The sequence below is a fragment of the Acinetobacter sp. R933-2 genome (genome assembly GCF_030325485.1).
Classification (GTDB): Bacteria; Pseudomonadota; Gammaproteobacteria; order Pseudomonadales; family Moraxellaceae; genus Acinetobacter; species Acinetobacter sichuanensis.
In genome coordinates this window covers 1-57,671 of record NZ_JACAIJ010000019.1, presented here as the reverse complement: position 1 = coordinate 57,671, position 57,671 = coordinate 1, and the positions used below count along the sequence as shown (strand labels likewise).

The 57,671-nt window shown below is 37.7% G+C and carries 55 protein-coding genes and 4 tRNA genes (1 of these 59 running past the window's edge); 30 read left to right on the top strand and 29 right to left on the bottom strand.

Features of this window, described 5'->3' with window-relative positions; all coding sequences use genetic code 11:
* From HX005_RS17220 to HX005_RS17205, 4 genes are all read left to right on the top strand, one after another.
* A protein-coding gene (locus HX005_RS17220) for an acyl-CoA carboxylase subunit beta (protein WP_286378294.1) crosses the window boundary here: on the top strand, positions 1 to 1,488 show its 3' portion. Its footprint begins 126 nt before the window's first position; only the last 1,488 of its 1,614 coding nucleotides appear in the window; the start codon falls outside the window, past its left edge; its stop codon occupies positions 1,486 to 1,488.
* A gap of 66 nt (positions 1,489 to 1,554) precedes the next feature.
* A complete protein-coding gene (locus HX005_RS17215; RefSeq protein WP_286378293.1) occupies positions 1,555 to 2,712 on the top strand; it encodes an acyl-CoA dehydrogenase family protein in 1,158 nt (385 codons plus the stop codon).
* An 11-nt stretch (positions 2,713 to 2,723) separates the two neighbouring features.
* Positions 2,724 to 3,560, top strand: a complete 837-nt coding sequence (locus HX005_RS17210) for an enoyl-CoA hydratase/isomerase family protein (RefSeq protein ID WP_286378292.1) — start codon at positions 2,724 to 2,726, stop codon at positions 3,558 to 3,560.
* 260 nt (positions 3,561 to 3,820) lie between these two features.
* Positions 3,821 to 5,770, top strand: a complete 1,950-nt coding sequence (locus HX005_RS17205) for an acetyl-CoA carboxylase biotin carboxylase subunit (RefSeq protein ID WP_286378291.1) — start codon at positions 3,821 to 3,823, stop codon at positions 5,768 to 5,770.
* Positions 5,771 to 5,828: 58 nt separating this feature from the next.
* Here HX005_RS17205 and HX005_RS17200 read toward each other — a convergent pair whose 3' ends face one another.
* The 6 genes from HX005_RS17200 to HX005_RS17175 form a co-directional block, all read right to left on the bottom strand.
* Positions 5,829 to 6,242, bottom strand: coding sequence for a roadblock/LC7 domain-containing protein (locus HX005_RS17200; protein WP_107008105.1), 414 nt, complete (start codon positions 6,240 to 6,242; stop codon positions 5,829 to 5,831).
* 9 nt (positions 6,243 to 6,251) lie between these two features.
* Complete coding sequence (locus tag HX005_RS17195) at positions 6,252 to 6,785, bottom strand: GTP-binding protein (RefSeq protein WP_107008106.1); 534 nt, start codon at positions 6,783 to 6,785, stop codon at positions 6,252 to 6,254.
* Positions 6,786 to 6,796: 11 nt separating this feature from the next.
* Positions 6,797 to 7,786 carry a hypothetical protein gene (locus HX005_RS17190; protein ID WP_286378290.1) on the bottom strand — a complete coding sequence of 330 codons (990 nt, stop codon included), beginning with the start codon at positions 7,784 to 7,786 and terminating at the stop codon, positions 6,797 to 6,799.
* 466 nt (positions 7,787 to 8,252) lie between these two features.
* Positions 8,253 to 8,912 (bottom strand): hypothetical protein, encoded by a 660-nt coding sequence (locus HX005_RS17185; RefSeq protein ID WP_286378289.1) that lies wholly within the window; start codon positions 8,910 to 8,912, stop codon positions 8,253 to 8,255.
* Positions 8,913 to 8,941: 29 nt separating this feature from the next.
* Positions 8,942 to 9,370, bottom strand: a complete 429-nt coding sequence (locus tag HX005_RS17180) for a ClpXP protease specificity-enhancing factor (RefSeq protein ID WP_107008109.1) — start codon at positions 9,368 to 9,370, stop codon at positions 8,942 to 8,944.
* Between the two features lie 11 nt (positions 9,371 to 9,381).
* Entirely contained in the window at positions 9,382 to 10,035 is a 654-nt protein-coding gene (locus HX005_RS17175; RefSeq protein ID WP_286378288.1) for a glutathione S-transferase N-terminal domain-containing protein, read from the bottom strand.
* Between the two features lie 104 nt (positions 10,036 to 10,139).
* Between HX005_RS17175 and HX005_RS17170 the strand changes: the two genes are divergently transcribed.
* Complete coding sequence (locus HX005_RS17170; protein WP_286378287.1) at positions 10,140 to 10,376, top strand: hypothetical protein; 237 nt, start codon at positions 10,140 to 10,142, stop codon at positions 10,374 to 10,376.
* 63 nt (positions 10,377 to 10,439) lie between these two features.
* On the opposite strand, the gene rpsI is transcribed toward HX005_RS17170, so the two are convergent.
* Together rpsI and rplM are read right to left on the bottom strand one after the other, a co-directional pair.
* Positions 10,440 to 10,826: a 30S ribosomal protein S9 gene (rpsI, locus tag HX005_RS17165; protein WP_286378286.1), complete on the bottom strand. Its 387-nt coding sequence runs from the start codon at positions 10,824 to 10,826 to the stop codon at positions 10,440 to 10,442.
* A 12-nt stretch (positions 10,827 to 10,838) separates the two neighbouring features.
* The gene (gene rplM, locus HX005_RS17160) at positions 10,839 to 11,267 is read right to left on the bottom strand and encodes a 50S ribosomal protein L13 (RefSeq protein ID WP_107008114.1); all 429 of its coding nucleotides are present in this window, start codon (positions 11,265 to 11,267) and stop codon (positions 10,839 to 10,841) included.
* Positions 11,268 to 12,140: 873 nt separating this feature from the next.
* Here rplM and pdxA point away from each other — a divergent pair.
* From pdxA to HX005_RS17145, 3 genes are all read left to right on the top strand, one after another.
* Positions 12,141 to 13,112 carry a 4-hydroxythreonine-4-phosphate dehydrogenase PdxA gene (gene pdxA / locus HX005_RS17155; protein ID WP_286378285.1) on the top strand — a complete coding sequence of 324 codons (972 nt, stop codon included), beginning with the start codon at positions 12,141 to 12,143 and terminating at the stop codon, positions 13,110 to 13,112.
* Positions 13,113 to 13,493: 381 nt separating this feature from the next.
* Complete coding sequence (gene rsmA / locus HX005_RS17150) at positions 13,494 to 14,306, top strand: 16S rRNA (adenine(1518)-N(6)/adenine(1519)-N(6))-dimethyltransferase RsmA (protein ID WP_107008116.1); 813 nt, start codon at positions 13,494 to 13,496, stop codon at positions 14,304 to 14,306.
* A 3-nt stretch (positions 14,307 to 14,309) separates the two neighbouring features.
* Entirely contained in the window at positions 14,310 to 15,164 is an 855-nt protein-coding gene (locus tag HX005_RS17145) for a symmetrical bis(5'-nucleosyl)-tetraphosphatase (RefSeq protein WP_286378284.1), read from the top strand.
* Positions 15,165 to 15,333: 169 nt separating this feature from the next.
* Here HX005_RS17145 and HX005_RS17140 read toward each other — a convergent pair whose 3' ends face one another.
* The 5 genes from HX005_RS17140 to hflX form a co-directional block, all read right to left on the bottom strand.
* Entirely contained in the window at positions 15,334 to 15,783 is a 450-nt protein-coding gene (locus HX005_RS17140; RefSeq protein WP_286378283.1) for a DUF2147 domain-containing protein, read from the bottom strand.
* Between the two features lie 184 nt (positions 15,784 to 15,967).
* A complete protein-coding gene (locus tag HX005_RS17135) occupies positions 15,968 to 16,441 on the bottom strand; it encodes a DUF2147 domain-containing protein (RefSeq protein ID WP_286378282.1) in 474 nt (157 codons plus the stop codon).
* Positions 16,442 to 16,643: 202 nt separating this feature from the next.
* Positions 16,644 to 17,312 (bottom strand): LrgB family protein, encoded by a 669-nt coding sequence (locus HX005_RS17130; RefSeq protein WP_286378281.1) that lies wholly within the window; start codon positions 17,310 to 17,312, stop codon positions 16,644 to 16,646.
* 10 nt (positions 17,313 to 17,322) lie between these two features.
* Positions 17,323 to 17,694, bottom strand: coding sequence for a hypothetical protein (locus HX005_RS17125; protein WP_107008120.1), 372 nt, complete (start codon positions 17,692 to 17,694; stop codon positions 17,323 to 17,325).
* A gap of 45 nt (positions 17,695 to 17,739) precedes the next feature.
* Positions 17,740 to 19,071, bottom strand: a complete 1,332-nt coding sequence (gene hflX / locus HX005_RS17120) for a ribosome rescue GTPase HflX (RefSeq protein WP_286378280.1) — start codon at positions 19,069 to 19,071, stop codon at positions 17,740 to 17,742.
* A 391-nt stretch (positions 19,072 to 19,462) separates the two neighbouring features.
* On the opposite strand from hflX, the gene HX005_RS17115 reads away from it, so the two are divergent.
* Positions 19,463 to 20,287, top strand: coding sequence for a lysophospholipid acyltransferase family protein (locus HX005_RS17115; RefSeq protein ID WP_107008122.1), 825 nt, complete (start codon positions 19,463 to 19,465; stop codon positions 20,285 to 20,287).
* A gap of 54 nt (positions 20,288 to 20,341) precedes the next feature.
* On the opposite strand, the gene HX005_RS17110 is transcribed toward HX005_RS17115, so the two are convergent.
* Positions 20,342 to 21,973, bottom strand: a complete 1,632-nt coding sequence (locus HX005_RS17110; RefSeq protein ID WP_502872768.1) for a phospholipase D family protein — start codon at positions 21,971 to 21,973, stop codon at positions 20,342 to 20,344.
* A gap of 95 nt (positions 21,974 to 22,068) precedes the next feature.
* Here HX005_RS17110 and HX005_RS17105 point away from each other — a divergent pair, with 95 nt between their 5' ends.
* The gene (locus tag HX005_RS17105; protein ID WP_107008124.1) at positions 22,069 to 23,079 is read left to right on the top strand and encodes a metallophosphoesterase; all 1,011 of its coding nucleotides are present in this window, start codon (positions 22,069 to 22,071) and stop codon (positions 23,077 to 23,079) included.
* 179 nt (positions 23,080 to 23,258) lie between these two features.
* On the opposite strand, the gene HX005_RS17100 is transcribed toward HX005_RS17105, so the two are convergent.
* Positions 23,259 to 24,572, bottom strand: a complete 1,314-nt coding sequence (locus tag HX005_RS17100) for an MFS transporter (RefSeq protein WP_286378279.1) — start codon at positions 24,570 to 24,572, stop codon at positions 23,259 to 23,261.
* A gap of 137 nt (positions 24,573 to 24,709) precedes the next feature.
* Positions 24,710 to 25,351 (bottom strand): PAQR family membrane homeostasis protein TrhA, encoded by a 642-nt coding sequence (trhA, locus tag HX005_RS17095; protein ID WP_286378278.1) that lies wholly within the window; start codon positions 25,349 to 25,351, stop codon positions 24,710 to 24,712.
* 100 nt (positions 25,352 to 25,451) lie between these two features.
* Here trhA and HX005_RS17090 point away from each other — a divergent pair, with 100 nt between their 5' ends.
* The 3 genes from HX005_RS17090 to HX005_RS17080 all read left to right on the top strand — a co-directional run bounded on the left by HX005_RS17090 (position 25,452) and on the right by HX005_RS17080 (position 27,979).
* On the top strand, positions 25,452 to 26,666 hold the full coding sequence (locus HX005_RS17090) for a class I SAM-dependent methyltransferase (protein WP_286378277.1): 1,215 nt from the start codon (positions 25,452 to 25,454) through the stop codon (positions 26,664 to 26,666).
* 152 nt (positions 26,667 to 26,818) lie between these two features.
* Complete coding sequence (locus tag HX005_RS17085) at positions 26,819 to 27,241, top strand: GNAT family N-acetyltransferase (protein ID WP_286378276.1); 423 nt, start codon at positions 26,819 to 26,821, stop codon at positions 27,239 to 27,241.
* A 75-nt stretch (positions 27,242 to 27,316) separates the two neighbouring features.
* Positions 27,317 to 27,979, top strand: coding sequence for an HAD family hydrolase (locus tag HX005_RS17080; protein ID WP_286378275.1), 663 nt, complete (start codon positions 27,317 to 27,319; stop codon positions 27,977 to 27,979).
* Positions 27,980 to 28,040: 61 nt separating this feature from the next.
* On the opposite strand, the gene HX005_RS17075 is transcribed toward HX005_RS17080, so the two are convergent.
* The 4 genes from HX005_RS17075 to HX005_RS17060 form a co-directional block, all read right to left on the bottom strand.
* A complete protein-coding gene (locus HX005_RS17075; RefSeq protein ID WP_286378274.1) occupies positions 28,041 to 28,343 on the bottom strand; it encodes a hypothetical protein in 303 nt (100 codons plus the stop codon).
* A gap of 172 nt (positions 28,344 to 28,515) precedes the next feature.
* Positions 28,516 to 30,648: a 3-hydroxyacyl-CoA dehydrogenase NAD-binding domain-containing protein gene (locus HX005_RS17070; protein WP_286378273.1), complete on the bottom strand. Its 2,133-nt coding sequence runs from the start codon at positions 30,646 to 30,648 to the stop codon at positions 28,516 to 28,518.
* An 11-nt stretch (positions 30,649 to 30,659) separates the two neighbouring features.
* Complete coding sequence (locus HX005_RS17065; RefSeq protein WP_286378272.1) at positions 30,660 to 31,865, bottom strand: acetyl-CoA C-acetyltransferase; 1,206 nt, start codon at positions 31,863 to 31,865, stop codon at positions 30,660 to 30,662.
* Between the two features lie 532 nt (positions 31,866 to 32,397).
* On the bottom strand, positions 32,398 to 33,408 hold the full coding sequence (locus HX005_RS17060) for an AraC family transcriptional regulator (protein WP_004724010.1): 1,011 nt from the start codon (positions 33,406 to 33,408) through the stop codon (positions 32,398 to 32,400).
* Positions 33,409 to 33,619: 211 nt separating this feature from the next.
* Here HX005_RS17060 and HX005_RS17055 point away from each other — a divergent pair, with 211 nt between their 5' ends.
* Both HX005_RS17055 and HX005_RS17050 read left to right on the top strand, forming a co-directional pair.
* Positions 33,620 to 34,738: a CaiB/BaiF CoA transferase family protein gene (locus tag HX005_RS17055; protein WP_286378271.1), complete on the top strand. Its 1,119-nt coding sequence runs from the start codon at positions 33,620 to 33,622 to the stop codon at positions 34,736 to 34,738.
* Positions 34,739 to 34,961: 223 nt separating this feature from the next.
* Complete coding sequence (locus tag HX005_RS17050; RefSeq protein WP_286378270.1) at positions 34,962 to 35,957, top strand: DUF2804 domain-containing protein; 996 nt, start codon at positions 34,962 to 34,964, stop codon at positions 35,955 to 35,957.
* A 61-nt stretch (positions 35,958 to 36,018) separates the two neighbouring features.
* Here HX005_RS17050 and HX005_RS17045 read toward each other — a convergent pair whose 3' ends face one another.
* Both HX005_RS17045 and HX005_RS17040 read right to left on the bottom strand, forming a co-directional pair.
* Positions 36,019 to 36,894 (bottom strand): metal-dependent hydrolase, encoded by an 876-nt coding sequence (locus HX005_RS17045; RefSeq protein ID WP_286378269.1) that lies wholly within the window; start codon positions 36,892 to 36,894, stop codon positions 36,019 to 36,021.
* 52 nt (positions 36,895 to 36,946) lie between these two features.
* Positions 36,947 to 37,822 (bottom strand): metal-dependent hydrolase, encoded by an 876-nt coding sequence (locus HX005_RS17040; RefSeq protein ID WP_286378268.1) that lies wholly within the window; start codon positions 37,820 to 37,822, stop codon positions 36,947 to 36,949.
* A 144-nt stretch (positions 37,823 to 37,966) separates the two neighbouring features.
* On the opposite strand from HX005_RS17040, the gene HX005_RS17035 reads away from it, so the two are divergent.
* Positions 37,967 to 38,992, top strand: coding sequence for a helix-turn-helix transcriptional regulator (locus tag HX005_RS17035; RefSeq protein WP_107008136.1), 1,026 nt, complete (start codon positions 37,967 to 37,969; stop codon positions 38,990 to 38,992).
* Between the two features lie 106 nt (positions 38,993 to 39,098).
* Entirely contained in the window at positions 39,099 to 39,608 is a 510-nt protein-coding gene (locus HX005_RS17030) for a hypothetical protein (protein WP_286378267.1), read from the top strand.
* Between the two features lie 81 nt (positions 39,609 to 39,689).
* Here HX005_RS17030 and HX005_RS17025 read toward each other — a convergent pair whose 3' ends face one another.
* On the bottom strand, positions 39,690 to 41,021 hold the full coding sequence (locus tag HX005_RS17025) for a Na+/H+ antiporter NhaC family protein (RefSeq protein ID WP_286378266.1): 1,332 nt from the start codon (positions 41,019 to 41,021) through the stop codon (positions 39,690 to 39,692).
* A gap of 360 nt (positions 41,022 to 41,381) precedes the next feature.
* Between HX005_RS17025 and trpA the strand changes: the two genes are divergently transcribed.
* Genes trpA through HX005_RS17005 form a run of 4 tightly spaced genes read left to right on the top strand, consistent with a single transcriptional unit; the run spans position 41,382 to position 45,461 of the window.
* Positions 41,382 to 42,185 (top strand): tryptophan synthase subunit alpha, encoded by an 804-nt coding sequence (gene trpA / locus HX005_RS17020; protein WP_286378265.1) that lies wholly within the window; start codon positions 41,382 to 41,384, stop codon positions 42,183 to 42,185.
* Positions 42,182 to 43,078: an acetyl-CoA carboxylase, carboxyltransferase subunit beta gene (gene accD / locus HX005_RS17015; protein WP_107008140.1), complete on the top strand. Its 897-nt coding sequence runs from the start codon at positions 42,182 to 42,184 to the stop codon at positions 43,076 to 43,078. The genes trpA and accD overlap by 4 nt, the downstream gene beginning before the upstream one ends.
* On the top strand, positions 43,075 to 44,376 hold the full coding sequence (gene folC / locus HX005_RS17010) for a bifunctional tetrahydrofolate synthase/dihydrofolate synthase (RefSeq protein WP_286378264.1): 1,302 nt from the start codon (positions 43,075 to 43,077) through the stop codon (positions 44,374 to 44,376). The genes accD and folC overlap by 4 nt, the downstream gene beginning before the upstream one ends.
* Entirely contained in the window at positions 44,367 to 45,461 is a 1,095-nt protein-coding gene (locus tag HX005_RS17005; protein ID WP_286378263.1) for an SPOR domain-containing protein, read from the top strand. Before folC ends, HX005_RS17005 begins: the two co-directional genes overlap by 10 nt.
* 21 nt (positions 45,462 to 45,482) lie before the next feature.
* Here the strand turns inward: HX005_RS17005 and HX005_RS17000 are convergent, their stop codons facing one another.
* Positions 45,483 to 46,064 (bottom strand): dual specificity protein phosphatase family protein, encoded by a 582-nt coding sequence (locus tag HX005_RS17000; protein ID WP_286378262.1) that lies wholly within the window; start codon positions 46,062 to 46,064, stop codon positions 45,483 to 45,485.
* A complete protein-coding gene (locus HX005_RS16995) occupies positions 46,061 to 46,873 on the bottom strand; it encodes an MBL fold metallo-hydrolase (RefSeq protein WP_286378261.1) in 813 nt (270 codons plus the stop codon). Before HX005_RS16995 ends, HX005_RS17000 begins: the two co-directional genes overlap by 4 nt.
* 150 nt (positions 46,874 to 47,023) lie before the next feature.
* On the opposite strand from HX005_RS16995, the gene HX005_RS16990 reads away from it, so the two are divergent.
* Positions 47,024 to 47,623 carry a glutathione S-transferase family protein gene (locus tag HX005_RS16990; RefSeq protein WP_286378260.1) on the top strand — a complete coding sequence of 200 codons (600 nt, stop codon included), beginning with the start codon at positions 47,024 to 47,026 and terminating at the stop codon, positions 47,621 to 47,623.
* Between the two features lie 103 nt (positions 47,624 to 47,726).
* Here HX005_RS16990 and HX005_RS16985 read toward each other — a convergent pair whose 3' ends face one another.
* A complete protein-coding gene (locus tag HX005_RS16985; protein WP_107008146.1) occupies positions 47,727 to 48,368 on the bottom strand; it encodes a peroxiredoxin in 642 nt (213 codons plus the stop codon).
* A 346-nt stretch (positions 48,369 to 48,714) separates the two neighbouring features.
* Between HX005_RS16985 and secA the strand changes: the two genes are divergently transcribed.
* The 8 genes from secA to HX005_RS16945 all read left to right on the top strand — a co-directional run bounded on the left by secA (position 48,715) and on the right by HX005_RS16945 (position 55,140).
* On the top strand, positions 48,715 to 51,444 hold the full coding sequence (gene secA / locus HX005_RS16980) for a preprotein translocase subunit SecA (RefSeq protein WP_286378259.1): 2,730 nt from the start codon (positions 48,715 to 48,717) through the stop codon (positions 51,442 to 51,444).
* A 151-nt stretch (positions 51,445 to 51,595) separates the two neighbouring features.
* Positions 51,596 to 51,970 carry a hypothetical protein gene (locus HX005_RS16975; RefSeq protein WP_107008148.1) on the top strand — a complete coding sequence of 125 codons (375 nt, stop codon included), beginning with the start codon at positions 51,596 to 51,598 and terminating at the stop codon, positions 51,968 to 51,970.
* A gap of 169 nt (positions 51,971 to 52,139) precedes the next feature.
* Entirely contained in the window at positions 52,140 to 53,360 is a 1,221-nt protein-coding gene (gene argJ, locus HX005_RS16970; protein WP_286378258.1) for a bifunctional glutamate N-acetyltransferase/amino-acid acetyltransferase ArgJ, read from the top strand.
* Positions 53,361 to 53,511: 151 nt separating this feature from the next.
* Complete coding sequence (gene nadA / locus HX005_RS16965; RefSeq protein ID WP_286378257.1) at positions 53,512 to 54,579, top strand: quinolinate synthase NadA; 1,068 nt, start codon at positions 53,512 to 53,514, stop codon at positions 54,577 to 54,579.
* Positions 54,580 to 54,731: 152 nt separating this feature from the next.
* Positions 54,732 to 54,808, top strand: a tRNA-Pro gene (locus tag HX005_RS16960).
* Positions 54,809 to 54,853: 45 nt separating this feature from the next.
* Positions 54,854 to 54,927: transfer RNA gene (locus HX005_RS16955), tRNA-Arg, on the top strand.
* 44 nt (positions 54,928 to 54,971) lie between these two features.
* Positions 54,972 to 55,047 (top strand) — tRNA-His (locus tag HX005_RS16950).
* Between the two features lie 16 nt (positions 55,048 to 55,063).
* Positions 55,064 to 55,140, top strand: a tRNA-Pro gene (locus tag HX005_RS16945).
* Between the two features lie 138 nt (positions 55,141 to 55,278).
* Here HX005_RS16945 and yfiB read toward each other — a convergent pair.
* From yfiB to yfiR, 3 genes are read right to left on the bottom strand one after another with little or no spacing between them, the layout of a single operon-like run.
* Complete coding sequence (gene yfiB / locus HX005_RS16940; protein WP_286378256.1) at positions 55,279 to 55,758, bottom strand: outer membrane lipoprotein YfiB; 480 nt, start codon at positions 55,756 to 55,758, stop codon at positions 55,279 to 55,281.
* A 20-nt stretch (positions 55,759 to 55,778) separates the two neighbouring features.
* On the bottom strand, positions 55,779 to 56,996 hold the full coding sequence (dgcN, locus tag HX005_RS16935; protein ID WP_107009980.1) for a diguanylate cyclase DgcN/YfiN: 1,218 nt from the start codon (positions 56,994 to 56,996) through the stop codon (positions 55,779 to 55,781).
* Positions 56,997 to 57,001: 5 nt separating this feature from the next.
* A complete protein-coding gene (gene yfiR / locus HX005_RS16930; RefSeq protein WP_286378255.1) occupies positions 57,002 to 57,505 on the bottom strand; it encodes a regulatory sequestration protein YfiR in 504 nt (167 codons plus the stop codon).
* Positions 57,506 to 57,671: the final 166 nt, after the last annotated feature.

Here is a 57,671-nt window from a genome sequence, read left to right as displayed (position 1 = left end):
GCAAAGCCGAAGTTTGATAAACGAGGCAAAATCTTACCACATGAACGTGTTCGTCTTATTTTAGATGCAGATTCACCTTTTGTAGAACTATGCGGTTTGGTCGGCTATGGCATGCATGATGATAAAGATGGTTCTGATGCAGGTGGGGGAATTCTTGCAGGAATTGGATTTGTCAGTGGTGTACGCTGTTTAGTCACAGCAAGCAATAGCGCAATTAAAGGTGGCACAATTTCCCCGATGGGTGTCCGTAAAACGCTACGTATCCAAGAAATTGCCATGAAGCAAAAACTTCCTGTCGTGGCTTTAACTGAAAGTGGTGGGGCAAACCTAACCTATGCGGCAGAAGTATTTACTGATGGTGGTAAAACTTTTGCTAATCAAGCACGTATGTCAGCAATGGGTATTCCACAGATTTCTGTGGTACATGGTAATGCTACAGCAGGTGGTGCCTACCAACCGGGTTTATCTGATTATGTGATTTCAGTGCGTAAAAAGACCGAGATGTTTTTAGCTGGACCACCTTTGTTATTGGCTGCAACAGGTGAAGTGGCAAGTGCTGAAGAATTGGGTGGTGCCGAAATGCATGCTCAAGTTGCAGGTACTGCAGAATATTTAGCTGAAAATGATGCTGATGGTTTACGAATCGCTCGTGAAGTTCTTGAGCATTTAAATTGGAAAGAACAAACGTATTCACTGGATGAAAACTATAAAGAACCACGTTACGCCATTGAAGAACTACTGGGCATTATTCCCACTGATCCAAAACAACCTTTAGAGATGAAAGAGATTATTGCCCGTCTGGTCGATGATTCAGACTTTCTCGAGTTTAAACAAGAATACGACTCACATACGGTATGTGGATGGTCAAAAATCGGTGGTTTGAATGTCGGGATCATAACTAACAATGGCCCAATTACCACACAAGGTGCGGCAAAAGCGGCACAATTTATTCATCTTTGTGAGCAGACACAGCGACCGTTATTATTTTTGCATAACACCACAGGTTTTATGGTGGGAACAGATGCGGAGCAGAACGGCATTATTAAACATGGTTCTAAATTGATCCAAGCAGTAACCAATTGTACCGTTCCAAAAGTCTCGATCGTGGCACATGGTTCTTATGGTGCAGGGAACTATGCGATGTGTGGTCGTCCTTTAGATCCAGATTTTATTTTTGCATGGCCAAACTCTCATGTCGCTGTGATGGGTTCTGCACAGGCAGGTAAGGTTCTACGTATTGTGGCTGAAGAAAAGCAAAAAGCTGCGGGCATAGAACCCAATGCACAAATGTTAGATTTTCTAGAACAAAGTACAGCGGTCAAATTAGAGCAGCAATCTACTGCTTTATTTAATACGGCAATGCTGCATGATGATGGCATTATCGACCCACGAGACACACGTAAGGTACTTATTTTTCTATTTAAAACAATTTATGAGTCAAGAGCTCGTCAATTGAATACATCAAAATTTGGCGTATCCAGATTTTAAAAAATCAAAAATTGATCGTTGAAAAACGATCATATGGAACAGTAAAAATAAATTTAGGACAAAACAATGAAATTTACTCCAGAACATGAAGCGCTACGCCGTACCACACGCCAGTTTGTAGAAACTGAATTAAACCCTTATATCCCAACTTGGGAAGCGGAAGGTATTTTTCCGATTCACGATGTATTTAAGAAAATGTCAGATCTGGGTTTATTGGGCATTTGTAAACCTGAAGAAAATGGTGGTTTAGGTTTGGACTATTCCTATAACTTGGTGGTTGCAGAAGAGTTGGGACGAGCAGCATGTGGTGGTGTACCGCTTGCGATTGGTGTACAAACCGATATGGCAACGCCTGCATTGGCACGTTTTGGCAGCAAAGAATTACGAGATGAGTTTCTGACGCCTGCCATTGCAGGTGAGTATGTGGCTTCGATTGCAGTTTCAGAAGTGCATGCAGGTTCAGATGTTGCAGCCATTAAAACTACAGCAAAAAAAGACGGTGATGATTACATCATCAACGGCAGTAAAATGTGGATCACCAATTCATTACAAGCGGATTTCTTCTGCTTACTTGCTAATACATCTGACGACAAACCGCACGTCAATAAATCAATGATTATTGTGCCTGCAAAAAGTGCGGGAATCAGTTTTTCAGAGCCATTAAATAAACTCGGAATGCGCTCTACCACAACCGCACAGGTTTATTTTGACAATGTCCGTGTGCCACAACGTAACTTAGTCGGTGCTGAAGGCATGGGCTTTATGATGCAAATGATGCAGTTTCAGGAAGAACGCATGTGGGCAGCGGCAAATGCGATTGGCGGTTTAGAACATGTGATTAAACAAACCATTGAATATACCAAAGAGCGTACCACATTCGGTCAACCACTGATTAATAACCAATATGTACATTTCCGTTTTGCAGAAATGATGACGGAAGTCGAAGCCTTGCGTGCTTTGACCTATCGTGCCTGTCAGATTCATTTGGAAGGGGGCAATGCCACTGAAATTGCATCTATGGCAAAACTCAAAGCAGGTCGTTTAACTCGTGAAGTTGCTGATAGTTGCTTACAGTTTTGGGGTGGCAATGGCTTTATGTGGGATAACCCTGCTTCGCAACTGTATCGTGATGGTCGTTTAGGTTCAATTGGTGGAGGTGCAGATGAAATCATGCTCGGCATTATTTGTAAATTGATGGATATTTTGCCATCAAAGCGTAAATAAGGAGAATCAGTATGACACTTTCAGCCTCTCTCACTTCACAACAATTTGATGACAGTATTGAACTGGAACAATCAGGCAGTATTTTAACGTTATGGTTAAACCGACCTGAAAGCCGCAATGCCATGAGCTTGAATATGGTCAAAGCCATTCAGCAAGTCTTTAAAAGCATTGAAAATGATCTGTCGATCCGTGCTGTGATTCTGCGTGGTAAAGGAGGACATTTCTGTGCAGGGGGTGACATTAAAGACATGGCGCAACTGCGTGGCGAAGCTGCGAATGTGGGTTCAAACCAACCTTATGCAGATTTTAACCGTCAATTTGGTTATATGATCGAACAGGTGGATCAAGCACCACAAACTGTTGTTGCGGTACTTGAAGGCGCAGTTTTAGGTGGTGGTTTTGGTTTGGCATGTGTGTCAGATGTCGCTATTAGTCTTGCAGATGCAAAATTTGGTTTGCCTGAAACAGGGTTGGGGGTGATTCCTGCACAGATTGCGCCTTTCGTGGTGAAGCGTATTGGTTTGACTCAAGCACGTCGTTTGGCATTATTAGGTAATCGTTTTGATGGAAAAACTGCACTTAAAGTCGGTGTAGTGCATGAAGTTGCAGATCAACTTGAAAGTTTAGAGTTATTATTGGCTGAAACGATTCAGCAAATTAAACGAGCAGCTCCACATGCATCTCGTGCAACCAAAGCCTTATTACACCGTACTTTAAATGAACCTTTACATCGTTTATTGGATGATGCTGCACAGCAATTTGCCAATGCAGTCAGTGGTGAAGAAGGGATGGAGGGCACGATGGCATTTATTCAAAAACGCAATCCAAGTTGGTTTGATGGTGGGTAGGTAATTGCTTTTTGCAATACTAAAAAATTGAATATTGATCACGATGGAAGCTCCGTTTAGGACATTTTTTCTCTTGTGCCATATCTGGTTCAGAGATGGGATTAGGATGAGGGGAATTTTCATATAAATCCTCACCCTCTTGCGCGTAACTACGCTCATCCTTTAAAAAGGAGAGGGGACTTCCATTGTGAATTAAATATTAATCACAAGTTGACTGACTCAAAAAGTCGAATATAAAACCAAGAATAGGGAAAACGAGAATGGCATTTTCAAAAGTATTGGTGGCGAATCGTGGTGAAATTGCTGTTCGCGTGATGAAAACAGCACAAGCAATGGGCTATGAAACTGTAGCGGTGTATTCCGATGCAGACCGTCATGCACGTCATGTACAAGTTGCCGATGAAGCTGTATATATCGGCGCTTCAAAAGTTTCAGAATCTTATTTGTCGATTCAAAATATAATCGACGCCTGTAAAAAAACAGGTGCTGATGCAGTCCATCCGGGTTATGGATTTCTGTCTGAAAATACAGATTTTGCAGCCGCATGTGCTGAAAATGGGATTACCTTCATTGGTCCACCTGCGCCTGCAATTGAACTGATGGGCAGTAAGCGTCTTTCAAAAATCGCGATGATTCAAGCAGGTGTGCCATGCGTCCCCGGTTATGAAGGTGATCAGCAAGAGATTGAATATTTAGAACAACAAGCCAATCAAATTGGTTATCCATTGATGGTCAAAGCCTCGGCAGGCGGTGGCGGACGAGGAATGCGTTTGGTGCAAAGTTCAGCGGATATTGTTGAAGCATTGAAAACAGCACGTTCTGAAGCAGAAAATGCCTTTGGTTCAGGTGAGCTCATTCTTGAGAAAGCGGTGATCGCACCACGTCATGTGGAAATTCAAGTGTTTGGTGATACGCATGGCAATTATGTCTATTTATTTGAACGTGATTGCTCGATTCAACGTCGCCATCAAAAAGTCGTGGAAGAAGCACCGTGTCCTGTCATGACTGAAACTTTACGTCAAAAAATGGGCGAGGCAGCCGTTGCCGCAGCGTGTTCATGTGACTATGTCGGTGCAGGAACAGTTGAGTTTTTACTCGACCAATCAGGTGAATTTTATTTCTTGGAAATGAATACACGTTTGCAAGTAGAACATCCTGTGACTGAGTTAGTAACAGGTTTAGACTTGGTTGAGTGGCAACTCCGTGTTGCGAATGGTGAGAAATTACCCTTACAACAGTCTGAGCTGATATTGAAAGGTCATGCGATTGAAGTGCGTTTATATGCAGAAGATCCACGTCAGGACTTTTTACCACAAACAGGGCAAGTACTGCGTTGGATCCCTGCGGATTTACCGAATGTGCGTATTGATCATGGTCTTCGTCCACAAGATGAAATCAGTCCTTTCTATGATCCAATGGTGGCGAAAGTCATTGCTTATGCTAAAACGCGTCAAGATGCAATTCGTTTACTGGCACGTGCAGTTGATGACTGTGTATTACTGGGGGTAAACAGCAATAAACAATTTCTGGTCAATTTGCTCAGACATCCGATTATTGTCAAGGGTGATACTAATACCGCTTTTATCCAGGAACATTTCCAAGATGATGTGAGCTTGCATAAACAAACTTTGAGTTTAGAGCATTTGGCGATTACAGCGGCTTTATTCACCAATGCGTCAAGCAATAGTAGTTGGAATACGGGCATCGCATTGTCTTTACCTTTGAAATTAAAGCATGATGATCAGCAATTACAGGTTTTGGTGAAACGTGATCAAAATCAGGTTGAAGTTGAAATTTGCGGTCAGACTTTTGCCATTCAAATTCTTGAGCAGACTGCACAAAAACTGATTTACGATGCCAATGGCGTGCGCCGTTCAATAGACTATGTTTTGGATGGTAATCATCTGTATTTGGATGCAGTGAATGGCAATATCAGTATTGAAAATGCGACCTATGCGCCACCTGAAACCTCGGATGTAGCAGGGGATGGCAAGATTCGGGCGCCGATGGATGGTGCAATGATTAATATTTTGGTGAGTGTTGGTGATACTGTAACAAAAGGTCAGACTTTAATTGTATTAGAGGCGATGAAAATTCAGCAACAAATTAAATCAGATAGTGATGGTATTGTTGAGGAAATCATTGCACAAATTGGTCAACAGGTGAAAAAGCGCCAAGTTTTACTGAATATTGCATTTACTACACAATAAAGATTGATTAAAGAGCAAAATAAAAGCCATTTCACTTGAAATGGCTTTTAAAAATTATTTATGAACCATGTGCTGCAATCTTATTGCTTGCTGTTTTTAGGTTATAAAGTAATTGTCCTAATAAAATATCTTTTGCTGCTAAGGTCACTAAAACCATAGGATGCTTGGCACATGGAACTGCTGTTAAAACAGCTTTACCATTTTCTGCATCTAAAGTTAAACTCTGGCAACCTACGAGTTCAATTTCACCTAAAAATGCGCTGACCATGGCTAAAATAGAACTACTTACCGCAGCGAGTTTACTTGAATTGTATTTATTTATTCTATAAACAGAGCATAATTCAAAACCATCAGTGGAGCATGCCATGACAAAGTTGATGCCTTTTACATTCATCAGTACATCATGAATTTGTGCTTTGGTAAATTCGATCAGCTCATCTGGTGCAGTGCGCTGTTCAGCAATATTCAGCATATAAGTTCCCTATAAGTACTTGATTTCTAGAGTGGTAATTAGTGTTTCAATTAATAATAAAACATGATCTTTAAGACGCGCATCAACCAAAAACAATGGATAATTTAAATTATTTTCAGTTAACCAAGTTCGATATTGATGAGTAGAAGTTTCAGTATTTTCATCAACATGAGTTATACCAATAACAATATTTTCACCATAACTTTTAAAGATATCAATGTAATATTTTAACTCATGTAAGCTATCTGGATGGCTATGATCAATCAGAATAATAGTTCCGATCGCACCTTGACATACAACGCCCCACATAAAATCGAAACGATCTTGTCCAGGTGTACCATACAATCCAATTTTATTGCCATCTTCTAAAGTGATTTCACCATAGTCAATACCAACGGTGGTATTGAGTTTTTTATGACGTTCTTGATCTGTATTAAATGCTTCAGTTTCTAAGATTGAAATTTCAGAAAGTGTTTTAATGGCTTCGGTCTTACCTGACCCCATAGAGCCTGCAAAAACAATTTTATATTTTTGAATGATCATAAGTCGTCCTATTAAAAACCAAAGCGACGTTTTAATTTGCCAAAAAAGCTACGTAGCCCATTCACTTCTTGTTGATTTTTCTCTTGTTGGTTTGCATCTTGATCAAATTTACATTCTTTGGCACTCACTAATTCAGCATTCTGAATTGCAAGATTGGCAGTAATAAACCGTTGTACGAGAGGTAATTCGAGACCTAGTTTGGTAGCAACATGTTGAATTTCTGCACCTTGCATAAAACAAGCCGAAAGTTGCAAAATAATTTTTCGGTCTTCAGAGGTAGGTTGAGGCCAAAACTTTAATTTAAAATAGGCAAGCTCATATGGCGGCACACATAAATTTGGTGAATTCCAGACCAAAGCAAATAACCAATTTTCAAGGTTATCTTGGTGTTTTCTAGAAATTTCAATAAAATCTTCAATAGTTGCAGGCGCATATTGTAATGAGCCATTGGTTTGCCAAAGTGTGCGTTTAGGGTTAATCCATGCTAAGTGCATATGATGATCAATAATTGCTAAACTACCTAATTCATCAAATAGATGAACTTTACGTTGAAAATGATCATATACATCAGTAATGAACTGTACATCTAAAGGCGCTAAGTTTTGTTGTAAAACTGGCTGTTCAGGCACAACAATCGCTTGAGGTTGTTCTTCTATTGGTGGTGGTTGGAGAGCACTCAAAACATTCTGCTGAATCCAGTCTTTTAAAGGTGCAATATCTTGGATAGGCAGATAGAGCATATTGTCCTCAATACGCGTTTGCACACACTCATCTTTAGACACTTTTAAATAGGCTAAATTTTTTCCAAAGATAATTTTCTGAATATTCTCAGTTTCAAAAAAGAATTCGTGAATTAAAACAAGTTGAATATCTTCATCGTTCATTTTTCCCCAATAAATTTCAAAAAATTGAGGAATGACTTCTCGTAGTTTTATTTTTAGCTTTTCAGTCGTAACTAAACCCAGTCCAGAGATTGCGATATTGATACGAGGTTTGTTCATAATATCACTTTAAGAAAAATTAAAAAAACGCGGGCACCTTTTATATAAATGAAATTTAAAAAAACCAGATCTATACATCATCATTCCTTATATTCAAAGAAATAGAACCGCTCATGGAGAGAAAAGTCTCTCATATAAGCTTTACCGTCTTTATAAAAGAAACTTAATGTTTATAAACTATAGTTTTATATGTGTTTTAAATCACGTTTTTATAAATTACGTGATGAAAAATACATTTATTTAAAAATCAAAGATATAATATAGAATTATTATATTAGAGATATGCTTTAAAGCAATCATATTTATTGACTATTTTAGCTGATTTTTAAGTTTTTCTTCATTAATTTTGAAAAAATATTTGGATTTATTTTGCAGAAATATATAAAAAAGAAAACTACAAAAAGCGGGTTAAGCCTGATGTAGTTGTCTTAAAAGAGACGATTTTAAAAAGTCTACAATCTTAAGTTTAAGCAAAAACTTTTTGTAATGCTTCAAACAAAATCCAAAGTACAACAAGAGCAACGATTGGTTCAAAAATTTTTGCCCAAGTTGGATTCAGTTGTGCAGTTGGTTCAAGGGCTAAAGGTTCAGCTTGAGTATGCTCTTTTTGCATATTGACCATGAGATTAAACTCCTTCATTGTTTCATCTAATGATATCTGTTCCTGCTCAATAGTTTTAGAACCTTTTAGCTCTTTTAGGTCATTGGTTAACCAAACCCAATCATCAGCATGACCTGCCAAATGTTCTACTTGCCCTAAAATTAGTTCACGCAGACCACGTTGACCAAAACTGCCTGTTTCATCAAGCTGCTTGATTTCTTTTAACTGAAACTCTAAGAGCTCAATAATCACTTGTTCTAATTCTGTCTTATTTAAACGAGAACGATTATGCGGCGAAGTTGTTAAATGACGGGCAACCTCTTGAACATATAAATGATCTAGACGTTGAATTTCCTGATAAACCACATTTTCATTTTGTTTCCATAAGCTAACGAGTTTACCTAAAGTTAAAGCATTAATTTCAAGTAAATACGTTCTTCTTTCATCAGGAGAATATTGGTTGAGAAGCTGAGGCTTTTGGATCTTAATCTGCTCAGCAAAATATTGTACGAGATCAAAAGCCATGTAGCTCTCCTTATTTTATATGAACGTTTTTAATCTAAAAGTCTTAATGTTGGTTTTTTCTTTGGTGTTTCAACTTCTTCTGTTGTGTTTGATTCTGAAGTTTCTTCACGAGTTTCAACATTAGCATATTCTTCAGGATCAAAAAACAAGCCTTGTCCATTTTCACGTGCATATAAACCTAAAACAGCATTGATTGGTACATAAATATCTTTAGAAACACCACCAAAACGTGCTGAAAAAGTAATGGCTTCATTGCTCATATTGAGCATGTGTACAGCATGCGGCACAATATTGAGTACAATTTGCCCATCTTGGATAAACTGGGTGGGAACATCTGTATAGGGTTGAGTTGCATCTACAAGTAGATAAGGGGTGAGATTATTGTCGCAAATCCATTCGTATATTGCACGAGCGAGATATGGGCGAGTTGGGCTAAGATTAAGTTCTGATTCAGACATGAGAAATTGCTCTATTCTTTGGCTAAAAAGGCTTGAAAACGATTTTTTTCTTGAAGTGTCATCGACTTTTGAAAGCTAGGACGATTAAAAATACGTTGACAATATAAGTGAATTGGGCGGCATTGCTGTTTGGGTAACTCAATTCCCATCTGCTTTAACCGTATAAAAATAGGTGCCAACATACAATCTAAAATTGTAAAGCTTTCAGACATGAAATAAGGAAAATGCTGAAAAAGTGGAGTCAGTGAAATTAAGGTATCTTTTAACTGTTTCTGTGCTTTTTTTTGTGCTTCAACATTAAGTGTGTCAGCATGACATAACATAATATCCGCAAGTTTGAGCCAATCTTGTTCAAAGCGCCAAATATATTGACGTTGTTCGGCACGAGGTGCAGGTGCATCAGCATAAAGTTTATTTTGACGATAACGATCATCAATATATTCAGAAATAATCGCAGTATTAAAAAGTTTTAAATCATTTTCGATGAGCATGGGCAGTTGATTGTATGGATTTAAGCTTGCTAAGTCTTCATCGTCCTCATCAACAATAATCAAGTTATGTTTAATTTGTTTCTCTGTTAGGACAAACCGTACCCAATGCGAGCGAAAATCATCTGCATGACTATAAAGTGTAATCCCTTGCAATTGTGTGTTTTCGAGGTTCATATTCCAAAAACTGAGCTGCGTGAATAGGATAGGATACTAAAATTAGACAGCAAAATCACGGAAACAATGTTATTTCACAATAAAACGAGAGAAAAGAAATACCAATGCTAAAAATTATAATTTATCTCTTTATTTTGATTGGAATGATCTGTTTAGGCACAGCAAATGGGTATTTTAGTCGTGCATTTTGGCGTAGTGAAGCATTGTGGTTAGACGAGGATGATTTTGATGAAGATGTTGATCGTTGGATGAGGTACGGAAATCTTGCTTTGAAAATCAGTATGTGGAGTTTTGTCGTTGCTGTATTGCTTGGTGTGTTTTATTGGGTCTTAAAGATGTAGCCTTTTAGAACATAAAAAAACCTCGGCAAAAGCCGAGGTTTTTTGTCCGATTCGGAAAACGAATTAACGTTTAGAGAATTGAGGACGTTTACGAGCTTTACGTAAACCAAGTTTCTTACGTTCAACTTCACGAGCATCACGAGTAACGAAACCAGCTTGACGAAGAGCAGGTTTTAAAGTTTCGTCAGCAGCGATCAATGCACGAGTAATACCGTGACGGATAGCGCCAGCTTGACCACCGATACCACCACCAGCAACAGTGATGTAAAGGTCATATTTTTCAGTAGCGTCTAAAAGCTCAAGTGGTTGGTTAACAACCATACGAGCAGTTTCACGACCGAAGTACTGTTCAAGAGTACGGTTGTTGATTACGAGTTTGCCTGTACCAGCTGACAAGAAAACACGTGCAGTTGCGGTCTTACGGCGACCTGTACCATAATTAGTAGCCATGTGCTGTATCCCTTAGATGTCCAAAACTTGTGGCTGTTGAGCAGCGTGTGGATGCTCAGTACCTGCATACACTTTCATTTTCTTGATCATTGCATAACCAAGAGGACCTTTTGGTAACATACCTTTAACTGCTTTTTCAAGAACAAGTTCAGGTTTGTGAGCGATTAACTTTTCAAAGTTAGTTTCGCGGATACCACCAGGGAAACCAGTGTGGCGATAGTATTTCTTATCAAGTGATTTTTTACCAGTCACTTGAACTTGCTCAGCATTGATAACAACGATGTAGTCACCAGTGTCAACGTGAGGCGTATAAGAAGTTTTGTGCTTACCGCGTAAACGACGAGCGATTTCAGTCGCAAGGCGACCTAAAGTTTTGCCAGAAGCATCAACAACGTACCAGTCGTGTTGAACTTCAGCTGGCTTAGCGCTGAGAGTTTTCATTAAACCACTACCTATTATAGTTGGTTTGGACTATGGAATCTGTCCAAACAAAAGGAGCGCGAATTCTACCTGAAACTTGAAGAATCCACAATCGAAATATAGAATTTCAGGTGCTGAATTATATTAGTTGTCTGTTTAAAAAGCAAAGTTTAGTTTAGAAAAATGCCATAAAGTTTTGTAATAAATATTGGAATTGTGATGTATGTTTCAAAAAAACAAAAACGGTTAAGTAATAACAAAAATCATTGAAAATAAATATTCTGCTAAAAATGGAGGGGCTACTATTGTTTTGTTGAAAAATTGCAGTTCTCTCGGATTGTGGAATAAATATATTGGGTTGCAATGTGAAACAAGCTTTTTAATGTTGAATTATTTTGAGTTGAAGTGGTAGAAATGTTAAGGTAAGCCCATAAAACAAAAGTAAATGTTATCAAATGAATATTACGGAAATTCGCCAGTTTTTACATACATTTAGCTGGTTGTTCATCTCTTTTTTTGTGTTTTTATATATCTTGGCATTAGCTTTAAATCTATATTTATGTAAATTCTCACATTCCTATATAAAAATTGTTCCTGAGAGCACTACTGATGATTCAGGTTTAGTGTTGTTGGGAGGCATTTTACTCATCATATTTGTATTTTCTATTGTTTTAAAAAAATATTTTATTGGAAATTACAAAAAAATGTGGTGTTGCTCATTCATGTTATTTGTCATGTGTTTCATCATCTCAATCCTATTGAATATCAGTCAGGAAGTATCCAGATTTAGCCAATGTGTTGTACTTTTCAAATGAGCGTAAACGAGGTTAAGTTTCAGCACCTTTGATGCATAGTCGTTGTATACTTAAACCAAGTTTCGACCAAGAGTTTTTCATGCGTCCTTTATATATTACTAGTGGTGAACCTGCTGGCATTGGTCCAGATATTTGTTTGAGTTTGGCAAGTCGTGTTGATGAACGACCAATCGTGGTATTGGCAGACATCAATATGTTGCGTGATCGTGCCAAGATACTTCAACAGAATATTCAAATCATTGAATATATGGGGCAAACAGCATCTTCTGTACAAGGTCAACTTTATGTCGAACATGTTCCTTTATATGAAGATGTGGTCTTAGGTGAACTGAACCCAAATAATGCAGCTTATGTATTAGAACAGTTACGTCGCTCAGCTTATTATGCGATGCAAGGACAGAGTGTTGGTGTGGCAACTGCACCAGTACAAAAGTCTGTGATCAATGATGCAGGTATCCATTTCAGTGGTCATACCGAATATTATCAGGAATTTGCAGGTGTAGAACGTGTGGTGATGATGCTTGCGACCAAAACCTTACGAGTTGCATTGGCAACGACACATTTACCCTTACGTGATGTTGCAGATGCCATTACCAAAACGCGTTTGCATCAAGTCATCGACATCTTGATTCATGATTTAAAAACTAAATTTAAAATTGAGCATCCTCATATTTTAGTCTGCGGTTTAAACCCACATGCTGGTGAGGGTGGATATTTGGGGCATGAAGAAATAGACACCATTAACCCTGTGCTTGAAACTTATAGAGCAGATGGCATCAAAATGAGTTTAAGTCTGCCAGCGGATACTTTATTTACTCCTGAAAATTTAAAAGATGCAGATGCAGTTTTGGCAATGTATCACGATCAGGGTTTACCTGTGTTAAAGGCACAAGGTTTTGGTGAGGCGATCAATATTACTTTAGGTCTGCCATTTATTCGTACTTCGGTTGATCATGGGACTGCACTTTCTCTTGCGGGGACGGGACAGGCAAAAAGTTCAAGTTTGCAGGTTGCGGTAGATTTGGCGCTTGAGTTGGCACGTAATCTATAAATTATTTTATTTCAATAGACCTCTTCAATAGATGAAAGCTAAAGTCTTGAAAATAATAAAAAGAAGATTCTAACTGAGTAGAAAGGCAATAAAAATATACTCAATGAAGAGGTCGAATCATCATCACTTTATATATTTGAATCATAAGATAATTGATGAGCGGTTTTCATGGTTATAGGTCTAAAAAATGACGTCATACACATACAGTTTTTCAGGATATATCACGATCTAAGTAGACCTGTGTTAAAATATTCAGGCTTAGGTGAAGCATTTAATCGGCGTTTTGGCATCATTTATGCCATATTTTCAGAAATTTTAGTTTGAATTTAATCGCTCATTCTTCACTATTTTTTATCACTACTCTCATGTTGGAAATGTTTTATGTATCAAATTAATGCCTTAAACCCCAAAGACGAAGGGCATCACACGCGTAAGCGTTTTGGACAAAACTTTTTACATGACCAACGTGTGATTGCCAAAATTGTACGTTCTGTTGCACCTCGTTCAGGTGACAATATCGTTGAAATTGGACCAGGTCTGGCTGCACTGACTTCACCATTGATTGGTGAGTGTGAGGCTTTAACCGTGGTTGAGTTAGACCGTGATTTGGCGGCAGGTTTACCTGGACGTGTACCACATCCTGAGCGTTTGACGATTATTGAAACAGATGCTTTAAAATATGATTTTACTGAACTTTTTCAGGAAAATCGTCCTTTACGTGTGGTCGGAAATTTACCTTATAATATTTCTACACCGTTACTTTTTCACCTCTTGGAATTTGGTGACAAAGTTAAAGACATGCACTTTATGCTGCAAAAAGAAGTGGTGGATCGTATTACTGCATCACCGAATACTAAGGAATATGGTCGTCTATCTGTAATGATTCAATATTTCTGTAAGCCAACATTTTTATTTGAAGTACCTCCTGGTTCATTTAATCCACCGCCAAAAGTCACCTCTGCGGTGTTCCGTTTGGAACCTTATGCGACTAAACCGATTGTTGCTAAAAATGAAAAAGCTTTAGCACGTCTGGTTTCACATGTCTTTACTCAGCGCCGTAAAACTTTACGTAATAGCTTAAAAGGCATGTTGGCAGAAGATGGTTTTGAAAATGCAGGTGTAGACCCAATGGCACGTCCTGAAACCTTAACTTTGGCGCAATTTGTCGCATTGTCAGATCAAATGGTGGCTTAACTGATGACCCGTGCAACTCGATATAACTATGTGATTGGTGATGTTCAGGGCTGTTTTGAAGCCTTAAAAGCCTTACTGAAAGAGATTCAGTTTGATTCAGATCAGGACTTTATCTGGTTTGCAGGTGATTTGGTTGCACGTGGTGAAAACTCAGTTGGTGCGATCCGTTTCATCAAAAAACTTTGTGAACGTGGGGCGGCTGCCACGGTTTTGGGCAACCATGACCTGAACTTATTGGCGGTTGCACGTGGCATTAAAAAACTCAAGGATAAAGACCGCATAGATGATGTGATTCATGCACTTGAAAGTGATGACTTAATAGAATGGTTACGTCGACAACCGCTATGTTTATTCCCCAATGAGCAGACCGTTCTAACTCATGCAGGTATTCCTGCGATTTGGGATGTAGCACAAACGGCAAAACTCGCTCAAGAAGTTGAAGCTGTATTGGCAAATGATGATTTTGAGATACTCGATACATTCCTAAAAAAAATGTATGGTTCAGAACCAGATCTTTGGTCAGATGATTTACAAGGCAATGCACGTTTACGTTGCATTACCAATTATTTGACGCGTATGCGTTTGGCTGATGCTGAGGGGCGTTTAGAATTTTCTTTTAAAGATGCCCTGGACGAACCAATGCCTGAAGGTTTTCAGCCATGGTTTGAGTATCCATCTAAAGCGGCACACACTCATCAAGTTGTGTTTGGACATTGGGCTGCGTTACAAGGCAAAACAATTAACCCACATATTCAAAATGTTGATGGTGGCTGTGTATGGGGACATCAATTATTGGCTTATCGTTTAGAAGATCAAACGATGTTTAAGGTTGATAATCCTGTACCTTCGGATTTTTAAGTCTTTATTATTTAAAAAGATCTATACGCTGTTGATGTCAGTCAATTCAGTCCAATGATGCGATAAATTTGTAAAAATCTCCCTCCTTTGATGAAGGAGGGGCAAATGATTTAAAACATCTTGTGGATTATTTTACAATTTATTATTGATGTTGGTTTGATCTTGGGCATTATTCAAGACGAATCCATGTCTGGCTGCGTCCTAATGCAGAAGCACCAATATATCCTCTAAGTCTTAACATTTTGCCATTTTGGTTAAGTTTTGCTTTGAGTTGATAGATTTTACCTGTTGCAGGATCAAGGATTTGCCCCTGATCATAATCTTTGTCTTTGATGAATTTTAGACCTGTAATAATATTCATCCCAAGAATGGGTTTATTTGTATATGGTGCTGGGCAGTCAGTACATAGTTGTTTTGGCGTATATCCCGGTCTAGGATTGATTTTAACAATGGTGCCTGTATACAGATTATTACTGTCTTTTTTTAATAAAATCTGAGCTTTATTTTCCCCTGATTTGTCATCAATTTGTTGCCATAGACCAGAGATATCTTGTGCAAATAGGCTAGTATTTGCCCATAATCCGACAAGAACTACTGCTATTTTAGTTTGGATTTTCATCTTATTTTCCCTGCGATAAGATTTGTTATCACGTATCATAGCGAATAAATAAAACATTAAACCAAGCGATGGTCAAGGCTTTGTTTTGAGAGCAGTAGTCGTTTATTTTTAATGCAACTTTTTGTCGGATTTGTTATAAGATATTCATTGTATTAATTTTTAAATAATAAGAACATGATGAATATCAATTGCTTTGTGGTGGCTGAGTTGGGTTGATACGAATCCAAGTTTGGCTGCGTCCAATCATTGAGAAACCATAATAGCCTCGAAGAGTCATTTTCGTTCCATTTTTTGACATTTTGATTTTTGATTTATAGATCCGACCTATTGTAGGGTCTATAATATTGCCATTTTCATATTCATATTCATTGATTGCTTTTAAATTAGTAATGATTTTCATACCCAAAATAGGTTTATTGGTATAAGGTGCAGGACAATTGACACAAAACTCTTTAGGTGGATAACCAATTCGTGGCGTGATTTTGGTAATAGTGCCAGAGTAAGTGCCATTACTTTCTTTATTAATTTCAATTAGTGCTTTAGATGCACCTGTTTGATCATCAATTTGTTGCCATACACCTGTAATATCTCGTGCGAAAATTGTACTACTTAAACAAGTGAAAGCAAATGCTCCAAGCCAAGCTAATATGTTTTTCATAAATATTTTTCTCACTTACATTATAGTTTAATTGTTAAATATGTGTTTGTTAGTGTGACATATTTGTTGTATTTTTATCAAATATTATTCTAATTGTGATTTAATCAACATTTTTTTGTGAAAAATGACATTATTTGTCAGTTTTTTGTTGTAGTATGGTGTAAAAGAGGATTGTGGTGAATCAATCCTTTTTTGAAGTGAATTATTTAATAAAAAGAATAAATGTCGGTAACCAAATGGCAGTAAATACCGCATTAACTGCCATACCAAAAGCAGCATAACGTCCAGCAACAGCACCACGTTGCCAAGCTTGTGCAGTACCAATCGCATGTGCTGCGAGTCCTAAGGCTAAGCCTGATGCACGTTCATCATTGATATTTCTAAGGATGATTGATGAAAATGCAGCACCAATAACACCCGACAAGATGACAATTAAGATCACTAAGGAAATTGGTGAATGTAATAGCGTTGCAATATTAATCGCAATAGGTGTAGTCACTGCACGTGTTGCAAATGCCATGATGGTGGGTTCTGACATATGTAGTAAATACGCCAAACTCATTGGCAGAGCTACCGCACTTATACTCGCAAAAACTAAAATACTGACTACCGATTTGATGGGTAGATCGTCATAGCGCATTGCAGCCAAAGGAATAGCAAGAGCCACGGTAACATAGCCTAATAAATGACTAAAAATCGTATTCATTTGCGTATTGTATTGTTCATAAGGAATTTTAAAGAGCATTAAAATACCAATGACAAAGAACATGCCAATCACTAAAAGTGGTACTTGTGGAAAGCGTTTATTGACAGGTTTAGCTGCCAAATAAGCCACAAGGGTAATGAGGAAGCCTATTAAGACACTAAACATAATTGACTCCCTATAACCATTTTTTTGCCATTTTGGCATAAACCCAAAGCGGAATAAGTGTACTGACAAACATAATGACTAAAAATAATGGAATTTCTTTGCCCATATTGACGAGCATCAATAATGAACCTGCACAAATAGGTAAAAAAGCAAATCCACTTTCTTTCATCAGTTTATTGTTGGTATCAACCAAGCGAGGTGGAATTTTTTTGAATTTACGCCAAATGACCAAGACAATCAAAAGGCTGAGTAAACCTGTTAAATTTCCTAGCTCAGGATGATTGAGTTGCCCCATGATCCATACAGAAGCTTCACGAAAGAAAATAATCATGGCTATGGTGAAGATCCATGCTTGCCAATCAATTTTTTTGAACAAGTTCATGCTATTTTTTAATCAGTTAAATTTATATTTCACGTTTTAACCCATTCAGCGTTTAATTTCAAATTCTTCTAAAGGTCTTTTAAACTGTTGTGCTTTCTCACCGAGGATTTGATCAATCGGTAAATGTGCTTGTTTAATGAGCTGTTCAAGTTTATGTGGTGCCATCGTCACCAATAAATCTAGATTACCTTCGTCGTCATAATTTTCAGATTGAATAACATTTAATGCATAGAGTTGAGTGCGTAATTTTCCATATTCAGGTTTTAGGTGTACTTGGAAACTTTGAATCTGTCCCATTAAGCATTCTTGGACAGCTTTTTTTAATAAATCAAGACCTTGCTTGGAATGTGCAGAAACATAAACTCGACCTGGTCGGTGTGGTTTATCATAAATAATCTTCGCTTCTTCACCTGATTGATCAATTTTATTATAAACACGGAGGGTAGGAACATTGGCACCAATTTCTTTCAGTACACTTTCCACCGCATCAATCTGTTCCATCATGTCTGGACTACTAGAGTCAATCACATGAAGGAGTAATGTTGCCTCTAAGGTTTCTTCTAAAGTCGCTTTAAAGGATTCGACTAAAGAATGAGGAAGATTACGCACAAAACCAACAGTATCAGCAAGAACTAAAGCCCCGATTCCGTCCCAGTTTAAACGGCGTAAGGTTGGGTCAAGTGTGGCAAATAGTTGATCGGCTGCGTAGACTTCTGAGTCTGCCAAAATATTAAATAAAGTCGATTTTCCAGCATTGGTGTAGCCAACCAAAGATACTGTTGGAACAGCCGCTTTTTGACGAGCTGCACGACCTTGTAGACGTGTTTGACGCACTTTTTCGAGCTTATCTTTTAATTGACCCATACGAATACGGAGTAAACGACGGTCTGTTTCAAGTTGTGATTCACCTGGACCACGTAGCCCGATCCCCCCTTTTTGGCGTTCTAAGTGCGTCCATCCACGGACTAAACGTGTAGATAAATGTTCAAGCTGGGCAAGTTCAACTTGTAATTTACCTTCATGAGTACGCGCTCGTTGAGCAAAGATATCTAAGATTAAACCTGTACGGTCTATGACACGGCATTTTAAAATTTTTTCTAAATTACGTTCTTGGGCAGGGGATAAAGCATGGTCAAAAATAACGAGCTCTGCTTCTAAACTCTGGACGTATTCTGCAATTTCTTCAGCTTTACCTGAACCGATAAAAAGTTTTGGATCTGGTTTAATTCGTTGGGCACTAAGATGCTCTAAAATATCAGCACCTGCGGATTTGGCTAATAATCGAAATTCTTCGGTATCAATATCATCTAAAAGTTGAACATTAACGCTGACTAATATGGCACGTTCGCCACCTTGATATCGATCAAAATATTCCACAGATATTTAAACTCTCAAATAAATAGATAAAGCTCCATTCTAATGTAAATTTTTATGAAAAATGTAGTTATTGTCAAAGAATTGCAATAAATATTTTAGAGGTGAGAACAAGGCTGCCGCAGTATAAAATGACATAGCCGAGGAGTTTGTTGAAAGGTATTTTAATGCTAAGGTATTCAGAAATATGGATGTTTTTATGAATTTGCATGTGATCATTATCTCTCTTTTTGCCTATATTCGATTTGATTTATTTTAATCTGGATATATGTATATAAAAAATGCGCTTTAGTTGTCTGATTGTTGTGTTTATATGATCAATGCAACTTTCTGTATATCTGTATACAATGGTAAAGAAGTTTAATTTGATTAATATTTGCTTTAGTGAGCGTCTATGTCTCCACAAAACTCAACACAATCAACTGAAATAATCCCAAAAACTGCGAAGTTAAGCGCATTATCTAAAGTTTTTTTATACTCTAAAAAAGTCGCTTTAGGCACAACGGCTATTTCCCAAGGTTTTTATTTGGTTTTTCGTCATCAACTGTATAAAGACCCAAATAATCCAAAAAATACACGTTATGTACAATATTTTTGTCGCCGCTTGTGTGATGTTTTTAATATTGATGTAAAAATTCATGGCGATATTGCCCGTGAACCTGCTTTATGGGTCAGTAATCATGTGTCATGGTTAGATGTTGCTGTTTTAGGCTCGGCTGCACGAGTATTTTTTTTGGCAAAAGCTGAAATAGAGCATTGGCCTGTACTGGGCAAACTGGCAAAAGGTGGCGGGACGTTATTTATACAACGTGGTTCAGGCGATTCTATTCGTATTCGTGAACAAATTGCTGAGTTTTTAACGCATGATGTCCCTGTTTTGTTTTTCCCTGAAGCCACGACAACGGATGGCAGTAAAGTTAAAAAGGTACATGGTCGCATCTTAGGTGCAGCTTTAGAAGCACAAAAGCCTGTGCAAATTTGTTTGATTTGTTATGTTAATCAAGAGGGCAAGCTTGATACAGTCGCACCATTTATTGGAAATGCGACCTTTGCTGAACATGTGCAAGCTGTTCTTGAAATGCCGAAAGTGACAGCACATTTAAAAACATTGCCTGCGATCTCAGTGGAAGGGCATACTGTAGATACATTAACCAAATTGGTTCAACAAAAAATGCAAGATGGCTTAATGCAATTACAAGCAGAGGTTTTAAAACCGTAAATCTCTAATGGATTTTGTCAGGTGAATAAGGGTTTTATTCACCTGTTTAGTCATTTACATGAAGCCTTCAATAGGCAGCCAAGAAATAAATTTTACCCCTGCTTTTTGCCACCATTTCATTTTTGGTTCTTTACGAATCGTACGGATTTCTGTAGGCGTTGTGCGAATCCAATTGATTTTTTCTTGTGAATCTAAAACCAATTTATAAGCATAGCGCGTAAGATTTTTGTCCATAGTGGTATGTACTGTCTTCGCTAAAGGTTCACTATTTAAAATGACGCCTATTTCAGTATTTAAGTTTGCTGAGCGAGGGTCAAAATTAAAAGAGCCAATAAACACTTGTTTATCATCGAGTGCCATAAGTTTGGCATGCAAACTTGAGCGGCTTAAACCTTTTAGACTAATTTTAGTTTGTTTAGACAATTCTTTGATATTTTCATCGAGTTGATCCTCAGGAATTGCAGGTAAAAATTCGTATAATTCCACGCCATTTTTGAGTAAGTTTTCTCGATATTTAGCATAAAAAGCATGGACTAACGCGACATCATTGGCTTTGAATGAGTTGGTTAATACTCGAACTTGCACGCCACTTTGTGCCAGTTCAATCAGGCGCTCTTCACCTTCTTTTTGGGGAACAAAGTAGGCAGAAACTAAATCTACACTTTGCTCAGGTTTTGCTAAATGCGTTAGCATCTGAAAATTTAAATGTTCTTCTTTTTTTGCTTTAGATTTTATTTTTTCAGGAGAATCTTTAATAACTTCGGCTTTCACCCAATCAAGTTGAATATGTTGATTTAACCAATTTTCAAAATCATTTGAATGCGAACTGAGATTCATATAATTTTGAGTGGTAATTTCTTGATAATGTTCGGTAAGTTGTTGCTTTAAACCTTCATAACGTAATGTATATTTTTGATGGCTCACAATGTCACGTACAGGAAAAGCATAATCATTGTTCCAATATTCATCGAAAGAGTGGTTAATATCTTCAACAGCTTGACCAACTAACATGACATCAACATCAGAAAACTGATAATTATCACTTATATTATAATATTGATTACTCATATTTCGCCCACCAATCAAACTGATTTGTTGATCAGCAGTGAAGGTTTTATTATGCATACGACGATTGATTCGTTTAAGGTCAATCACCATTTCAAAAGGACGAAATGAACGAAAATGATAAGGATTAAATAATTTTACATCAATATTCGCATGTTGATCTAAGGCTAAATAGACCGCTTCCATGTTTTTAGCATTATTATCATCGATTAATAGACGAACTTTAACGCCTCTGTCCGCAGCTTGAATGATTTTATACAGTGCCAATGAGCCGATTTTGTCATTGTCCCAAATATAATATTGTAAATCTAAGGTTTTTTCTGCTTTATCAATCAGATGTATACGTGCTGCTATTGCATCAAAAGGATCATAGAGTATATGGAAACCTGTTAAATCTGGGTTCGCAGTTTTGAGTGGGCTGACAATTTTAGATAATGTGGTTGCTGTAGTGTCGGTATCTTTGGCATAAACAGGATGTGTCATTTGCTGTTTAGGTAAAGTATTACATGCTGGTAAACCGCAAACGATGACGGCAGAAAGTAACAACATTTTTGTATTAAAAATTTTGTGTTTGTTCGCCATTTGGTGGCTTTGTCGTATCGTATTACTGGTTTGCGTCATAATTTAATCTAAGAATTAACAGAGCTAGAGTATAATTGGCAATGTACAAAAGATAAATAAAGCGAATAGGCGTTAATCGCCTTTTGAGATTTAGTATGTTGATGAACAATTCAATCATTTTTTATTTTTACCTATGTTTTATCCTTGTTGCTTTATGGGGAATCGCACAGGCTTGGCTGAGCCAATCACGTACTGAAACCATCCATCCTTTTAAATCCTTTGTGCATTTATTGGCATTTTACCTATCTTATTTATTATTTCCGTTGTTCTTTTTTAGTTTATATGCAGGCTGGGTTCATTATTTCTCTTTGCATCAAAGCATTTTTGTTTTCTTGTTATCGAGTTTATTGATATATGCACGCTTTATTGAACCACATTTGGTTCGTGTAGACTATCAACAATATAAATTAAGTCCTGATCAAGCTTTTCAGCGACCTTTTAAAGTTGCTTTAATTGCAGATTTACATATTGGTTTATTTTCAGGGCACGAGCGCCAGCTAAAAACAATTGTACGTAAAATCAATGAACAAAAACCAGATATAGTCGTGGTTGCTGGTGATTGGACGTATGAACCTGAAAATAAACTCGCTGAAGAATTGGCAGTTTTGAAAGAGATTGAAGCCCCTATTTATTCAGTAAATGGCAATCATGATGAGCAATATCCCGGTCCACCCATTCAAGACTTATTAGCCCATGCTTTGAAAGTGAATAATGTTATGGATATCGAAGGGCAGATGGTTGAGTTTGACGATTTTCGTTTAATTGGGGTGGGGGATTTGTGGGCAGGTAAAACTGATATGCGCAGTATGCCTTTATTACCACAAGATAAACCTTGGCTGATTTTGTCACATAACCCTGATACGGTTGATATGGTGCCGAAGCTACCAACACGTCCTTTAATGCTGGCAGGGCATACGCATGGAGGACAGGTACAATTGCCTTGGCTCACCAGTTATGTCATGAAAAAAGTATCGATTTTGGGGCATAAAAGAGGTTTGTATCAGCATGAAAATGCCGCTGTGTTTGTCAGTGTCGGTACAGGAATGGTGGGTGTACCTTTTCGTTTTTGTGTGCCGCCAACCATTGATATTATTGAGTTGAACTAAGCTAGGCTAAGTTTTCTTGAAAAAATGTTAGGCAGTTCAGTTTGGATCAGGACGTTCAGTATTGACTTGAATAAATCATTTAAAAGCTAAATCATTTTTTATTCATGATCTGAGTTGAAAAAAAATAAAGTAAATAAAAAGCCTGCATAGTTGCAGGCTTTTTATTACTAATCAACGAATTAAATCTGGTTATTTACATCATCATTTTTTGTTTCACGAATTGCTAAGAAGGCAAGTAGTGAAAGAATCGACGCAGCCGTTAAATAATAACCCACCGCATATAAACCATAAGTTGTTGCCAGTTTCGTTGCAATCAATGGCGCAAAAGATGCACCAAAAATACCTGCAAGGTTAAAAGTCAACGCTGAACCTGTGTAACGTACAGAAGTTGGGAAAATTTCAGACAGTACAGTACCAATTGGACCATAGGTTAAACCCATGATGGCAAGACCTGTACATAAAAATAGAAACACAACGAAAGTATTGCCAGATTCCAACATACTTGAAAACACTAAGCCAAATAATGCAGAAACAATACACACACCAATAGATGTTGCTTTACGACCAAATTTTTCTGCAAAAATTGCTGAAAGTGGAATAAAAGCAGCAAAACAAAGTGTCGCAAATAATTGTAGTTCTAAAAATTCTGCACGAGAATAACCGAGTTGAGTTGTACCCCAGTTTAAAGCAAATACAGTTGTTAAGTAGAACACAACAAAGGTACAGATCGCTGCGATTGTCCCAAGAATGAGCATTCCCCAGTGTTTGGTTAACACTTCTTTAAATGGAATATTCACTTCTTTTTGTTTGTTTAAAACTTTTTGGAATGCAGGTGTTTCGTGTAATTTTAAACGAATCCATAAACCGACAATCACCAATGCAGCACTGGCAATAAATGGAATACGCCAGCCCCATTGCATAAACTCAGCTTCAGACATAAAGGCGCCGAGTGTTAAGAATGAACCTGTTGCAAGAATGAACCCAATTGGAGCACCAAGTTGAGGGAACATGCCATACCAAGCACGTTTACCTTCAGGGGCATTTTCAGTTGCTAAAAGTACAGCACCAGACCATTCACCACCTAGACCTAAACCTTGACCTAAGCGACAAAGTGCCAGTAATAAGGGTGCCATGATTCCGATTTGATGATAGGTTGGGAGTAAACCAATACAAACGGTGGAAATCCCCATGGTGAGGAGTGCAGCAACCAGTGTGGCTTTACGCCCGATACGATCACCTAAATGCCCAAATAAAGCTGCACCAATAGGACGAGCAATAAAGGCGATGGCAAAAGTTGCTAAAGATTGAATAGTTGCGGTAGTTGGATCTGTGCTTGCAGGGAAGAACAGATGAGGGAAAATGATGACAGCTGCTGTTGCATAGATATAAAAATCAAAAAATTCGATTGTTGTACCTACGAGACTTGCAAAAAGTACACGTGTTTTTGAATTTGTCTGAACTTCTTCAGTCGCAGTAATATTAGATGACGCCATGGTAGACCTTACACTTTTAAAAGTAAAACTAGTTTCTAAAGCGTAATCTTTTTAAAAAAGGCGTAATTTCTTAAAAAAACAACGGGATCAATCCAAATACACTCGATCAGGGTCGCTGATATGTGAATGTTTAAGGATTAAATAACGTAAAGATAGATTGCAAAGAATTGTAATCCTGCCCCTATCAACACAAATATGTGCCAAATAGCATGCGTATATCTTACTCTTTTTAAGGCATAAAACAATGCGCCAATCGTATAAGCAAGCCCACCAGCGACCAATAATTGAATAGCTCCATTGGTCAGAAAGCGTTGCATATCATCCATTACAAGCACAGCGAGCCATCCCATCACCAAATAAGCGATCAGTGAAATTTTTTGAAAACGATGGATGAAAACTAACTTGAATAGTGTACCAATTGCTGCAATGATCCAAAGGGCAATAAGCAGGTAATGTGCTTTTGCTGTAGGAATGGTAATTGCCAAGAAAGGTGTATACGTTCCAGCAATGAGATAATAAATAGCAGTATGATCTAATTTTTTATACCATTGACGTTTTTTTTCATCGACGGAAAAATGATAAATCGCAGAACTTGAAAATAATAAAACCATGCTTAAGCCATAAACAACTAAGCCAAAAAACTGCCAAAAAGGTAAATAACTACCTTTGACCAACATAAAAATCATCGCAATCGCTGCAAATACTGCACCAATAGCATGACTAATTGCATTAATACGTTCTTCTTGGGGCGCATAGACGTGAATTAGATCTGAATTCATGGTTATAATTTTCTTAAAAATACATTTGTATAATAATGGAGTTTTACCTTTAAAGTAAGAACATTTAAAATGCTAATTTGAATCTATACGAGTTTGTACTATGTCACAGTTGGCTTCGATGTCCGAGCAGGAACAACAATTTATCAATGCTGTACAGCAAGCCATTGAAACACAAGATTTTGATAGACTAATTTTAAGTCAATATAAAGGTGAATTAGCACAATTAGAAAAAATGACTTTTCGCATCATTTCTTTACAAGATCAGTTCATGATGAGTTGTTTATATCGTTATAAAACCCAAGATGTGACCAAAAACTACACCATGGATGAAAGCTTTGCTGTCATTCAACAACTTTTTGCACAATGTAAACAAGCCAATCTATTTAGCACTGAACAAGAAATTCAACTGAAAAAAAATAAGAAAAAAGCATTATTAACTTATAGTAAAACTGCACCTCAAGTGAAGCAACAGGAGCAACAACATGATCGTCAAAAACATCGTTATGTAGATCAGGACAGCTACTTTTTACAGCCTTTAGGCATTACCGACAGCAAAGCACAGCTTATTCCAAGTATGGCAAGAAAATGGAAGCAGATTAATAAATTTGTTGAAATCTTTTCAGGTGCTTTAGATAAAATTGATTATCAAGATCAAGCTTTGCAAGTGGTCGATTTTGGTTCTGGTAAAGGTTATTTAACGTTTGCACTATATGATTATTTAGAAAAAAATCAGATTATTCCTCATGTTACAGGTGTTGAACTCAATCCTAAAATGGTCGAGTTTTGCCAAAAAGTAGCGACACAATCAGCTTTTAAGCATTTAGATTTTTTCCAAGGTGATGTACGTACTTATGCACCTGAAAAACTAGATGTCATGATTGCTCTACATGCTTGTGATGTTGCAACAGATTTTGCGATTCATACAGGAATTCGTTTGAATGCACAAATGATCATGTGCGCACCATGTTGTCATAAAGAGTTGCGCCCACAATTACACAGCCCCAAAGTGCTTGCACCAATGTTGCAGTTTGGCATTCATGCAGGACAACAAGCGGAAATGTTGACAGATACTATTCGCGCGTTATTGCTCAATGCTTATGGTTATGACACCAAAGTTTTTGAATTTGTTGCTTTGGAACATACCAGTAAAAATAAAATGATTTTGGCGACCAAACGTCAGAATTTTACTGTGCCTGATGAACAGGTTTTAGCGCAAATTGCAGCTTTAAAAGACATGTATGGCATTCAAAAACATTCTTTAGAACTCTTGCTCAATGATCAATGGGATCAACAAGGTATTGGTTCTAAGTGTTAATGAGGCGAAAAAAAGATGCTTTGCGTGAAGCATCTTTTTTAAATCAAAGATTTGAAACAGAATTAATTGAAGAAATTGAACGGTAAATAAAAACAGATTTAAGTTAAAGCTGTTTTAAAATATCGAAAATTAAACACAAGGTAAAAAGTTTGATGTCAGATTATGTCATTCGTAGTGGTTCTTGGGCATTGTTAGAAACTGAAGCGAAAATGGTTCGTACAGAGGTTTTTATTAAAGAGCAAAATATTGTGGCAACCGATGAATGGGATCTAGAAGATCAAAAGTCTTTACATTTTATTGTATATGATCAAAATCAAGCCATTGCAACAGCAAGATTACTTGAAAATCATAGTATTGGGCGAGTTGCTGTATTGAATCAATATCGTGGCAAAGGAATAGGGCGAATACTCATGCGCCATATTATGGATGTTGGGCAACAACAAAAAAGACCGTATTTAAAATTATCAGCACAGGTTCATGCGATTGGTTTTTATCAAAGTTTAGCTTTTGAAGTGAAAGGTGAGGAGTATCTCGATTGTGGGATTCCACATGTTGATATGTTTTTTATGAATTGATTGGATGGTTTTAAAATTTGAGTGCCATTTAAAAATTGTAACCTGTTTTTTAAACATGAACAAAGGAGTAGAAAGGTGATAAAAGCCATTATTTTTGATTTAGATCAAACTCTTTTAGACCGAATAGGTTCACTCAAGCGATTTTTAAACTGGCAAATCAATTTTTTGCAACTTGTACCAAATGCTCAAAAACAACAGTTTATACAACGCTTTATTGAGCTTGATGCCAATGGTTCAGTATGGAAAGATGTGGTTTATCAACAGTTAATCATTGAGTTTAAGATCACACAGTTTTCTGTAGCATTTTTATTAGATCTATATTTGCATGATTTTAATCGTTTTTGTTTGGCTTTTGAGGGTGTTGAACACAGTATTCAACAACTGTATCAGGACGGTTATCAACTTGCTTTGGTTTCAAATGGCAGAACACCTTTTCAAGAGCATAACTTTAAGGCTTTAGGATTAAATGAGTATTTTTCAACCATTATTGTGTCTGAGGCGGTAGGCATACGGAAACCAGAAACTGTAATATTTAATTTGGCAAGTCAAAGATTGGGTATACAACCTGAACAATGCATTTTTATTGGTGACCATGAGCAAGCAGATATTTTAGGTGCAAAAAGAGCCAAAATGAAAACGATCTTTTTTAATGAAGATATCAATATAAATTCTAATTATGCTGATGAAAATTTACACCATTTTTCTGATCTTATTGCGATATTGAAAAAGATAAAATGAACAAAAAAGGTTTTATCTTAGTGAACGAGAAGTCTTTTAAGATAAAACCATGATATTTTTTTTAATGAGAATTATGTTCTGAATGTGCCTCTGCATTGCCATGTTGCATATGAGACATTTCACCCGATGCAGCATTTCTTTGCTTTTCTGCTTCAGCGAGTGCTTCTTGTGACATTACAGGTGCATTTTTAAAAGCAGTTTGATTACTCACAGCCTGTTGTTTGCTTGGCATATAGTCTGGTTCATTTTCCATTGCTAAATAAAAAATACCAAGAAATAAAATACTTAGAATAAAGGCAATGAAAAGACCTTTCCAACCTTTTTTTTCATCTGCGATTTTTTGAGACTCAACAGCATTTGACATGGGAGTATTCCAAATTTAAAAAATGAGAATCTATGTAATGTTATAACACAAAATATGAAATTATCCGACGAGTTTTTTAAATAAGACCTTAAAATTATTATGGGTTTCTAAATGCTTTAATTTTAAAAACAAAAAAGAGGTATAAATACCTCTTTTTTAACAACTTAAATAATTAATCAATTTTACCACTTGCTACTTTGTCTTTGAGCAACTGTGGTGCTTTAAAACGTTCGCCATATTTAGCTTCGAGTTCATTGGCACGGGCAAGGGCTTTGTCTAAACCGTATTGATTTAAGAATTGAATTGCACCACCTGTCCATGGCGCAAAACCGATACCGAAAATTGAACCGATATTGGCATCCACCACAGATTCCAATACATTTTCTTCGTAGCAACGTAAAGTATCGAGTGACTGAACAAACAAAATACGGTCAATCATTTCTTGTTCAGAAATATCAACGTCTTTTTTCCAATGGCTTAGACCATCCCAAAGATGTTTTTTACCACCTTCTGGATAATCATAGAAACCTGCGCCTGCCGCCTTACCTTTACGGTTAAACTCATGGATCATGGTTTTTAAGACATCTTCAGAAGGAGAATGTGCTAAGTCTTTGCCTTCCGCTTGGAGTGCCTTACGGGTTTCATTGGTCACATGTTCAGATAACGTCAAAGCAACTTCGTCCTGAATCGCGAGTGGACCAACAGGCATACCTGCTTTAAGTGCCGCCATTTCAATACGTGCAGGATGCACACCTTCAGCTAGCAAACGCAGACCTTCATTGACAAATGTACCGAAGACTCGACTGGTGAAGAAGCCACGGCTATCGTTCACTACGATCGGCGTTTTGCCAATTTGCTGAACGTAATCGTAGGCTTTTGCTAAAGTTTCAGCAGAGGTATTTTGTCCTTTGATGATTTCAACCAAAGGCATTTTGTCGACTGGGCTAAAGAAGTGTAAACCAATGAAGTTTTTATCATCTTTAGACGCTTTTGCCAGACCTGTAATTGGCAATGTCGAGGTATTTGATGCAAATACACCACCATCCGCAAGAAAAGCTTCAGCTTCCTGGGTCACTTTGGCTTTAAGTTCTTGATTTTCAAAAACAGCTTCAATGATCAAATCACAGCCTTGTAGATCGGCTGCATCAGCCGTTGCAGTGATCAGGCTTAAGACTTGGTCACGTTTCTCAGCCGTCATACGACCTTGTGAAACTTTTTTGTCCAAAAGTTTTTGGCTGTATGCTTTGCCTTTTTCTGCATTTTCAACAGAAACGTCTTTGAGTACCACAGCAATGCCTTTGGTCGCCGTTGAGTAAGCAATACCTGCACCCATCATCCCTGCGCCCAATACACCGACTTTGGTGGCTTGCCATTTTGCGACATCTTTCGGACGGCTTGCACCTGCTTTGATGGCATTTAGACCATGCCAGAATGTACCGATCATGTTTTTCGCCACTTGACCTGTTGCAAGATAAGTGAAATAACGTGATTCGATGGTGAGAGCAGTATCGACATCGACCTGAGCACCTTCAACCGCTGCTGCCATGATCGCTTCAGGTGCAGGGTAGCAACCTTTGGTTTTGTCACGCAGCATTGCAGGGGCAATTGCCAGAATCTGTGCCACTGCAGGTGTTTTAGGGTCACCGCCAGGGATTTTATAACCTTTTACATCAAATGGTTGTTGTGATTTTGGATTGGCTTTGACCCATGCGATGGATTTTTCCAGCAACTCATCAAGTGAGTCCGCAGTGTCATGAATCAGACCTAAAGATTTGGCTTTATCGACACCAAACTGTTTGCCTTCCATTAAGAATGGGAATGCATTTTGTAGACCCAACAAACGTACCATACGCACGATGCCGCCACCGCCAGGGAGTAAACCTAAAGTCACTTCAGGCAGACCAAACTTAGACTTCGGATCATTCAATGCAATACGGGCATGACAGCCAAGCGCAATTTCCCAGCCACCGCCAAGCGCTGTGCCGTTGAGTGCTGCAACCACAGGTACACCTAAAGTTTCGATGTAACGTAGTTCTTTTTTCATCAGCTCAACCACAGCCATGAATTCTTTGGCATCTTCAGGACGTGCCTGAATCAAATCATCCAAATCACCGCCTGCAAAGAAGGTTTTTTTCGCTGAACGGAAAATAATGCCTGTGATGCCAGATTCTGCTTTTAATTTTTCAACTGTTTCTGTCAATGCTTTTTGAAAGTCAGCATTCATGGTATTTGCAGATTGGTTTGGAGAGTCTAAAGTTAGAATAACAATGCCGTCCGCATTTTTTTCAAATTGAATTGCGCTCATTCTTATTCTCCTTATACCAACTCAATAATGGTCGCAATACCCATGCCACCACCTACACACAATGTTGCTAAACCACGTTTTTTGCCTTGACGCTCAAGCTCATCGAGCAATGTACCCAAAATCATCGCACCTGTTGCACCCAATGGATGACCCATGGCAATTGAACCACCATTGACATTGACTTTTTCTACAGGAACATTCAGCTCATTGATGAAGCGCATCACCACAGAAGCAAAGGCTTCATTGACTTCAAATAAATCAATATCTTCAATTGTTAAGCCAGCTTTTGCCAATGCCTTACGTGCAGCAGGTGCAGGACCAGTCAACATAATGGTTGGATCTGTTCCCACAAGTGCAGTAGCCAAAACTTTGGCACGTGGTTTTAAACCTTGTTCTTTGACTGCTTTTTCAGAAGCAAGAAGAACAACCGCAGCACCATCGACAATACCTGATGAATTTCCTGCATGATGTACGTGATTGATTTTTTGTGCTTCAGGATATTGCTGTAATGCGACTGCATCAAAGCCCATGCTGCCCATCATTTCAAAGCTTGGATTGAGTTTTGCCAAGCCTTCAGCAGTCGTGGTTGGTTTGATAAATTCGTCTTTATCTAAGATCACCACACCCGCTTTGTCTTTTACCGCTACGATGGACTTGTCAAAATGACCTGCTGCTTGTGCCGCAGCCGCTTTGCGTTGTGAGTTTGCCGCAAATTCATCAACATCGGAACGACTATAGCCATCTAAAGTCGCGATCAAGTCGGCACCAATGCCTTGAGGAACGAAGTTTGACTTTAAGTTGGTTTCAGGATCAAGTGCCCATGGTCCACCATCGGAACCCATTGGAATACGAGACATTGACTCGACACCGCCTGCAACAACCACATCTTCCCAGCCTGAACGGACTTTTTGTGCTGCCATGTTGACTGCTTCAAGACCTGATGCACAGAAACGGTTGATCTGCACACCTGCAACATCATTGTCCCAACCTGCTGCAATTGCGGCAGTTTTAGCAATATCACCGCCTTGGTCAGCGATTGGGGTAACGCATCCCAACACGATATCATCTACTTTTGAAGTATCTAGATTGTGACGGTCTTTTAATTCATTGAGTAATGTTGTGAGCAAAGTAATGGGTTTCACACTGTAGAGTGAACCATCTTTCTTTCCTTTTCCGCGTGGTGTGCGAATGGCATCAATGATATAAGCCTCGCTCATAGCTATTCCTTTTTATGACTTCTAAAATTGTTATGTGTTTTGAGTGTACTTTATAAGCTTGATAGTGCAATGACGAGAACGGGAAAGTCAATTGATAGTTTTGGTCAATTGAATTCAAAGAAAAAATATACAATGAAGCCTGTAGGACATCGTATTCTAATCCTACAAGTGAATTGTTCTGTTCAAAATATTACATGTAATGAGATTTGAATGAGTTTAAAAATTAATTTTAAGGTCTCTGTGAAATGGATGGTATATCTTGTTTAAATAAGTTTATTGGGCGTGCTTTTTATTATTGTTTTTTTATGTTTGGATGATTTACGGTACTCATACTTCTGATGAGGGGCAGAGCAGTTTAGCCTGTGAATATGATCAAAATTTTCAAGTCACTCAGGCTGAAATTACCACCATTCAGAATGGAGAAAAGGTAAGCTTTAAAGCAGCTCCATCATTGTGTGAAAAAGATCAAAATAATTTTAAATAAAATAAAACCTGACTTATATCAGGCTTTATTTGAAAAAATATTATTATGTCAATGATAACCATGCAACTGACGGTATAAACCAGGAGTGACACCTGTCCATTTCTTAAATGCACGGTGGAACGTTGAAGTTTCACTAAAGCCAACTTGTTGAGCAACATCTTCCAAAGTTAAATCAGGATTTAACAATAAATGAATGGCAGCGTCACGGCGTAAAGCATCCTTCACACCTTGATAACTTTTACCTTCAGCCGCTAAACGACGACGTAAGGTTTGCGGTGACAAATACAACATCGATGCTACATCATTTAAAGTTGGCATTTCTTCACCAATTTGGCTCTTTAACACTTCACGAATACGTGAAGTGAGCGAGTTGGTGTTTTTGAATTTGACCAAAAGTTGTGCAGGTGCAGCTTTTAAAAATTCTTCTAATGACGCTTCATCTTGACGAATTGGCAAGTCTAAATAATCCGCAGCAAAGGTAATTTCAGTGCGCGGCATGTCAAATTGCATCACTGGCGCAAAAAATAACGCATCGTATTCATCTGCATGATTTGGACGAGGATAACCAAAATGCACACGTTCTAACGGAATACGACGTTCAATGAGCCATGATGCTAAACCATGCCAAATCATGAGCATACTTTCGGTAATAAAATGATCAGGATCCATTGTTTTTGGTATCAATGGAACTAAACGCGCTTCATGTTTATCGCGTTCAACTGCAACAGACCATTCATCGCCAAATAGCTTATAAAACTGTGAAGAAAGTTCTAAAGCATCACCTAAGGTCTTGGCATGAATGATCAATTGACACATGATGGCAAAAGAACCCAAGCGTCGTGGCTGAATATCAAAGCCAACATGCTCGTCTTGTGTCACCATCCATAACATTTTGACAAAGCGTGTATATTGCTCTGGTGAAATACGTGCTTTAGGTTGACGGAGTAATTCTGCTTCTATGCCCACGTGTGAAAGTAGGGTGTCAACATCCATTCCTAGGCGTTTTACGCCTGTTAGGGCTGCATTCACGAAATGGATACTAATCGTATCACGACTCATGTTAAATCCTTCAGTCTCTTTGATGTTCACTAAAAATTGACCTAAATGACGCTAAAAAATATTTAATTGGCGATTTACAACACTGTATATCACCTTTTTACATCTTAAATTGCCGAAATGATCAAGGTAAATGGCTGAACATGACATTGTTATGTTAGTTTTATATTTCTAATATGAGATAAAAATCAACCTAAATTTGGTAAAAACTATTATGACAACTGCTTTAAAAGGATTGAAAGTACTCGATTTTTCAACTTTGTTACCTGGACCTTTTGCAACAATGTACCTTGCTGATATGGGTGCAGAAGTGATCCATATTGAATCTCCAACCCGTCCAGATCTGGTACGCTTGTTTCCTCCATATGCCAATGGACAAGCGACTTCACATAGTTATTTAAACCGAAATAAACAGTCTGTTGCTTTGGATTTAAAAGACCCTAAAAATATAGAACTGATCAAACAAAAAATTTCAGACTTCGATATTGTGATTGAACAGTTTAGACCAGGCGTTATGCAACGTCTTGGCTTAGACTATCAAACTTTGGCGGAAATTAATCCTAAATTGATTTATTGCTCAATCACAGGATATGGTCAAACAGGTCGTTATAAAGATAAAGCAGGGCATGACATTAACTATGTTTCTTTGTCAGGAATCGCGGGGCATAGTGGACGTCAAGACAGCGGTCCACCACCCATGGGAATCCAAATCGCGGATGTTGCAGGCGGTTCCTTACATGCAGTGATTGGGATCTTGGCAGCCGTGACAGAGCGATACAGCAGTGGGCAAGGACAATATATTGATATTTCCATGACCGATTGTGTGGTCAGTATGAACAATATGGCTGCGGCTGCAAGTATTGCAGGTGGGCAAAAACAATATGCTGAAAATGAACAATTAAATGGTGGAACATTCTACGATTATTATCGTACTCAGGATGGTCGTTATCTTTCGATTGGTAGCTTAGAACCGCAGTTTATGAGTGGTTTAGCGGCTACTTTAGAATTACCGATTGTTCTGCAAAAAGGTGCATCGTTTGATGCAGAAGACCGTAAAACGGTGAAAGAGGCGATTCAGGAAAAAATTCTCACAAAAACATGGGCAGAATGGAGTGAGATTTTTACTCAACTTGATTTCTGTGTAGAACCTGTACTAAGCCTTGATGAGGCACTCAGTTCGCCATTGGCTCAGGAACGAAACTGGGTGGTCAATGTTCCTCTAAAAGCCAATGCAGAACAAGCAGAACCCCAACTTGCTTGTCCAATTAAGTTTTCTCGCTCACAGATGAGATATGATTATATTGGTCAAGAATTAGGTGAAGGAACGTGGTGATTTAAGTCACAACTGACATTGTCTATTCATAAAAAGCCTGATGATTTGGGCTTTTTTAATGGATTAAATTTGAGTAATTTTCACAAAAAATAAAATGATTTTGAAGCTGTTGAGAAATAAAAAGAGAAAGTTCTGAGAATGATTGTGTATGTCCTTTAAAATGAGTAATAATCAAAATGTAGACTAAAGTCTAAGAATTTTAAAAATGAAGGATTGGGGTGAAATGGATTTAATACAAACGAATGGATTACCTCGTTATGGTCGCTTTAGTCAATTACCTACCTCGATTTCGGTAGAGCGTTATATTTATAAAACACCTTATGGTAAAACCTTAAAAGGTTGGCGTAAGAATCTAAAATATAAGAAATTTAAATTTTGCAGCATTCAACATGAGCATTATAGTATTGGTTTTGCTGTGGTTGATATTGGTTGGGCTGGGCATGGTTTTATCTATATTTATGACCATCACACTCATGAGGTATTGGAGTGGAATTCAAATAATGTTTTAGGGCATCACACCATTGTCGATGAACAACCTTTATATAATCAGAGTTCTTTTAAAAAATCACCTTTTCATATTGAAATACAACACGCAAATGGTGTGCGCTATATCAATATCAGTAAGCATGGTGATGTAAAATTAAAAGCTCGCATTTTTTGTGCTGCAACAGATGCTTTAAGTATGTGTAGTCCGACTGGAATTAATGGTTGGTCATATACACAGAAACTCACCACACTTGGCGTAGAAGGTTTTTTCATTAATAAAAAGCAAGAAACTATACATTTTAATGACAAGACCTTTGCTTCTTTAGATGATACATGTGGCTTTTTAAGACCAGAAACAGCTTGGTTTTGGCTATCCAGTAATTTCTGGGACAGTCAAGGACAGCGAATTGGGTTAAATTTAGCATCAGGTGTGAATGAGAGTTTTGGTAATGAAAATTGCTTATGGATAAATGGCATTTTATTTTCATTAGCAGATGTCTTGTTTGAAAAACAATCAGAACAACACTGGACGATTCGTTCTTTAGATGACAAATTAAAACTTCAAGTTGAAACAGGTTGGCGCCGTTTTGAAAATTTAAATTTACGTTTAGTGGGTAGTCAATTTAGTCAGTGGCAGTCAAAAGTGAGTGGTACGATCCAAACTGAAACAGGTGAAATTATTGTTTTAAAAAATGAATATGCTCTTTTAGAACAGCATTATGCAAAATGGTAAAATATTTTGCTTAATAGTTCTGCTCAATAATTTTACTCAATAATGCTGTTCTAAAATAAACTCAAAGTGCTGCTTGCCAAAATGCTTCACCAGCTTGAATTGGGTCATTCGTTGCAGCCAGTGTATCTACCCAAGTTTGGTATTGACGAATGACAGGATGCTGACTTGGGTGAAAATCTTTTTTAAACCAGTCTAAATATTGATGGCGCATCGCAGAGAGTTTACCTTTACGACCAAAAAACCATGGTAAACCTTTAACTGCCATTTGGGCGCGTTGTTTTAAGCCAAAACCGTCATATTTCAGCATGACATTGGTACGATAAAACGTAAAGCTGAAAATTTGTAAGGTAACGAAGGCGAGGGCAAAGTTCCGAAGATACTCAGGTACTTCTCCAACCTCTTTCATCACATCAAAGGCAACGTCACGGTGTTCCATTTCTTCAATGGCATGCCATGCAAATAATGCTCTGACATAAGGGTGGACATTTTCCAGAGTTGCTTTTTCACTATAGAAAGTTTCAGCCATCAGTGCTGTTAAGTGTTCGGCAGCAGCAGTCATCGCAATGTTATATTGTTTAGAGCGGTTTTTTAGAATGTACTCAAAATGCCCGCCAAGGAACTTAATAAACTGATCAACAGGCATGCCTTGACGCTTCATTTCTTCATTCATTTTGTCATGCGCCAGTCCGTGCTGTGCTTCTTGTTTGATAAAATCACTGACTCGTTGCTGTAAATCGGGATCACTGATTTTGTCACGTAAGGCACGTACACTTTGAATAAAATAACGTTCACCGACTGGAAAAGTTAGACTTAGCGCATCAAACATACGAGTACGAAAAGGATCTTGATCAAACCAGAAGCGTGGAACTTCATTGAGTTTAAAGTCTAGATTGCTTCGGACGACAGGGTCAACCTGATGTTTTACATATGCATTCATTGTTTTATTTCTCGCAAATTTAATTTATAAAATGGTTAAGTAGATCAAATGGTTATTGACCTGCTTGCCAAAATTCCTCACCTGCTAGAATAGGATCATTAGTTTGTTCTAAGGTGTCTATCCAGACCTGATATTGCGCAATGATCGGATGTTGGCTTGGATGAAAGCCTTGTTTATACCAGTCAAAATATTGCTTCTTCATGTGAGTCATTACGCCGTGTTTGCCAAAGAACCAAGGCAAGCCTTGAGCAGCAAGTTTGATACGATCAAGACGACTAAAGCCATCATAACTAAGCATGACATTGGCACGATAAAAGGTGAAACCAAACATAGCAACTGTGGTCAAAGCTAAGGTAAATTTTCTTAAAGATTCAGGCACTTCACCCACTTGTTGCATGACATCAAAAGCGACATCGCGATGTTCCATTTCTTCAATGGAATGCCATGCAAATAAAGCACGTACATAGGGGTGTGCGTCTGCCAGTGTTTCTTTGCGACTGTAAAATGTTTCTGCCATTAATGCGGTCAAATGCTCAGCCGCAGCCGTCATGGCAATATTGTACTGGGGAGAGCGATTTTTCAGTTCAGATTTAAATAAACGATTTAGAAATTGGATAAATTGGTCAACAGGCATACCTTGCTTTTTCATCTCCTCATTCATTTTGTCATGTGCAATGCCGTGTTGGGCTTCTTGACGAATAAAGTCAGCAACACGTTGTTGTAATTCAGGGTCGCTGATTTGATTGCGAAATAAACGTACACATTCAATAAAGTAACGTTCACCATCTGGAAAAGTCAGACTCAAAGCATCGAACATACGGGTTTTAAATGGATCTCCACCAAACCAAAAACGTGGGATCTCATCTAGCTTAAAATTGAGTTGACTGCGAACGACAGGTTCGGCTTGATATTTCACCAATGCATTCATGTTGTTTTACTTGCATTACTTCGATGCTTTGAGTATGTCGGTGTTTTACAACTTTGTTTTGACAGATCTTGCCAATTTTTATACATTTTACGACAGAATGAAAATTTAGTATGTCAAATATGGATTTAGGATTGAGTCGCAATCATGCAGGAATTACATATACCGAATGGATATTTTCATCTTTGGCAGACTTATTTGTTTGAACAGGGAATCGACATTTTTACTGCTGATTTTTTAAAAGATGACTATTCACATTTAAAAAAAATTTTACTTCAGCCAATTGATACTCAGTCTTCTTATCTTTTTTTTCAGCAAATTCTTAAAAAAACTGAACTTGCTTTAGATTGCCCACAGATTATTTTTGAAATGGCGCAGTATGTTCGCCCTGAACACTTTGGGGTTTTAGGCTATATGGCAACACGAAGTACCACAGTTGCTGAAGCCTTACATAATATTCTACGTTTTAGTCGTTTGGTGATTGATGGTGATCATATTATTCCGATGAAGATGAAGCAGGTGGGGCAACATATTCATCTTATTTGGCCTTTTCACCATGAAAAATATATTGTCATTAATGAATTGACCAATGCTTTAATGATGCATTTAGCACGAAAAATTGTTGTGCTTCATCAGTTTCCATTATTGGAGGTAAATTTTGCTCACCCACCACAAATGGCGATTTATCATTATCAAAAATTTTATGCGTGTGATGTTCATTTTAATCAATCTGAATATAGCTTTGTTCTGGGTTTAGAAGGACTAAATGCAAAAATTCAACAAGCAGATCCCTCATTGATGCAACTTTTGGTTAAACAAGCTGAGGAAGCCATTGCCTCAAAAACACGCTATGAAACTTTGCCTCAAAAACTACATTTTATTGTTGCAGAATATCTAAGGCTGCAAGAACAAGCTCCTAAAATTGAAGATATTGCACAAGAATTAAATATTTCTGCGAGAACTTTGCAACGTCAGTTGAATGAATTTGGTCAATCATTTAAAAAAATCGTGGAAATTGAACGTATGCAGCGTTGTGAATTATTACTCGAAAGTGACCTGCAACTGACTGAGATCGCGATGCGTTTGGGTTATTCTGACCAATCGGCATTGGCAAGAGCCTATAAGGCATATAGTGGGCAGACTTTATTACAGAAAAAACAGCAATTAAAATAAAAGTTTTAAATTGTATCTTTTCTATTCAAAATATTCTCAATCCATCAAAATATGAAAGTTTGTAGATGAAATAATTTTTAAAAGAAAAGGATAACGAGGATTTAAAATGAAAAAATTAATTTTAGCGGCTGTTATATGTATGACTTATACAAATGTGCAAGCCAATGTATGTGAAATTCCACTCAATCAAGTGGCGATAGGTAGTATGACTTTGATGCAAAGTCTTGATCAATTTAAAAAAATACATAGCAATGCTAAGCCTGATAAAGATCGAATTCAGATTTTAGATGTTGATCAAGCTTTTGAAAATGCAGGAGTCACTTCAGTCGGAAGTATAGATTTTGATCCAGTAAAAAACCGTATTATTGGTTTTACGCTCTCTTACAATGAAGGAAAATATGCACAACTTGAAACACCTTTAAATCAGTTCAAAAATAGTATTTTAAAAAACTCAAAACTTCCACAAAAGGGTTGGGTGTTAAGTCAGGACAAAGAAGCATATCAATATCGTTGTAATGATTATCAAGTATTTATACGACAAGATCATGGTGTAGGGCGTGGTTCACTTGGTGCAGTGGTGTGGGTATTTAGTCGATATAGTGATAGTTTTGAATAATATTTTATGGTCAATACCACAGATTTAATCATTAAACAGTAAGAAAAAGCCTCTTTGTCTGAGACAAAGAGGCAGTCTTTTTTATCGTATTTTGAGTTTTGGAAATCTGAAAATAATCGCCAATACCGCAAAAATTGCCAAAATCCAGCAATAATAAATTGAGCCAATCAATTCAACTGGTGATAGTTTTGCAATAGAACATGCAAGCAGTAATTGAGCACCATAAGGAATGATCCCTTGTACCACGCAAGAAAAAATATCCATCAATGCAGCAGCGCGTTTTGGGTCTACACCATATTCTTTAGCAACTTCTCGTGCCATATCACCTGATAAAATAATGGCAACGGTATTATTTGCTACAAATAAATTTGAGAAAATAACTAAAAAACTGATGCCGATTTCACCCGCGCGTTGAGTGCCAACTTTAAATAATCGAGTGATACTATAAATCCGTTGAATCAACCACTCTAAGCCACCTTCTTTTTGCATAATTGCAGAGAGTCCCCCCAAGAACATCGACAATAATGCCACTTCAAACATGCCTTCGAAGCCTGAATAGATAGATGTATTTAACTTTAATAAGTCAAATGATGGCGTGACAAATAGCCCCATTAAACCTGATAACACAACGCCAAGTGCTAAGACTGCTAAAACATGTAAGCGTGTAAAAGCCAAAAGAAATACTGCCACATAAGGCAAGATCAACCATAAGTTATAATCTTTATATTCAATAGATTGTGGTGAATGATTGGTCAGTATATAAATGCCAATGGTGACAATAGCAGCAGGAAATGCAATCCAGATATTGACCCGAAATTTATCTCTTAATTCAACATTTAAACTGCGTGTTGCTGCAATGGTGGTATCTGAGATCATGGACAGGTTATCGCCAAACATGGCACCACTGACCACCGCACCAATGGCATAAATCGGTTGAATATCCGTCGCTTGAGAAAAACCAAAAGCAATGGGCGCGCAAGCTGCAATGGTACCCATCGAAGTTCCCATTGCTGTAGCCACAAATGCTGAGATGATAAACAGCATGGGCAATACAAACTCAGGTGGAATGATGGATAGTCCAAACTGAACTGTTGCATCCACACTGCCAATGGCACTCGATACGCTGGCAAAAGCACCGGCGAGCATAAAGACCATAAACATTAAAATGAGGTTGGGATGACTTGCACCTTGTAAAAATTCATCAATTGCTGCATTTAATTTTCCACGATACAACACAATTGCTAAAATAATTGCAGGTAAGGCAGCAACAGGTGCTTTGACTTGATAAAACGCAAATTCAGTACCAATAATAGAATGGTAAATACCACTGCCTAAAAAGATGGCTAAAAAGACAATAAGTGGTAGCAGCGCAAGCCCACGAGCTTGAACTTTACTGTGTGGGGGAGTGGTCATATTCAAAAAATAAAAAAGAGTAGCTTCTATAGTATAAACAGCTTTTGCAATTTCTTAAAAATTAAAATGCATTAGATTTTGTTCATGTTCTGATGTTATTTAAATGATTTGATTTAAGTTTTTCAATTTATTTACGAATTTTAAAAAAGCAAAAAATAGGTAACTTTGATCATTGTCCAAAAAAATAAAATAGCGCTAAATGTATGTCATAGGTTGTTCGTTATTTTGTATTAATATGAGATACCATTGTGCTACAGCGTTACTCTATCCAATGAGTAAAAAATAGCGTTACAATGCAACGTCTTGTATTTATACAAAACCAACTCCTCAAGTTTAACAATTCAAGGAATGTACAACCCTATGTCACGTTTAGCCACTCGATTTGCACAGCTTAAATCACAACAGCGTAAAGCATTGGTTTCTTATGTCATGGCGGGTGATCCTCAACCACATGTAACCGTACCCTTGTTGCATCAAATGGTTGAAGCGGGCGTAGATGTACTTGAACTTGGTTTGCCATTTTCAGACCCAATGGCAGATGGTCCAGTGATTGCCCTTGCCGCAGAGCGTGCTTTAGCAGCAGGAACCAATACCCTTGATGCTTTAAACATGGTGAAAGAATTCCGTCAAAAAGACAGCACAACACCTGTAGTCTTGATGGGATATTTAAACCCTGTTGAAGTGATTGGATATGAAAAATTTGTCGCTTATGCCAACCAATGTGGTGTAGACGGTGTTCTTCTCGTAGATTTACCACCAGAAGAAGCAAAAGATTTTGATGAAGTATTGAAAAAATACAACATGAATCAAATTTTCTTGCTTGCACCAACTTCGACAGATGAACGTATTCAACATGTAGTCAAACAAGCCAGTGGTTTTATTTACTATGTGTCATTAAAAGGTGTAACAGGTGCTGCAACACTAGATACAACTGAAGTCGCAACACGCATTCAAAAAATCAAGTCATATACAGATATTCCTGTAGGTGTAGGTTTTGGGATCAGTGATGCAGCTTCAGCAAAAGCTGTTGGGCAAGTTGCTGATGCTGTCATTGTCGGCAGTGCATTTGTCAAACCTTTTGCAAACTTAGCACCAGAACAAGCTGTGGAAGCAGCGGTGAATAAAGTCAAGGAGCTTCGAGCAGCGCTCGATGAGTTAGTATGAATCAAGAAGTGAAATCAGGGAAAATCCTGAGTGCATCAACACCGTGGACAGATCGTTCTGTTCCAGGGATTGAGGTGCCTGATCAACAACAAACACTCAAAGCAACATTTACAGAACCAACCATTGAGTGCCCTGAATGTCACGCATTGGTTACTCGTACTGCGATGTCTTTTAATGCTTATGTTTGTCCATCATGTGATGAACATCTGAAAATGAAAGCACGTGATCGCTTAAACTGGTTCTTTGATAATGTGAGTGCAGAACTCGGTCAAGAATTTGTAGCAAAAGACCCATTACACTTTGTCGACAGTCGACCTTATCCTGAGCGTATGAAAGAAGCGCAAGATAAAACAGGTGAAACTGAAGCTTTAGTGGTCATGCAAGGTCAACTTAAAAATATTCCATTGATTGCATGCGCATTTGAATTTGATTTTATGGGCGGTTCAATGGGTACGGTTGTGGGTGACCGTTTTGTTCAAGCTGCTGAAAAAGCCATTAGTTTGAAACAACCTTTAGTCTGTTTTGCAGCTTCTGGTGGTGCGCGTATGCAAGAAGGCATGTTGTCTTTGATGCAAATGGCACGTACTTCTGCAGCAATCCAAAAAATGAAAGATGCACATCTGCCTTATATTGTGGTGTTGACGCATCCAGTTTACGGTGGTGTGACTGCATCATTGGCAATGTTGGGTGATGTTCATATCGCTGAACCGAAAGCCATGATTGGTTTTGCGGGTAAACGTGTTATTGAACAAACGGTTCGTGAGAAGCTTGAAGAACCGTTCCAACGTGCTGAATTCTTGCTTGATCATGGTGTAATCGATCAAATTGTTCATCGTCATGCATTACGTGATACTGTATACCGTATTGTAGCGAAACTGATGAATTTGCCTTGAACAACCATCCAGCACCTTTAAAAACAGATGATTTAAATACATGGCTCAATTATTGGAGCCATGTTCATGTTACAGGAATTGATTTGGGCTTAGAGCGCGTCATTCCTGTTGCAGAGCAATTGGGCGTCATGCGACCCAATGCCAAAGTTTTAACGGTGGCTGGAACCAATGGTAAAGGCTCAACCACAACGACACTTGCTGCCATACTTAATGCACAAGGTCTCAATGTTGGGCTATACCAATCTCCACATATTTATCGTTTTAATGAGCGTGTCAAACTTGCTGGGCAAGAAGTTGATGATCAAACCTTGATTGATGCTTTTGTACAAGTTGATCAAGCACGCCGTATCTGTGATTTATCTTTATCATTCTTTGAAGCCACTACTTTGGCTGCTTTTGTTATTTTTAAACAAAAACAGTGCGATGTCTGGGTGCTTGAAGTAGGTTTAGGTGGTCGTTTGGATGTGGTCAATGTCATTGATCCTGATGTAGCTGTGATTACCAATATTGGGCTAGATCATACTGATTGGCTCGGTGATACTATTGAAAAAATTGCTTTTGAAAAAGCAGGCATTATTCGTGCAAATATTCCTGTAGTTTTTGGTGGACAGCAAAGTTTGCCACAAGCGATTCAGGACAAAGCGACAGAATGTAATGCAACGCTTTATGCGCTGAATCGTGATTATTTCTATCATGATACCAAAGATGGTAAAACATGGGATTTTGCAAGCTCAGGTGTGACGTTAAAGTTACCTTTGGGACAGTTAGCCTTAGATAATATCTCAACGGCTGTCGCAGCGATTTTAGCCAGTGGTTTGAATGTATCACAACAAGCGATGGCGCAAGGTATCGAAACAGCACAGTTACAAGGTCGTTTTGAAATTAGAAAAATACATTATAAATCACAAGAAAAAACAGTGATTTTCGATGCGGGACATAATCCGCACGGTGTTGAATTTTTGTTAAAGCAATTGCGAAAATTCTTAGAATACAATAAACAGTACACAGAAGTTGTCTCCGTATTTTCAATGTTGTCTGACAAAGATATAGAATCTGTAGTCAAGTTATTGAAAAATACTGTATTAAAGTGGAAAATTGCGCCATTGACTGTAGCTCGTGCAGCACCAATGGAACAATTGGTTGCTGGCTTACAAAATGAGACAGTTGAAAAATTTGAGAGTGTACAAGCAGCATTTCAATCAGCGCTTGCAGAAACCAATAATAATCAGCTGATTTTGGTGTGTGGTTCGTTCCATACCTTAGAAGCGGTCTGGGAGTATTTAGAAGAATGTCAATGAATAACAAACAGCGCTGGATGGGTGGCGTTGTTTTATTAGGTGGTGGTGTGTTATTAGCAGCCCTCCTTCTAAAAGGCAAAGAAGAAATATATCAAACTCAAGTACCAACGACACCTGTTGCAAATGTGCAGCAAAAGGAAAAAGCAGCACCATTAGAGTCCGTGCAGCTTGAACCTTTAACTGTAGATGTTGCAACAGAAAAACGCCTACTTGAAGAGCAACGCCGTGCGCGTGAAAAGGCTGTTGCTGAACAAGAAGCGAAAGCAGCTGATTTTTTACGTATGCAACAACAGGCGGAAGCAGATGCAGCACGTAAGGCAGCAGAAGAATATGCAGCTGCAAATGCGCGTCGTAAAGCAGCTCAAGAAAGCTCGGATAATATTCCTCCTGAACTCAATCAAGATGATAAAACCAAAGCTCAGCAAAAAACTGCTGAACAAAAGAAGCTTGAGCAACAAAAGGCAGATGCTGAAAAAAAGTTAGCAGAGCAGAAGCGTCAACAAAATAATGCAGAGGCAGAGAAAAAAGCTGCAGAAGAGAAAAAACGTAAAGCTCTAGAGGAAGAAAAACGTAAAGCAGAAGCTGATAAGAAAAAAGAAGCAGACCGCAAAGCTGAAGCAGAGAAAAAAGCTGAAGCAGATCGTAAAGCTACAGAAGAAAAAAAGCGTAAAGCCCAAGAGGAAGAAAAGCGTAAATTAGAAGCTGACAAGAAAAAAGAGGCAGAGAAAAAAGCTGAAGCAGATCGTAAAGCCGCGGAAGAAAAAAAGCGTAAAGCACAAGAGGATGCTAAGAAAAAGGCTGAAGCAGATAAAGCACGTGATTTGTTGGAAAATGGTGACAAGCAATGGATGGTACAAGTTGCACTGGCTGCCAATGAAGCCAATGCAGATGCTGTTGCTGCAAAATTACGCGCAAAAGGCTATAAAGTGACAAAAAGTCCAACATCTAAAGGTATTCGCATCATGGTTGGACCGTCAAAAGATCGTGATTCTGCTGATGCAACACGCAAAAAAATCAATTCAGACGATAGTTTAGGTATGAAGTCTGCATGGGTGATTGATTGGGTGCCTTTAGATAGGCGTTAAGTTTTAGACTTATCCTTGATTTTAAGATGGATTTGAGAGTTGTTCTCGAATCCATTTTATTTTTTCAGGGCTAAATAACTTTTCAATATTGCCCCAAATGGGATGAAAGCCATAACCGCCATGTTTCATTTCATTTAAAGCATCCGCCGTAGACCAATTTTCAAAAATAATACGATACATTGCAATACTAGCACCTGTACGATCAGAGCCGTGGTAACAATGAATTAATACTTTTTGACCTTTTTGTTGTGCGGTTTGAATAGAGCGCATGACTTGTAGTAAATCATGTTCATTAATTGCCCATGTATGAATGGGAATATGGACTAACTCTAAATTTTGACCTGCAAGTGTTGAGCTATCTTTATCACGACTACGTAAATTGATCACAACATCAATATCATGTTGAGCTAATAATGGAATTAATTGCTTACTGGGTTGCTCACTACGAAAAATGCTATCACTCATTTTATAAAAATTATAATCGGACTGAATGACTTGTCCCCAATTTTGGGGTCTTTGGTCGGCAGGAAGCGTTGAAGTTGTTATGCATCCTGTTAGCGTACTGCTTAAAATTAAAGTCGCCAAAAAATATTGTTTTATCATATTTGATATTTCTTTAAGTCCAATGGGTCATGTGCGCAAATGATCTCAATTTGTGGTTGAGTTTGGGCAAGGGTTTGTAATGCTTGTAAGCTTTGAAGACGTTGTTGATTATCAAAAGCAAGTAATTGTTCAGCCCAATTTAGACCCCAGACACGATATTTGGGGTTAAGTTCTAAGTGAGAGTAATAGGCATCGCCACAAAAAAGTAAATAACCTTCTTGTTGTTTTATCGCAATACCACAATGTCCTGCCGTATGTCCTAATAATGGAATTATTAAAATTTCATCTTTAAAAAGATTAAAACCTTGTACACGATGAAAATTAAACCAAGTTTCACCCGCAGCGTGTTCTAAAAAGTGCCAATACGCATGTTGTTGAAATTGTTGAGGACGATAACGTAATTTATTTTTAGCAGAGAGCGTTTGTGCTGCATTAAACTCATTCGATAAAATATGTACTGTGGCATTTGGAAAGTCTGCAATACCTCCTGCATGATCAAAATCTAAATGCGTGACTAAAATATGTCGAACATCATTGGGTTTAAAACCCAGTTGTTGAATTTGATGGAAAGCAGATAAATGTTGATCAGGTACAATTGCGGCAAAATAGTGAATGAGTTTGCCTAAACGCTTTTTAGAATGTAAATAATCTTGTATGCCTAAACCTGTATCAACTAAAACTAAGCCACGATCTGTCTCAAGCAATAAACAATGACAGACAAAGTGTGCTTTTAAGCCTGTTTGCCCAAAAAGAGGTGCGCAGAGTGGGCAAAAACTACCACAATGTAAATGGTGGATTTTATAAATCATACTATTTTGATTGTTAAATTATTCTACATCTCTTATACCTTATTTTTGCAAATCAACCAATGCTTACAAAACATTGTCATTAATGCTGCAATGTTTATGATTTTCTATAGCATACTCATAAATATAACAAACATAATAAGGAGAATACGGATGCAGCTTTATTATTCTTTAACATCGCCTTTTGCGCGTAAAGTTTGTGTGTTGATTCAAGAGTTAAAAATTCAGGATCAATTTGAAATGATTAAGATTGACCCTTGGACAAACCTAGATTTAAGGCAGATCAATCCATTATCAAAAGTTCCAACTTTGGTTTTAAATCATAAAGAAGTTTTATTTGATTCGGCATTAATTTGTGAATATTTAAGTACCTTAAAAGATAAAGCACTGATTTATCCCACTGAACGTGTTGAATATTTTAAAAGTTTAAGGTTACAAGCATTAGCTGATGGTGCTATGGCAGCCGTAGGGCGATGCTATGCAGAGTTAAAAAAACCTGAACATTTACAATCACAAGATATGTTACAACGCTTTCAAGCAACACAAGTAGCGACACTGATTTGGTTGGAACAACATTTAGATAATTTCACAAAAAACTTTGGGATAGGTGAAATTTCTGTGGCGTGTTTGTTGGCGTATATTGATTTTAGATTTCCTGAACAAGATTGGAAGATAAAATATAGCCAACTTGCAGCATGGTTTGAGCAAGTGAAGGCACGTGATTCAATGCAATTCACTCACTACCAAGTGTAAGTGTAAGGATGAAAGTGTCTGGCTATTTTTGAAAAAAAAGAACTCCATCTGAGAAAGGTGGAGTTCAATGGAGAAAGCACAATTTTTGTTTTTGAAGTTTAATTTAGTCTTTATTTGGTTGTGGCGTTAAGCGTAAATAAGGTTTAACCGCCGTATAACCTTTTGGGAAGCGTTCTTTTAGCTCAGCTTCATCTTTAATTGAAGGTACAATGACAACATCTTCACCTTCTTGCCAATTTGCTGGTGTAGCAACTTTATAGTTGTCTGTGAGTTGTAATGAATCAATCACCCGTAGAATTTCATTAAAATTACGTCCTGTTGAAGCGGGATAAGTAATAATTAAACGGACTTTTTTATGAGGATCAATAATTAATAAAGAGCGTACAGTGGTTGTTTCGCTGGCATTGGGGTGAATAAAATCATAAAGTGTTGAAACTTTACGATCTTTGTCCGCTAAAATTGGAAAATTTACCGTTGTATGTTGTGTTTCATTAATATCTTGAATCCAACCTTGATGTGACTCCACATCATCTACCGAAAGCGCAATTGCTTTTACACCACGTTTGGTAAATTCATCTTTGAGTTTTGCTGTATAACCCAGCTCTGTTGTACACACAGGTGTATAATCTGCTGGATGAGAAAATAAAATACCCCAATCATTACCTAAAAATTCGTAAAAATTAATCTTCCCTTCACTAGAGTCCTGTTCAAAGTCAGGTGCTGTATCACCCAAACGAATTGTCATGATATTGTCCTCAAAATTTAGAATGTTTAAAGTTGTTGTTTAGCTCGTCAAAATCACTATGGCTTAAATTTCTTATAATTAAAAATAGTGTTTTTGTATTTCTTTATGAGAAAATAAGATATAAAACCTGAACAAGATGTAAAAATTCACGATTTCTGCTGAATAGTTCTATCTGTCTATCGTGCAAATTTGCTACATTAGTTCGCCTTAGCTCATACACGCGAAAGTCGGTGCACAGATTTTTTTTAATTGGTTTTGTGTAAAAACCTTGTACTTCAAATTTCTAACACCATAATAACGTCTGAGAAAAATTTATTTTGATAAGCAAGTTTTAGAGAGTCTATACATGTTGGCAAGCCTGATCGGAGGAATCTTCGGTACTAAAAACGAGCGTGAACTAAAACGCATGCGTAAAATTGTCGATAAGATCAATGCGCTTGAGCCGACAATATCTGCTTTAAGTGACGCTGACTTATCTGCAAAAACTGAAGAATTTAAACAAAGATATAAAAAGGGTGAAAGCCTTGATAAGTTAATGCCAGAAGCATTTGCAGTTTGTCGTGAAGCGGGTAAACGTGTCATGGGCATGCGTCATTATGACGTGCAATTGATTGGCGGTATTACTTTACACGAAGGTAAAGTTGCAGAAATGCGTACAGGTGAAGGTAAAACCCTAATGGGTACTTTAGCTGTTTACCTCAATGCAATCAGTGAAGCAGGTGTTCATGTCATCACGGTCAATGATTATTTGGCACAGCGTGATGCAGAGTTAAACCGTCCACTGTATGAGTTCTTAGGTTTAACTGTTGGTGTGATTTATTCCATGCAAGCACCAATGGAAAAAGCTGAAGCTTACCGTGCAGACATTACTTACGGTACAAATAACGAATTTGGTTTTGACTATCTACGTGACAATATGGTTTTCTCGATGGTAGAGAAAAAACAACGTGGGTTAAGTTATGCCATCATTGATGAAGTGGACTCTATTTTAATTGATGAAGCACGTACACCTTTGATTATTTCTGGTCAAAGTGAAGATTCATCGCAACTTTATCAATTAATGAATAATATTCCGCCAAAATTAACTCCACAGAAAGAAGAAAAAGTTGCAGACGGTGGGCATTTCTGGATTGATGAAAAGCAACGCTCTGTTGAAATGACTGAAGTCGGTTATGAAACAGTAGAGCAAGAACTCATTCAAATGGGATTGTTGGCTGAAGGTGAAAGTTTATATTCAGCAGCAAATTTAAACTTAGTTCATCATGTAACTGCTTCAATTCGTGCGCATTTCTTATATCAACGTAATGTGCATTATATTATCAATGATGGCGAAGTGATCATTGTTGATGAAAACACAGGTCGTACCATGCCTGGTCGTCGCTGGTCTGAAGGTTTGCATCAAGCAGTTGAAGCGAAAGAAGGTTTAGAAATTCAACCAGAAAACCAAACTTTAGCAACCACAACATTCCAAAACTATTTCCGTTTATATAAAAAGCTTTCAGGTATGACAGGTACTGCTGATACTGAAGCTGCGGAAATGAAAGAAATCTACAACCTAGATGTAGTGTTAATTCCAACCCATCGCCCAATGTTGCGTAAGGACTTAAATGATTTAATTTATTTAAATCGTGAGGGTAAATACAATGCAATTATTGAAGAAATTCAAAAAATTCATGCTGCAGGTGTAGCACCAATTTTGATTGGTACAGCGACGATTGAGGCTTCTGAGATTCTTTCAGATAAACTACGCGATGCAGGTATTCACCATGAAGTTCTCAATGCAAAACAGCATGAGCGTGAAGCTGATATTATTGCTCAAGCAGGAGCACCGAATGCTGTAACGATTGCAACAAACATGGCGGGTCGTGGTACAGACATTTTGCTTGGTGGTAACTGGAAAGCCTTACTTGCAAAAATTGAAAATCCAACTCCAGAAGATAGTGCACGACTTCGTGCAGAGTGGGAAAAAAACAATGAAATGGTGTTGAGTTCAGGTGGTTTACATATCATCGGTTCAGAACGTCATGAATCACGCCGTATTGACAACCAGTTACGTGGTCGTTCAGGTCGTCAAGGTGACCCTGGTGTATCACGCTTCTTCTTATCACTTGAAGATGACCTCATGCGTATTTTCGCAGGTGATCGTGTGATTGCGATGATGCGTGCAATGGGCTTACAAGAAAATGAAGCCATTGAACATAAAATGGTGTCACGTTCAATCGAAAATGCGCAACGTAAAGTTGAAGCACGTAACTTTGACATTCGTAAAAATCTTTTAAAATACGATGATGTCAATAATGAACAACGTAAAATCATTTATTCACAACGTGATGAGATTTTAGAAGAAGCAACACTTCAAGATTATATTGAAGAAATGCATCAAGAAGTCATGAAAGGTTTAATCGAAACTTATATTCCACCTGAATCAATTCATGATCAGTGGGATATTGAAGGTCTAGAAAATGCTTTGCGTGTTGACTTAGGGATTGAGCTACCTGTATCACAATGGCTTGAAGAAGATCGTCGTTTAGATGAAGAAGCTTTGGTTGAGCGTATCAGTGATGAAGTCGTGCAACGTTATCGCCAACGTCGTGAAAATATGGGGGCTGAGTCTGCTGCAACTTTAGAACGTCATTTCTTGTTGGGTTCATTAGATCGCCACTGGAAAGACCATTTAGCTGCAATGGATTATTTACGTCAAGGTATTCATTTACGTGGCTATGCGCAGAAAAATCCAGAGCAAGAATACAAAAAAGAAGCGTTTAATTTATTTGTAAATATGCTTGGCGTGATTAAGTCAGACGTTGTGACTGATCTTTCTCGTGTGCATATTCCAACTGCGGAAGAGTTAGCAGAGATGGAAGCACAGCAACAAGCGCAAGCAGAAGCAATGCGTTTGAACTTTGCACATGATGAGTTTGATGGTTTAACAGGTGAGTTGAGTACGAGTACTCAAGCTGAAAATGAGCCTTTAAATTTACAAAAGCCTCAAACATTTACACCACCTGAAAGCCGTAATGCGCCATGCCCATGTGGTTCAGGTTTAAAATATAAACAATGTCACGGTAAAATTTAACATTTACCAACGTTAGCGTAATCTTTAAAAAAAGCAGGGCAAATGTTCTGCTTTTTTTACAAGTTATTACAGGAGGTGAATATTTATTGCACCTTTCACGATTAAATGTTATTTACTTGCTCAGTCCATGTTTAAAGATTTAGGAAAGATAATGAAAATACAATTCAAAGCATTATTTGTCGCAGCTTTAGCAATGCCAGTGCTGACTTTTGCAGATACTCAGCCACAAACTACAACGGTTGCCAATGTTCAGGCAGCAACAGGTGTAACTACTGCGCAGGCAGAAATTAAAAATGATTCAACGACAGTCATTAGTCCTCGCACAGGTATTCGCTATACTTTAGGAAATACAGGTGGTCGTCCAATTATTCTAAAAACAGCAGCAATTGCTGCTGTAACACCTGCAACGATCAATCGTGTGGTTGCTTCTAATCCAGCTTTATCAGCATCGAGTCAAGAAAAAGTAAAACAGGCGCTTTTAGTTTCAGAAAGTACGGTCGCTCAAAATCAAGTCGCTACGCAATAATGCTTGAAAAGTTATAAATCTATATCTAAACCAGTTGTTGTCGGACGCTGGTTTTTTCTTTTTTTAAGATCTATCACAATAAAAATCAATTCACTCCGTTATAGGCTCGATTTTTTGTCTATTTTCTAATAAGCTGTTGTTTTATTAATTTCATTCTGGATATTTGAAAATGGCAGTTGGTGACGTAACTATGCCACACATGCATGTGGTGCAAGGTGTAAAAATTGGCTCAGCAGAGGCGTATGTACGTTATCCAAATCGACGAGATTTAGTTGTTTTTGAGTTTGCACAAGGAACAACGGTCGCAGGCGTATTTACTCAAAGTGCCTTTGCTGCTGCTCCTGTTTTAATCAGTAAAAAGCACTTAGCTGAAAATACACCGCGTTATTTGGTGATTAATACAGGTAATGCAAATGCGGCAACAGGTGTGATTGGTTATCAAAATGCAGAAGCAACTTGCACAAAATTAGCAGAATTAACAGGTGTACAAGTTAATCAAATTTTACCATTTTCAACAGGTGTTATTGGTGAGCAATTACCACTTGAACGTTTAACACAAGGTTTACAACCTGCTTTAGATACATTAAATGAAAATGCTTGGTCTGATGCTGCATCAGGGATTATGACAACAGATACCACGCCTAAAGGCGCATCTGAGCAGTTTGAGCTAGATGGCATTACTTATACGATGACAGGTATTTCTAAAGGCGCGGGTATGATTCGCCCGAATATGGCAACCATGTTGAGCTTTGTTGCAACAGATGCACCTATTAGCCAAGAAATGACACAGGCATTATTACAAACCACAGTAACCCACTCATTTAATCGTATTACTATTGATGGTGATACTTCAACAAATGATTCTTGTATCTTTGTTGCGACTGGTTTGGCAGGTGGTACTCAAATTCAAAGCCAAAGCGATGCTCGTTATCAGAAAGTATTAGATGTACTTGCAGGTATTATGAATCGTCTTGCACAATTGATTGTACGTGATGGTGAAGGCGCGACAAAATTTATTACTGTACATGTTGAAGGTGGTGAAAACACACAGGAGTGTTGTGATGTAGCTTATAGTGTTGCCGAATCACCTTTGATTAAAACGGCATTGTTCGCTTCAGATCCAAACTGGGGACGTATTGTCATGGCGATTGGTAAAGCTGGTGTACCAAACCTTGACACTAGCAAGGTTCAGGTATGGTTAGGTGATGTGCAAATTTGCTTAGATGGTGGTGCAAATCCTGAGTATACCGAAGAGGCAGGAGCTGCTGTGATGGCTGAAAAAGAGATTAATATTCGTATTGATCTTGGTCGTGGTACAGCGAAAGATACAGTTTATACCTGTGATCTGTCATATGATTATGTCAAGATCAATGCGGACTATCGCTCTTAAAATTAAAAAATTTTAAAGAACCTCCGTTGTGAGGTTTTTTTATAAGTCAATGTTTTTTTAATAACTGGTCAAATGAGCCAACGCCAAAATTGCCAGTGTATGACATGAAACGCTTGTTTAATCACAAGCATACGGATAGAGAATACGTTTTATGAATGATGCGACCAATTTAATTGCCAACGAAGCAAAATCAATTGTACAAGCGCATTTAGATCGTTTGGGTGAATCTAAGAGTAATGTGTTAACTGAAGAAGCAAAACAAGCGAAGTTTGCACAAATTAAAGCAGAGCTAGAAAAACGTGATGCTGTTTTAGTAGCGCATTACTATTGTGACCCTGAAGTACAAGAACTTGCAGAGCTAACAGGTGGCTGTGTCTCTGATTCACTTGAAATGGCGCGTTTTGGACGAGATCATGCTGCATCAACATTGGTGGTGGCAGGCGTAAAATTTATGGGGGAAACCGCTAAAATTTTATCACCTGAAAAAAAGGTTTTAATGCCAACTTTAGAAGCAACTTGTTCACTTGACTTAGGTTGTCCTGTAGATGAGTTTACTGCGTTCTGTGATGCTCATCCTGATCATACAGTGGTTGTTTATGCCAATACTTCAGCTGCTGTAAAAGCTCGAGCAGACTGGGTGGTGACTTCAAGTTGTGCTGTTGAGATTATTGAACATTTAGATAGTTTAGGTGAAAAAATCATTTGGGCACCTGATCAGCATTTAGGGCGCTATATCCAAAAGAAAACAGGCGCAGAAATGTTGCTTTGGGATGGCTCTTGTATTGTGCATGAAGAGTTTCGCTCACGCGGTATTACCAATATGAAAGCCATTTATCCAAATGCTGCTGTATTGGTTCATCCTGAGTCACCAGAATCAGTTATTGATGTTGCAGATGCGGTGGGGAGTACATCACAACTGATCAAAGCTGCACAAACTTTGCCACACGACACTTTGATCGTGGCAACAGATCGCGGTATTTTTTATAAAATGCAACAAGCTGTTCCAAATAAGACATTGATTGAAGCACCTACCGCAGGAGAAGGAGCATCATGTCGTTCATGTGCACATTGTCCATGGATGGCAATGAATGAATTAGATGGCATCTTAGACGTTTTACAAAAAAATGATCAAGAAATCTTTGTGGATGCTCAATTAGCAGAGCGAGCGAAGCTACCATTAGATCGTATGTTGAACTTCAGTGCGAGTTTAAAACGCTAAAATTGTATAAAAAATAATAGAAATGTTTGATAAATATACATTTGACGTATTTTTTTGATTTTTTTTCAATATAGGTGTTGACGTCTAAGGGCGTCACGCCTAGAATGCACACCGTACCGAACGACATGTTCGATACGAAAGCTGAGATGAATCGGAGCATAGCACAGCCTGGTAGTGCACCTGGTTTGGGACCAGGGGGTCGTAGGTTCGAATCCTACTGCTCCGACCAATTCTTCAAGGCAAAGGTTAATTGATAATGTAAATTATCAGTCATGCGCCTGTAGCTCAGTTGGATAGAGCATCCGCCTTCTAAGCGGATGGTCACAGGTTCGAATCCTGTCAGGCGCGCAATTTGCTGCTTGATGTTGTAGAATCTAAAGCTTGTTGTAATGGTGGATGTAGCTCAGTTGGTAGAGCCCTGGATTGTGATTCCAGTTGTCGCGGGTTCGAATCCCGTCATTCACCCCAATCTCTTATGAGATATCGGAGCATAGCACAGCCTGGTAGTGCACCTGGTTTGGGACCAGGGGGTCGTAGGTTCGAATCCTACTGCTCCGACCAATTTAAGTTTACCCAAGTTTAAAACTTAAATATAAATTATCCGCTAATTAAGCGGTTTTTTTATGCCTAAAATTTAATAATCTGAAATTTGAATATAAAAAAAGGTCTATGACAGACCTTAAAATGATGAAAGTGAAATTATGGAATAATAATTACTGACACACGGCGGTTTTCTGCGCGGTGTTCTTCGCTGTCATTGGTTTTAATGGGTTGTTCTGAACCTTTACCTATAATTTGAATATTACTTGGGTTGAAATGCTGAGCAATAAAGATATTCGCCACACTTTGGGCGCGCTTTTGAGAAAGCGTTGTGTTATAGCTTGCTGAGCCCACATCATCTGTATGACCCACGATTTTAACTTTGGTTAAGTTATATTTTTGCAACTGTTTTGAAAGATGCATAATAGAGTCGCGGTTTTGATCTTTAATTTCGGACTGATCAAAATCAAATAATAGACGTTCAGGCAGCCCTAAACTCCAACCTTCATCTGTTAATACAAAACCTTCTTTTTTTAATGCACGGACTTGATTGTATTTTAAGCCTCCTAAATTTAAACAACCTGTAAGTGCTAAGCATAATAAGGCAAGAATTGGAAGCTTTAGGTGTGTTGTAAACATATGGTATCCCCTGATTAAAGTTAGTTATGGTAAATAAACCAATGATGAGTCAGTGATTTTGCTTTATACATTGCCTGATCTGCCTGAGAAATTAAATCTTCAGGAGAAATTGCTTGATTTGATAAAGCGATTCCTAAACTAAAACTAAAAGCTATACTTTGATTTTTATAGATCAAAGGTTTTTCACAACTTTTAATCAAATTTTCAGCAATTGAAATTAAGTGATCTACACGTTGGATTGAGCTTAAAATGATGGCAAATTCATCACCACTTAGACGAGCTACAAAATCATCCTGACGAATATTTTGTTTTAAGCGAGCAGCCATTTCTTTTAAAACAGCGTCTCCAGCTTGATGCCCATATTGATCATTAATTACTTTAAAATTATTTGTGTCGATGAAAAGTAAAGCAATCTGTTGTTTTGTCGAAGTGTTTTTAAATGAATGTATTAGCGCTTGATAAAAATAACTACGATTAGGTAAACCTGTTAAGTGGTCATGTTGTACTTGATAAGAAAGTTGTTGATTTTCCTTTTGCAAATGTGTATGCCATGATTGAATTTCTTCAAGTAATTGATTAAATACGCCATTTAAATGATTAAACTCTTGAATATCATTTTTAGGAAAACGTAAATTGTAAGCACTCTGTGTGCTGACGAGCTGAGCAATTTGAACAATAGGTGTCATTGATTGCATGATATGGCGATAGGTGAGATTTACAGACCACCATAACGCTAAAATCATAAAGAGCATTCCAATGCCTAAACCAACAAAAATTTTAATAATAAAAATTAAAATCTCATTGGAACTACCATAAAGAATAATCTTTCCGACATAATTACCATTATGTAGTACCGCAACATTAATCGCATCATGTAAGAAAATATGATCAAACAAGTTTTGTAATGCAGAATAATGATCTATGCTTTTAATACTTTCAGAAATTTTTTGATCCTGATGATCATAGACTTCAATCAAGCGCACAGAATGTTGTTGAGTGTATTCATGTAAAATTTGTGATAAAGCAATTTTATCTTGAAAGACGAGTGCGGGTTGAATCCGCTCAGACACAGTACGACTAATTAATTGTAAATTTTGCTCAGCAAAAGATTTGACTGTAAAAACAGAAATTGTGGCAAAAGTAAAAGTGCAAATTAAAAAAGTAATTGCAAAAATAGTAAATTGAGACTTTCTAAAAAGAGTTTGCAATGATGTTGATTTATAAAATTTATGAATCATTTGTATTACTCCGAATTTTTGGCTAAGAGTAAGACGCGAGGATCCACATGGACTTTCGATCTGGCTAAGCTGTCTAAATTAACTTTAAAAACTGTATTGCCATTTTTTGCATTATTTAAGCAAAAAACGCTACCTATTTCACATTCATTATTGCTTGTACTAAAGGATAGAATCGATTGTGTTAAAGCTATGTTTATAAGTTTTTGTTCAATTGCTGGCGTTGTATTTGAGAAAAAAATAGCATCACAATTTGTTGATTTAACATCATTAGAATTAATATCTTTTACTGTGAAAGCTAAATTTTGTGATTTTAGATAAGAAGAAAACTGTTGAGTTGCATAATTATTTTCAAGAATGCATAAAGTAGCAGGTGGGTTGTTCCATTTGACATAACTTAAAATAGAAAGTGTCATCATATAAATATTATGCGTTGAGTTCGCTATTGAGAAATTACTAAATACAAGCAATCCCCCTACAAGCAAAATTTTTATCAGCTTACTCTGCAACATAATCATTATAAAAGTAGAATAATAATGATTGCATTCTAATGAAAAATAATAATGAGTTCAAAAAATCTATGTAAATGAAAAATTTTTTATGCCAATAATGCTTAAAAAATAGCAAAAAACTTCAATTTTGAAGAATAAATAAGCAGTCATGCATAAAAAAATAAAA

What these genes read in the sequence shown, in the direction of transcription:
- HX005_RS17215 (WP_286378293.1), top strand. Translation starts at nt 1,555, where the DNA reads ATGAAATTTACTCCAGAACATGAAGCGCTACGCCGTACCACACGCCAG.
- HX005_RS17210 (WP_286378292.1), top strand. Translation starts at nt 2,724, where the DNA reads ATGACACTTTCAGCCTCTCTCACTTCACAACAATTTGATGACAGTATT.
- HX005_RS17205 (WP_286378291.1), top strand. Translation starts at nt 3,821, where the DNA reads ATGGCATTTTCAAAAGTATTGGTGGCGAATCGTGGTGAAATTGCTGTT.
- HX005_RS17200 (WP_107008105.1), bottom strand. Translation starts at nt 6,242, where the DNA reads ATGCTGAATATTGCTGAACAGCGCACTGCACCAGATGAGCTGATCGAA.
- HX005_RS17195 (WP_107008106.1), bottom strand. Translation starts at nt 6,785, where the DNA reads ATGATCATTCAAAAATATAAAATTGTTTTTGCAGGCTCTATGGGGTCA.
- HX005_RS17190 (WP_286378290.1), bottom strand. Translation starts at nt 7,786, where the DNA reads ATGAACAAACCTCGTATCAATATCGCAATCTCTGGACTGGGTTTAGTT.
- HX005_RS17185 (WP_286378289.1), bottom strand. Translation starts at nt 8,912, where the DNA reads ATGGCTTTTGATCTCGTACAATATTTTGCTGAGCAGATTAAGATCCAA.
- HX005_RS17180 (WP_107008109.1), bottom strand. Translation starts at nt 9,370, where the DNA reads ATGTCTGAATCAGAACTTAATCTTAGCCCAACTCGCCCATATCTCGCT.
- HX005_RS17175 (WP_286378288.1), bottom strand. Translation starts at nt 10,035, where the DNA reads ATGAACCTCGAAAACACACAATTGCAAGGGATTACACTTTATAGTCAT.
- HX005_RS17170 (WP_286378287.1), top strand. Translation starts at nt 10,140, where the DNA reads ATGCTAAAAATTATAATTTATCTCTTTATTTTGATTGGAATGATCTGT.
- rpsI (WP_286378286.1), bottom strand. Translation starts at nt 10,826, where the DNA reads ATGGCTACTAATTATGGTACAGGTCGCCGTAAGACCGCAACTGCACGT.
- rplM (WP_107008114.1), bottom strand. Translation starts at nt 11,267, where the DNA reads ATGAAAACTCTCAGCGCTAAGCCAGCTGAAGTTCAACACGACTGGTAC.
- pdxA (WP_286378285.1), top strand. Translation starts at nt 12,141, where the DNA reads ATGCGTCCTTTATATATTACTAGTGGTGAACCTGCTGGCATTGGTCCA.
- rsmA (WP_107008116.1), top strand. Translation starts at nt 13,494, where the DNA reads ATGTATCAAATTAATGCCTTAAACCCCAAAGACGAAGGGCATCACACG.
- HX005_RS17145 (WP_286378284.1), top strand. Translation starts at nt 14,310, where the DNA reads ATGACCCGTGCAACTCGATATAACTATGTGATTGGTGATGTTCAGGGC.
- HX005_RS17140 (WP_286378283.1), bottom strand. Translation starts at nt 15,783, where the DNA reads ATGAAAATCCAAACTAAAATAGCAGTAGTTCTTGTCGGATTATGGGCA.
- HX005_RS17135 (WP_286378282.1), bottom strand. Translation starts at nt 16,441, where the DNA reads ATGAAAAACATATTAGCTTGGCTTGGAGCATTTGCTTTCACTTGTTTA.
- HX005_RS17130 (WP_286378281.1), bottom strand. Translation starts at nt 17,312, where the DNA reads ATGTTTAGTGTCTTAATAGGCTTCCTCATTACCCTTGTGGCTTATTTG.
- HX005_RS17125 (WP_107008120.1), bottom strand. Translation starts at nt 17,694, where the DNA reads ATGAACTTGTTCAAAAAAATTGATTGGCAAGCATGGATCTTCACCATA.
- HX005_RS17115 (WP_107008122.1), top strand. Translation starts at nt 19,463, where the DNA reads ATGTCTCCACAAAACTCAACACAATCAACTGAAATAATCCCAAAAACT.
- HX005_RS17110 (WP_502872768.1), bottom strand. Translation starts at nt 21,973, where the DNA reads ATGACGCAAACCAGTAATACGATACGACAAAGCCACCAAATGGCGAAC.
- HX005_RS17105 (WP_107008124.1), top strand. Translation starts at nt 22,069, where the DNA reads ATGTTGATGAACAATTCAATCATTTTTTATTTTTACCTATGTTTTATC.
- HX005_RS17100 (WP_286378279.1), bottom strand. Translation starts at nt 24,572, where the DNA reads ATGGCGTCATCTAATATTACTGCGACTGAAGAAGTTCAGACAAATTCA.
- trhA (WP_286378278.1), bottom strand. Translation starts at nt 25,351, where the DNA reads ATGAATTCAGATCTAATTCACGTCTATGCGCCCCAAGAAGAACGTATT.
- HX005_RS17090 (WP_286378277.1), top strand. Translation starts at nt 25,452, where the DNA reads ATGTCACAGTTGGCTTCGATGTCCGAGCAGGAACAACAATTTATCAAT.
- HX005_RS17085 (WP_286378276.1), top strand. Translation starts at nt 26,819, where the DNA reads ATGTCAGATTATGTCATTCGTAGTGGTTCTTGGGCATTGTTAGAAACT.
- HX005_RS17075 (WP_286378274.1), bottom strand. Translation starts at nt 28,343, where the DNA reads ATGTCAAATGCTGTTGAGTCTCAAAAAATCGCAGATGAAAAAAAAGGT.
- HX005_RS17070 (WP_286378273.1), bottom strand. Translation starts at nt 30,648, where the DNA reads ATGAGCGCAATTCAATTTGAAAAAAATGCGGACGGCATTGTTATTCTA.
- HX005_RS17065 (WP_286378272.1), bottom strand. Translation starts at nt 31,865, where the DNA reads ATGAGCGAGGCTTATATCATTGATGCCATTCGCACACCACGCGGAAAA.
- HX005_RS17060 (WP_004724010.1), bottom strand. Translation starts at nt 33,408, where the DNA reads ATGAGTCGTGATACGATTAGTATCCATTTCGTGAATGCAGCCCTAACA.
- HX005_RS17055 (WP_286378271.1), top strand. Translation starts at nt 33,620, where the DNA reads ATGACAACTGCTTTAAAAGGATTGAAAGTACTCGATTTTTCAACTTTG.
- HX005_RS17050 (WP_286378270.1), top strand. Translation starts at nt 34,962, where the DNA reads ATGGATTTAATACAAACGAATGGATTACCTCGTTATGGTCGCTTTAGT.
- HX005_RS17045 (WP_286378269.1), bottom strand. Translation starts at nt 36,894, where the DNA reads ATGAATGCATATGTAAAACATCAGGTTGACCCTGTCGTCCGAAGCAAT.
- HX005_RS17040 (WP_286378268.1), bottom strand. Translation starts at nt 37,822, where the DNA reads ATGAATGCATTGGTGAAATATCAAGCCGAACCTGTCGTTCGCAGTCAA.
- HX005_RS17035 (WP_107008136.1), top strand. Translation starts at nt 37,967, where the DNA reads ATGCAGGAATTACATATACCGAATGGATATTTTCATCTTTGGCAGACT.
- HX005_RS17030 (WP_286378267.1), top strand. Translation starts at nt 39,099, where the DNA reads ATGAAAAAATTAATTTTAGCGGCTGTTATATGTATGACTTATACAAAT.
- HX005_RS17025 (WP_286378266.1), bottom strand. Translation starts at nt 41,021, where the DNA reads ATGACCACTCCCCCACACAGTAAAGTTCAAGCTCGTGGGCTTGCGCTG.
- trpA (WP_286378265.1), top strand. Translation starts at nt 41,382, where the DNA reads ATGTCACGTTTAGCCACTCGATTTGCACAGCTTAAATCACAACAGCGT.
- accD (WP_107008140.1), top strand. Translation starts at nt 42,182, where the DNA reads ATGAATCAAGAAGTGAAATCAGGGAAAATCCTGAGTGCATCAACACCG.
- HX005_RS17005 (WP_286378263.1), top strand. Translation starts at nt 44,367, where the DNA reads ATGTCAATGAATAACAAACAGCGCTGGATGGGTGGCGTTGTTTTATTA.
- HX005_RS17000 (WP_286378262.1), bottom strand. Translation starts at nt 46,064, where the DNA reads ATGATAAAACAATATTTTTTGGCGACTTTAATTTTAAGCAGTACGCTA.
- HX005_RS16995 (WP_286378261.1), bottom strand. Translation starts at nt 46,873, where the DNA reads ATGATTTATAAAATCCACCATTTACATTGTGGTAGTTTTTGCCCACTC.
- HX005_RS16990 (WP_286378260.1), top strand. Translation starts at nt 47,024, where the DNA reads ATGCAGCTTTATTATTCTTTAACATCGCCTTTTGCGCGTAAAGTTTGT.
- HX005_RS16985 (WP_107008146.1), bottom strand. Translation starts at nt 48,368, where the DNA reads ATGACAATTCGTTTGGGTGATACAGCACCTGACTTTGAACAGGACTCT.
- secA (WP_286378259.1), top strand. Translation starts at nt 48,715, where the DNA reads ATGTTGGCAAGCCTGATCGGAGGAATCTTCGGTACTAAAAACGAGCGT.
- HX005_RS16975 (WP_107008148.1), top strand. Translation starts at nt 51,596, where the DNA reads ATGAAAATACAATTCAAAGCATTATTTGTCGCAGCTTTAGCAATGCCA.
- argJ (WP_286378258.1), top strand. Translation starts at nt 52,140, where the DNA reads ATGGCAGTTGGTGACGTAACTATGCCACACATGCATGTGGTGCAAGGT.
- nadA (WP_286378257.1), top strand. Translation starts at nt 53,512, where the DNA reads ATGAATGATGCGACCAATTTAATTGCCAACGAAGCAAAATCAATTGTA.
- yfiB (WP_286378256.1), bottom strand. Translation starts at nt 55,758, where the DNA reads ATGTTTACAACACACCTAAAGCTTCCAATTCTTGCCTTATTATGCTTA.
- dgcN (WP_107009980.1), bottom strand. Translation starts at nt 56,996, where the DNA reads ATGATTCATAAATTTTATAAATCAACATCATTGCAAACTCTTTTTAGA.
- yfiR (WP_286378255.1), bottom strand. Translation starts at nt 57,505, where the DNA reads ATGTTGCAGAGTAAGCTGATAAAAATTTTGCTTGTAGGGGGATTGCTT.